Annotated in this window: 46 protein-coding genes and 1 pseudogene; 1 reads left to right on the forward strand and 46 read right to left on the reverse strand. The window is 60.9% G+C overall.

All coding sequences use genetic code 11. From position 1 onward, the window contains the following. The coding region (locus tag K5E37_RS05455; protein WP_221533336.1) for a transposase at nt 1–299 on the forward strand (299 nt) is incomplete at its 5' end. Nucleotides 300–452: 153 nt separating this feature from the next. On the opposite strand, the gene flhB is transcribed toward K5E37_RS05455, so the two are convergent. The 46 genes and pseudogenes from flhB to K5E37_RS05685 form a co-directional block, all read right to left on the reverse strand. Then, nucleotides 453–1,592, reverse strand: a complete 1,140-nt coding sequence (gene flhB, locus K5E37_RS05460) for a flagellar biosynthesis protein FlhB (protein WP_085605797.1) — start codon at nt 1,590–1,592, stop codon at nt 453–455. Nucleotides 1,593–1,595: 3 nt separating this feature from the next. Beyond that, complete coding sequence (gene fliR, locus K5E37_RS05465; protein WP_127797304.1) at nt 1,596–2,381, reverse strand: flagellar biosynthetic protein FliR; 786 nt, start codon at nt 2,379–2,381, stop codon at nt 1,596–1,598. A gap of 3 nt (nt 2,382–2,384) precedes the next feature. Next, nucleotides 2,385–2,654 (reverse strand): flagellar biosynthesis protein FliQ, encoded by a 270-nt coding sequence (fliQ, locus tag K5E37_RS05470; protein WP_007951951.1) that lies wholly within the window; start codon nt 2,652–2,654, stop codon nt 2,385–2,387. Beyond that, complete coding sequence (gene fliP, locus K5E37_RS05475; RefSeq protein ID WP_039765605.1) at nt 2,651–3,409, reverse strand: flagellar type III secretion system pore protein FliP; 759 nt, start codon at nt 3,407–3,409, stop codon at nt 2,651–2,653. Before fliP ends, fliQ begins: the two co-directional genes overlap by 4 nt. Next, complete coding sequence (fliO, locus tag K5E37_RS05480; RefSeq protein WP_007951949.1) at nt 3,409–3,867, reverse strand: flagellar biosynthetic protein FliO; 459 nt, start codon at nt 3,865–3,867, stop codon at nt 3,409–3,411. The genes fliP and fliO overlap by 1 nt, the downstream gene beginning before the upstream one ends. Next, nucleotides 3,868–4,326 carry a flagellar motor switch protein FliN gene (gene fliN / locus K5E37_RS05485; protein WP_007951948.1) on the reverse strand — a complete coding sequence of 153 codons (459 nt, stop codon included), beginning with the start codon at nt 4,324–4,326 and terminating at the stop codon, nt 3,868–3,870. 57 nt (nt 4,327–4,383) lie between these two features. Next, nucleotides 4,384–5,352: a flagellar motor switch protein FliM gene (gene fliM / locus K5E37_RS05490; RefSeq protein WP_003222890.1), complete on the reverse strand. Its 969-nt coding sequence runs from the start codon at nt 5,350–5,352 to the stop codon at nt 4,384–4,386. Nucleotides 5,353–5,361: 9 nt separating this feature from the next. Next, nucleotides 5,362–5,865, reverse strand: a complete 504-nt coding sequence (gene fliL / locus K5E37_RS05495; RefSeq protein ID WP_221533337.1) for a flagellar basal body-associated protein FliL — start codon at nt 5,863–5,865, stop codon at nt 5,362–5,364. 229 nt (nt 5,866–6,094) lie between these two features. Next, nucleotides 6,095–6,208 (reverse strand): annotated as a pseudogene (locus K5E37_RS05500) (flagellar basal body-associated protein FliL); the annotation flags it as partial. 209 nt (nt 6,209–6,417) lie between these two features. Further along, nucleotides 6,418–7,785 carry a flagellar hook-length control protein FliK gene (locus K5E37_RS05505; RefSeq protein ID WP_221533338.1) on the reverse strand — a complete coding sequence of 456 codons (1,368 nt, stop codon included), beginning with the start codon at nt 7,783–7,785 and terminating at the stop codon, nt 6,418–6,420. Nucleotides 7,786–7,890: 105 nt separating this feature from the next. Beyond that, the gene (locus K5E37_RS05510) at nt 7,891–8,238 is read right to left on the reverse strand and encodes an Hpt domain-containing protein (RefSeq protein ID WP_007951942.1); all 348 of its coding nucleotides are present in this window, start codon (nt 8,236–8,238) and stop codon (nt 7,891–7,893) included. A 30-nt stretch (nt 8,239–8,268) separates the two neighbouring features. Next, on the reverse strand, nt 8,269–9,972 hold the full coding sequence (locus K5E37_RS05515; protein ID WP_221533339.1) for a fused response regulator/phosphatase: 1,704 nt from the start codon (nt 9,970–9,972) through the stop codon (nt 8,269–8,271). A 5-nt stretch (nt 9,973–9,977) separates the two neighbouring features. Beyond that, nucleotides 9,978–10,277 carry an STAS domain-containing protein gene (locus K5E37_RS05520; protein WP_007951938.1) on the reverse strand — a complete coding sequence of 100 codons (300 nt, stop codon included), beginning with the start codon at nt 10,275–10,277 and terminating at the stop codon, nt 9,978–9,980. Between the two features lie 101 nt (nt 10,278–10,378). After that, on the reverse strand, nt 10,379–10,828 hold the full coding sequence (fliJ, locus tag K5E37_RS05525; protein ID WP_007951935.1) for a flagellar export protein FliJ: 450 nt from the start codon (nt 10,826–10,828) through the stop codon (nt 10,379–10,381). Between the two features lie 6 nt (nt 10,829–10,834). Then, nucleotides 10,835–12,193, reverse strand: coding sequence for a flagellar protein export ATPase FliI (fliI, locus tag K5E37_RS05530; RefSeq protein ID WP_085605786.1), 1,359 nt, complete (start codon nt 12,191–12,193; stop codon nt 10,835–10,837). Beyond that, on the reverse strand, nt 12,183–12,989 hold the full coding sequence (gene fliH / locus K5E37_RS05535) for a flagellar assembly protein FliH (RefSeq protein ID WP_221533340.1): 807 nt from the start codon (nt 12,987–12,989) through the stop codon (nt 12,183–12,185). The genes fliI and fliH overlap by 11 nt, the downstream gene beginning before the upstream one ends. A 4-nt stretch (nt 12,990–12,993) precedes the next feature. Beyond that, complete coding sequence (fliG, locus tag K5E37_RS05540) at nt 12,994–14,013, reverse strand: flagellar motor switch protein FliG (RefSeq protein WP_007958288.1); 1,020 nt, start codon at nt 14,011–14,013, stop codon at nt 12,994–12,996. Beyond that, the gene (gene fliF / locus K5E37_RS05545) at nt 14,006–15,793 is read right to left on the reverse strand and encodes a flagellar basal-body MS-ring/collar protein FliF (RefSeq protein ID WP_007958290.1); all 1,788 of its coding nucleotides are present in this window, start codon (nt 15,791–15,793) and stop codon (nt 14,006–14,008) included. The genes fliG and fliF overlap by 8 nt, the downstream gene beginning before the upstream one ends. A gap of 15 nt (nt 15,794–15,808) precedes the next feature. Beyond that, nucleotides 15,809–16,138: a flagellar hook-basal body complex protein FliE gene (gene fliE, locus K5E37_RS05550; RefSeq protein ID WP_007958292.1), complete on the reverse strand. Its 330-nt coding sequence runs from the start codon at nt 16,136–16,138 to the stop codon at nt 15,809–15,811. A gap of 128 nt (nt 16,139–16,266) precedes the next feature. Then, a complete protein-coding gene (locus K5E37_RS05555) occupies nt 16,267–17,658 on the reverse strand; it encodes a sigma-54 dependent transcriptional regulator (RefSeq protein WP_221533341.1) in 1,392 nt (463 codons plus the stop codon). A 5-nt stretch (nt 17,659–17,663) separates the two neighbouring features. Beyond that, nucleotides 17,664–18,875, reverse strand: coding sequence for an ATP-binding protein (locus K5E37_RS05560; protein WP_085683002.1), 1,212 nt, complete (start codon nt 18,873–18,875; stop codon nt 17,664–17,666). A gap of 110 nt (nt 18,876–18,985) precedes the next feature. Next, nucleotides 18,986–20,461, reverse strand: coding sequence for a sigma-54 dependent transcriptional regulator (locus K5E37_RS05565; protein WP_003222863.1), 1,476 nt, complete (start codon nt 20,459–20,461; stop codon nt 18,986–18,988). A 172-nt stretch (nt 20,462–20,633) separates the two neighbouring features. After that, the gene (locus tag K5E37_RS05570) at nt 20,634–20,930 is read right to left on the reverse strand and encodes a hypothetical protein (RefSeq protein WP_007958300.1); all 297 of its coding nucleotides are present in this window, start codon (nt 20,928–20,930) and stop codon (nt 20,634–20,636) included. A gap of 10 nt (nt 20,931–20,940) precedes the next feature. Next, complete coding sequence (gene fliS, locus K5E37_RS05575; protein WP_085605778.1) at nt 20,941–21,339, reverse strand: flagellar export chaperone FliS; 399 nt, start codon at nt 21,337–21,339, stop codon at nt 20,941–20,943. A 129-nt stretch (nt 21,340–21,468) separates the two neighbouring features. Continuing rightward, nucleotides 21,469–22,932: a flagellar filament capping protein FliD gene (fliD, locus tag K5E37_RS05580; protein WP_085605776.1), complete on the reverse strand. Its 1,464-nt coding sequence runs from the start codon at nt 22,930–22,932 to the stop codon at nt 21,469–21,471. An 81-nt stretch (nt 22,933–23,013) separates the two neighbouring features. After that, on the reverse strand, nt 23,014–23,370 hold the full coding sequence (locus K5E37_RS05585) for a flagellar protein FlaG (protein WP_085605774.1): 357 nt from the start codon (nt 23,368–23,370) through the stop codon (nt 23,014–23,016). 71 nt (nt 23,371–23,441) lie between these two features. Next, entirely contained in the window at nt 23,442–24,293 is an 852-nt protein-coding gene (locus K5E37_RS05590) for a flagellin domain-containing protein (protein ID WP_085605772.1), read from the reverse strand. A 243-nt stretch (nt 24,294–24,536) separates the two neighbouring features. Further along, a complete protein-coding gene (locus K5E37_RS05595; protein WP_085605770.1) occupies nt 24,537–24,803 on the reverse strand; it encodes a hypothetical protein in 267 nt (88 codons plus the stop codon). Next, nucleotides 24,800–26,092 carry a motility associated factor glycosyltransferase family protein gene (locus tag K5E37_RS05600; protein WP_221533342.1) on the reverse strand — a complete coding sequence of 431 codons (1,293 nt, stop codon included), beginning with the start codon at nt 26,090–26,092 and terminating at the stop codon, nt 24,800–24,802. Before K5E37_RS05600 ends, K5E37_RS05595 begins: the two co-directional genes overlap by 4 nt. A gap of 86 nt (nt 26,093–26,178) precedes the next feature. Next, on the reverse strand, nt 26,179–27,105 hold the full coding sequence (locus K5E37_RS05605; RefSeq protein ID WP_007958310.1) for a ketoacyl-ACP synthase III: 927 nt from the start codon (nt 27,103–27,105) through the stop codon (nt 26,179–26,181). Nucleotides 27,106–27,331: 226 nt separating this feature from the next. Next, entirely contained in the window at nt 27,332–28,384 is a 1,053-nt protein-coding gene (gene pseI / locus K5E37_RS05610; RefSeq protein WP_221533343.1) for a pseudaminic acid synthase, read from the reverse strand. Then, nucleotides 28,381–29,883: a UDP-2,4-diacetamido-2,4,6-trideoxy-beta-L-altropyranose hydrolase gene (gene pseG / locus K5E37_RS05615; RefSeq protein WP_221533344.1), complete on the reverse strand. Its 1,503-nt coding sequence runs from the start codon at nt 29,881–29,883 to the stop codon at nt 28,381–28,383. Before pseG ends, pseI begins: the two co-directional genes overlap by 4 nt. Beyond that, nucleotides 29,880–30,575 (reverse strand): pseudaminic acid cytidylyltransferase, encoded by a 696-nt coding sequence (gene pseF / locus K5E37_RS05620; RefSeq protein WP_085605762.1) that lies wholly within the window; start codon nt 30,573–30,575, stop codon nt 29,880–29,882. Before pseF ends, pseG begins: the two co-directional genes overlap by 4 nt. Further along, nucleotides 30,572–31,192, reverse strand: coding sequence for a pseudaminic acid biosynthesis-associated methylase (locus tag K5E37_RS05625; RefSeq protein WP_085605760.1), 621 nt, complete (start codon nt 31,190–31,192; stop codon nt 30,572–30,574). Before K5E37_RS05625 ends, pseF begins: the two co-directional genes overlap by 4 nt. A gap of 31 nt (nt 31,193–31,223) precedes the next feature. After that, on the reverse strand, nt 31,224–32,381 hold the full coding sequence (pseC, locus tag K5E37_RS05630) for a UDP-4-amino-4,6-dideoxy-N-acetyl-beta-L-altrosamine transaminase (RefSeq protein WP_221533345.1): 1,158 nt from the start codon (nt 32,379–32,381) through the stop codon (nt 31,224–31,226). Further along, nucleotides 32,378–33,379: a UDP-N-acetylglucosamine 4,6-dehydratase (inverting) gene (pseB, locus tag K5E37_RS05635; RefSeq protein ID WP_007958320.1), complete on the reverse strand. Its 1,002-nt coding sequence runs from the start codon at nt 33,377–33,379 to the stop codon at nt 32,378–32,380. The genes pseC and pseB overlap by 4 nt, the downstream gene beginning before the upstream one ends. Nucleotides 33,380–33,409: 30 nt before the next feature. Continuing rightward, nucleotides 33,410–36,325 carry a TIGR00180 family glycosyltransferase gene (locus K5E37_RS05640; protein ID WP_221533346.1) on the reverse strand — a complete coding sequence of 972 codons (2,916 nt, stop codon included), beginning with the start codon at nt 36,323–36,325 and terminating at the stop codon, nt 33,410–33,412. 55 nt (nt 36,326–36,380) lie between these two features. Next, on the reverse strand, nt 36,381–37,118 hold the full coding sequence (locus K5E37_RS05645) for a cephalosporin hydroxylase family protein (protein ID WP_007958324.1): 738 nt from the start codon (nt 37,116–37,118) through the stop codon (nt 36,381–36,383). A gap of 17 nt (nt 37,119–37,135) precedes the next feature. Further along, nucleotides 37,136–38,209, reverse strand: coding sequence for a class I SAM-dependent methyltransferase (locus K5E37_RS05650; protein WP_221533347.1), 1,074 nt, complete (start codon nt 38,207–38,209; stop codon nt 37,136–37,138). Then, nucleotides 38,206–39,057 (reverse strand): NAD(P)-dependent oxidoreductase, encoded by an 852-nt coding sequence (locus K5E37_RS05655; protein ID WP_221533348.1) that lies wholly within the window; start codon nt 39,055–39,057, stop codon nt 38,206–38,208. Before K5E37_RS05655 ends, K5E37_RS05650 begins: the two co-directional genes overlap by 4 nt. Next, nucleotides 39,054–40,280 (reverse strand): class I SAM-dependent methyltransferase, encoded by a 1,227-nt coding sequence (locus tag K5E37_RS05660; protein ID WP_221533349.1) that lies wholly within the window; start codon nt 40,278–40,280, stop codon nt 39,054–39,056. Before K5E37_RS05660 ends, K5E37_RS05655 begins: the two co-directional genes overlap by 4 nt. Next, nucleotides 40,277–40,837: a dTDP-4-dehydrorhamnose 3,5-epimerase gene (rfbC, locus tag K5E37_RS05665; protein WP_007958330.1), complete on the reverse strand. Its 561-nt coding sequence runs from the start codon at nt 40,835–40,837 to the stop codon at nt 40,277–40,279. The genes K5E37_RS05660 and rfbC overlap by 4 nt, the downstream gene beginning before the upstream one ends. Continuing rightward, nucleotides 40,834–41,916, reverse strand: a complete 1,083-nt coding sequence (gene rfbG, locus K5E37_RS05670; RefSeq protein WP_221533350.1) for a CDP-glucose 4,6-dehydratase — start codon at nt 41,914–41,916, stop codon at nt 40,834–40,836. Before rfbG ends, rfbC begins: the two co-directional genes overlap by 4 nt. Continuing rightward, nucleotides 41,898–42,671, reverse strand: coding sequence for a glucose-1-phosphate cytidylyltransferase (gene rfbF, locus K5E37_RS05675; protein ID WP_085605742.1), 774 nt, complete (start codon nt 42,669–42,671; stop codon nt 41,898–41,900). Before rfbF ends, rfbG begins: the two co-directional genes overlap by 19 nt. A gap of 246 nt (nt 42,672–42,917) precedes the next feature. Further along, on the reverse strand, nt 42,918–44,951 hold the full coding sequence (locus K5E37_RS05680) for a calcium-binding protein (protein WP_085605741.1): 2,034 nt from the start codon (nt 44,949–44,951) through the stop codon (nt 42,918–42,920). Nucleotides 44,952–45,048: 97 nt separating this feature from the next. Beyond that, a partial coding sequence (locus tag K5E37_RS05685) for a calcium-binding protein (RefSeq protein WP_221533351.1) occupies nt 45,049–47,406 on the reverse strand: 2,358 nt, incomplete at its 5' end.

Here is a 47,406-nt window from a genome sequence, read left to right on the forward strand (position 1 = left end):
TCATCGCCTTTCTGGGAATGGACTTGAAGGCAAAGGACTCAGGCAAGAAACACAGTCCTCGCCACTTGAGCAAAAAAGGTGACGGGGAATTACGGCGTCTTGCACACAATGCAGCTATGGCAGCTTGTCGATCCCCTGTTTGGAAACCGTTCTATGAATCCTATCTGGCAAGAGGTCTGGCCAGAACCCAGGCCTTGGTCATCCTCGCCCGCAAGCTTTGCCGGGTGGCATTCGCCCTCATGAAAAACCAGAGCGAATACCAACCGAATCTAAGATTGCAGGGTTCCCCTGCAACATAGAATCTCCCACATTTGGAATGCATTTCCCTGTGGGAGCGGCGGTGCGACGATTCGACTTGCCCGCGAAGGCGGCCTCACAAGCACCACAGATCATCAGGCATAAAAAAACCGCCACCGGATTCAACCGGAGGCGGTTTTTTTGTTTCATCAGAATCAGGAATCGCGCCGCAGATCCGGCGGGATCGGCAGGTCGTCCTTGAGCGGTTCCGGGAACTTGCCCTTGCCCGCGCGGTGCTGGCGGATCTGGTAGACGTAGGCCAGGACCTGAGCGACCGCCAGGTACAGGCCGCCGGGGATTTCTTCTTCCAGCTCCGTGGAGTAATAGATCGAACGCGCCAGCGCCGGCGATTCGAGAAGCATGACGTTGTTGGCCACGGCGATTTCGCGAATCTTCAATGCCAAGAAGTCGCTGCCCTTGGCCAGCAGCATCGGCGCCCCGCCCTTCTCGGCGTCGTACTTGAGCGCCACGGCGTAGTGGGTCGGGTTGGTGATGACCACGTCGGCATCCGGAATCGCCGCCATCATCCGGCGTTGCGACATCTCGCGCTGTACCTGGCGAATCCGTTGCTTGACCTCCGGCCGACCTTCCTGGTCCTTGTGCTCGTCGCGCACTTCCTGCTTGGTCATCTTCAGCTTTTTGATGCTCTCCCAGATTTGCACCGGCACATCGACAGCGGCGATGATGATCAATCCGCACGCCAGCCACAGCGAGCTCCAGCCCACCAGTTGCAAGCTGTGAATGATCGCCCGGTCCAGCGGTTCGTGGGCGATGCGCAGCAGGTCGTCGATGTCCGAATTGAGCACCACCAGCGCCACACCCAGCGTGATGAGAAACTTGGCCAGTGCCTTGAGCAGCTCGATCACGGCCTTCATCGAGAACATCCGCTTGAGGCCCGCCGCCGGGTTCATCCGGCTGAATTTGGGTGCCAGCGAACCAGCGGCGAACAGCCACCCACCCAGCGCAATCGGCCCGAGGAAAGCCGCCACCAACAGGGTGATCATGATCGGCTGAATCGCCAGCAATGCCTGCAACCCGGAGTTCATCAGGAACGTCGCCATGGAGCGCTCGTCCATGATCACTTCGCGCGACAGCGTGAAGTTCTGGCGCATCAGTTCCATCAAATCCTGCGCCAGCATCCCGCCAAAGACCAACAGCGCACCGGCACCGGCCATCATCACCGCCAGCGTGTTGAGCTCCTTGGAGCGCGCAATCTCACCCTTTTCCCGGGAGTCCTTCTTGCGTTTCTCCGTGGGGTCTTCTGTTTTGTCCTGACCGCTTTCGCTCTCAGCCATGACTCAGCGCGCCTGTGCCAGTTCGCGTAAAAACTGCAAGGCCTCGGTGGCCAGCGGTTGATACTGATTGAGAATGTCCGCCAGCCCGACCCAGACGATGAACAGGCCGAGTACGAGGGTCAGCGGAAAGCCGATGGAGAAAATGTTGAGCTGTGGCGCAGCGCGGGTCATCACGCCAAACGCGATGTTGACTACAAGCAGTGCGGTAACCGCCGGCAGTACCAGCAACAACGCGGCGCCCAGCACCCAGCCGAGTTTGCCCGCCAGTTCCCAGTAATGCGTGGTCATCAGCCCGCCGCCGACCGGCAGCGTGGTGAAGCTCTCGGTGAGCACTTCGAAGACCACCAGGTGCCCGTTCATCGACAGGAACAGCAAGGTCACCAGCATCGTGAAGAACTGCCCGATCACCGCCACCGACACACCGTTGGTAGGGTCGATCATCGATGCGAAGCCCATGCCCATCTGGATCGCGACGATCTGCCCCGCCACCACGAAGGCCTGAAAGAACAATTGCAGAGAGAAGCCCAGCACCGCACCGACCAGAATCTGCTCGGCGATCAGCAGCAAACCGCTGAGATCCAGCGGGCTGACCGCCGGCATTGCCGGCAGGTTGGGCGTGATCACCACAGTGATCGCGAAGGCGAAGTAAAGACGGATCCGCCGGGGCACCAGCGTGGTTCCGAAGACCGGCATCACCATCAACATCGAGGCGACGCGAAACATCGGCAGCATGAACGACGCCACCCAGGTACTGATCTGGGTATCGGTCAGCTGAAGCAGCGATTGCATGGCTTAGCCGATGACCATCGGAATGTTTTTGTACAACTGCGTGATGTATTCCATGAACGTCTGCACCAGCCATGGGCCGGCGACGATCAGCGTTACCAGCATCACCAGCAGACGCGGCAGGAAGCTCAGGGTCTGTTCGTTGATCTGGGTGGCGGCCTGGAACATCGACACCAGCAGGCCCACCAGCAGACTCGGCACCACCAGGATCGCCACCATCATGGTGGTCAGCCACAGGGCTTCGCGAAAGATGTCGACCGCTACTTCTGGCGTCATGGCGATACACCTCCGAAACTGCTGGCCAGGGTGCCGATGATCAGCGCCCAGCCATCCACCAGCACGAACAGCATGATTTTGAACGGCAGGGAAATGATCAGCGGCGACAGCATCATCATACCCATCGCCATCAGCACGCTCGCGACCACCAGGTCGATGATCAGGAACGGAATGAAGATCATGAAGCCGATCTGGAACGCGGTCTTCAGCTCAGACGTCACGAAGGCCGGCACCAGAATCGTCAGCGGCGCAGCATCCGGCGTCGCGATGTCGGTACGCTTGGACAGGCGCATGAACAGCTCCAGATCGCTGGAGCGGGTCTGGGCGAGCATGAAGTCCTTGATCGGCACCTGAGCCTTTTCCACCGCCTGCTGAGCCGTCAGCTTTTCCGCGAGGTACGGCTGCAAGGCATCGTTGTTCACGCGATCGAACACTGGCGCCATGATGAACAGCGTCAGAAACAGCGCCATGCCGGTGAGGATCTGGTTCGACGGCGTCTGCTGCAAGCCCAGGGCCTGACGCAGGATCGAGAAGACGATGATGATCCGGGTGAAACTGGTCATCAGGATGACGGCGGCCGGAATGAAGCTCAGCGCCGTCATGATCAGCAGGATCTGCAGGCTGACCGAGTACTCCTGCGCACCCTCGGCGTTGGTGCCCAGAGTGATCGCCGGGATCGACAACGGATCGGCGGCGAATGCCAGCGGCGCGGCCAACATCAAGGCCAGGGTCAAGACGATGCGCAACGCACCCATTACTTCTTATCCTTCTGATCCTTGCCGAGGATCTTCAACAGATGCTGGGCAAATTCCGGAGTCGCTTTGTCGGCGGTGCTCGGCACCTCGACCGGCTCTTTGAGCACGTGCAACGCAGTGATGGTTCCGGGGCTGAGGCCGAGCAGGATCTGCTCGTTGCCGACCTGCACCAGCATCAGACGGTCACGCGGCCCGAGCGCGCGGGAACCGATCAGCTCGATCACCTGGCCCTTGCCGGCGGGACCTGCCTGCTGCACCCGGCGCAACAGCCAGGCGAGGAAGAAGATCAGGCCCAGCACCAGCAACAGGCCCAACACCAGTTGCGTCAGCTGACCCGCCACGCCGCTGTTGACGGCCGGCGCAGCCGCCGCTGCCGTAGTCGCCACCGGCTCGGCCGCCAGCACGCTGAACGGCAACGCCAGCGCCAGACCGAACAAAGCCCCCAGAACCTTTTTCACTCAGCGCAGCTTCTTGATGCGTTCGCTCGGGCTGATCACGTCAGTCAGACGGATGCCGAACTTTTCGTTGACCACAACCACTTCGCCGTGGGCGATCAGGGTGCCGTTGACCAGCACATCCAGCGGCTCGCCGGCCAGACGATCGAGCTCGATCACCGAACCCTGGTTGAGTTGCAGCAGGTTGCGGATGTTGATGTCGGTGCTGCCCACTTCCATCGAGATCGATACCGGGATGTCGAGGATCACGTCCAGGTTAGGACCGTCAAGGGTCACTGGGTCGTTGTTCTTCGGCACGCTGCCGAACTCTTCCATCGGCAGACGGTTGGAGCTCGAAGCACCTGCATCGGCGGCCAGCAGCGCGTCGATGTCGGCCTGCCCGGCTTCACCGGTTTCTTCCAGGGCGGCAGCCCATTCATCGGCCAGTGCCTGATCGTCCTGGGTGTTCATATCGTCGTTCATCATTTGTCCTCGGCGGGCAAAAAACCGGTAAAAGAATCAGGGAGTGAGGGCGCCGCTTCAGCGGCGCTCGATCGGCTCGATAACCTGCAACGCAAGGTTGCCTTTGTGCGAGCCCATCTTGACCTTGAAGGCCGGCACGCCGTTGGCGCGCATGATCATGTCTTCCGGCATCTCCACCGGAATCACGTCACCCGGCTGCATGTGCAGGATGTCGCGCAGTTTCAACTGGCGGCGCGCCACGGTGGCACCGATCGGCACGTCGACGTCGAGCACGTCCTGGCGCAGGGCGTTGACCCAGCGCTCGTCCTGGTCGTCGAGGTCCGACTGGAAACCGGCGTCGAGCATTTCGCGCACCGGCTCGATCATCGAGTACGGCATGGTCACGTGCAGGTCGCCGCCACCGCCGTCGAGTTCGATGTGGAACGTGGAGACCACGATCGCTTCGCTCGGGCCGACGATGTTGGCCATGGCCGGGTTCACTTCCGAGTTGATGTACTCGAAGTTGACTTCCATGATCGCCTGCCAGGCTTCTTTCAAATCGACGAACGCCTGCTCCAGCACCATGCGCACCACGCGAAGTTCGGTCGGGGTGAATTCACGCCCTTCGATCTTGGCGTGACGGCCGTCGCCGCCGAAGAAGTTGTCCACCAGTTTGAACACCAGTTTGGCGTCGAGGATGAACAGCGCGGTGCCACGCAGGGGTTTGATCTTGACCAGGTTGAGGCTGGTCGGCACGTACAGCGAATGTACGTATTCGCCGAACTTCATCACCTGTACGCCACCGACGGCAACGTCCGCCGAGCGGCGCAGCATGTTGAACATGCTGATGCGGGTGTAGCGGGCAAAACGCTCGTTGATCATTTCCAGAGTCGGCATGCGTCCACGGACGATGCGATCCTGGCTGGTCAGGTCGTAGCTTTTGACACTGCCGGGTTCGGCAGCGTTATCGGTCTGTACCAGACCATCGTCGACGCCATGCAACAGCGCGTCGATTTCATCCTGGGACAGCAGATCCTGCACGGCCATGTCGTGTTCCTACTGCAGTACGAAATTAGTGAAAAGCAACTGTTCGATCACCACTTTGCCCAGCTCTTTCTGCGCCACTTCCTGGACGCTGGCTGTGGCCTTCTGGCGCAACATCTCTTGACCGACCGGAGTCGCCAGCGTGGCGAAATCCTGACCGGAGAAGAGCATCACCAGGTTGTTGCGGATCACCGGCATGTGCACTTTGAGCGCTTCCAGATCGGCCTGATTGCGCGCCAGCATGGTGATGCTCACCTGCATGTAGCGCTGACGGCCGTTCTGGTTGTAGTTGGCCACGAAGGCCGGCGCCATCGGCTCGAAAATCGCCGGTTGCTTGCCGACCGGAGCCGCTTCGGCCGCCGCCGCAGGCTTGCTCTGGGCACTGTGCATGAAGAACCAGGTCGCCCCCACAGATGCGCCGATGGCCAGCAGCAACCCGAGCACGATCGCAATGATCATCTTGAGTTTGCCTTTGGTTGCGGGGTCTTTTACTGCTGCAGCTTCGCTCTTCGCCATGCCAATAATCCGTCACTAATCGGGTTTTCACAGTCGCACGGCAAGGCAAGAGCAAGTGTTATGCCAGAAGTGTCGGAGCATCGTGGAGAGCACCACAAACCAATGTGGGAGCGGGCTTGCTCGCGAATGCGGTTCAACATTCAACAGATGTGTTGTTTGTCTTACCGATTTCGCGAGCAAGCCCGCTCCCACAGGAGTACAGCGTAGTGTCAGGCGTAGTAGTCGACGGCGCTGGAGCCGATGCGCCGATGGCCAGCAGCAACCCGAGCACGATCGCAATGATCATCTTGAGTTTGCCTTTGGTTGCGGGGTCTTTTACTGCTGCAGCTTCGCTCTTCGCCATGCCAATAATCCGTCACTAATCGGGTTTTCACAGTCGCACGGCAAGGCAAGAGCAAGTGTTATGCCAGAAGTGTCGGAGCATCGTGGAGAGCACCACAAACCAATGTGGGAGCGGGCTTGCTCGCGAATGCGGTTCAACATTCAACAGATGTGTTGTTTGTCTTACCGATTTCGCGAGCAAGCCCGCTCCCACAGGAGTACAGCGTAGTGTCAGGCGTAGTAGTCGACGGCGCTGGAGCCGATCACGTGAGTGGCCGTGGCCGCCGCTTCAGCCACGGCGGCCGGCGTCAACTCTTCTTCGGCCGAATCCAGGCGACCGCCGGCTGCACTGGTGCGACCGCCCTGCCCCTGTTGCGCCTGTTCCTGGCCCTGACCCTGACCCTGCCAGCCACGGTTCTGGTCGGACACGTTGACGTCGACCTGCCCCATGCCTTGCTGGTTGAACATGTCGCGCAGGCGGTGCATCTGACCGTCGAGGGCTTCACGCACGCTCGGATGCGCGCTCATGAAGGTCACCTGGGTCTGCTGGTCCGGGACCATGTTCACCCGGATATCCAGACGCCCCAGCTCGGCCGGTTGCAACTGGATGTCAGCCGCCTTCAGGTTGTTGCTCGACAGGTACATGACCCGGTTGACCACTTCTTCGGTCCAGCCGTTCTGGTGCATGGCAATCGGCTGGTTCACTGGTACCGCGTTGGCGGTTTTCGGCGTGGCAGCCTGGGTCAGCGCCGCCAGACGGTTGGCGAAATCATCCACGCGGGTGTCGCTGGTGGCGGTCTTCAGGTCTTTCAGGCCGTCATCGATCAGACCGCTGAACGCCTTCTCACCGCCCTGACTGGTGCTGTCCTTGTCAGCCTGCACGTCGAGCATGCTGGCCATGCCGGCGGCGAAGTTCTGCGCCGAGGTCAATTCGCCGTCAGCCTGAGTCTGGGCCGGGGTGGCTTTGGGCTGGGACTGGCTGGAAGCGGAAATGTGGCCACTCTGCTCCATGGCCATGCGCACGGCAGGCAGCGAATCCAGCGGATCCGCCTCGGGGTCGAAAGCCGGATCAGTGGCCGGCGCCGGATCCTTGACCATACCCGGCAATGCCGCCACGGCAGGTTTGTCGGTTTCAGGTTTCGCGGTGGTATCGACCACGGGTGTAGCCACCACTGGCGCAGCAACGACGGGTTCTACCGCTGCCACCAGCGCCGGGTCTACCGGCGCCGTGTCGACAACCGGAGTCGGCACGGTTTCAGCCGTTTCGTCATCGGTAGTAGTCTTGTCGTCCGTTGCCGCCGTCGCCGGTTTGTCGGCGGGCAAGGCTTTGCCGCTATCGGCAACCGCCGGCTCCGGGGCGGCAGACTGATCCTTGCCCACGTCTTTCTTGCCGCTGTTGTCGGCGACCTTGTCACGGGCAGGTTTTGCCGAATTATCGACGGTCACCGAGGGCTTGTTCGGGCCTTGATCGGCGAACACCTGAGCGAAGCTGGAGGCCTTGTCCCCGGGCTCTGCGGCCACTGCCGATGATTTGGCCGAGGCAGCTTGCGCCTTGGCCTGGGCGGCGGTCTGAAGAAGAATGTTGGGGCTTGCAGGCATGGCACGGTCTCCGCTGCACTGGGATCGTAGGTACAGTTGAGATAGATGACTGCAAGTGCCGGGCCAGTTTCGTCAGAATTCCGACAAAACCGCCCGGCGGCAGAATCAGTGGGTCAGCGAGCGCTGCCGCTCGGCGACATAGACGGGCCGCACATCGGCGAATTCGCTATGGATGTCGGCGACCAGTTTGATGATTTCAGAAGGGCTTTTGTCTTTGGCATGCTGTTCCAGCTCCTGGCACAACACCGCGAGACGGGTCGCGCCCATGTTGCTGCTGCTGCCCTTGAAGCTGTGCGCTACGGAAGACAATGCGTCGGCATCGGCAGTCTGCTGCAACTCCCGCAGGCGATTTTCGGAATCGGCGAGGAACGTATCCAGCAGTTCCGGATAGCTGTCTTCCATCACTTCCCGCAGCGCGCTTAGCGCCTCGTGGTCCACATGTGTATCAGCCACTTGTTCACTCCTTGATCAAGAATGCGCGGATTATGCCAGAGCCTCCCAGAAAAACTCCACGCGAGCACTGCGACCATCGTCTGACCAACTGGCATTACGCGCCAATTGGCGGATCAGGCTGACACCGCGCCCCGACAGACGGACACCGTCGAGCGGCCGCTCCATCACGCGCGAAACATCAAACCCCTGGCCGCTGTCTTCGACCCGCACCACCAGACAACCGCCCTCGCCTTCCGGCCGCACTTGCAAATGCACGCGCACGTAACCGTCCTGCAAGGCCTCGAGACGCGCATTGCGCTGCTCGTAATAACGGGCGAAACCCGACGCATCGCGCTTGAGGCTCGAATCCAGTCCCAGCACGCCATGCTCCAGCGCGTTGGAATAAAGCTCGGCCAGCACGCTGTACAGTGCACCACTCTGCGCCCGCAAGCCATGCACCTCAAGCAGCAACTGCAACAGATAAGGCAACGGGTTGAAGCGCTTGAGCGTGGCACCGCGAAATTCGAAGCTCACCGACCAGTCCAGCGGACAGGACTGGCCACTGTCGGAATACACCGGCGCCGATGGATTGACCTGCGCCATCTCCAGCAGGCTGACTTCGACCATGCTCACATCGTCCCGGGCCTCACCGCGAAAGTCCTGCAACGCCTGCTCGATGTCCTCGAACAGCCGATCCGGCTGGCGATTGGCGGCGAACACCTTGTGCAAGCGCTCGACACCGAACAGCTGATCGTTGGCATCGCAGGTGTCGATGACCCCGTCCGAGAGCAGGAACACCCGATCGCCCACCGCCATCGAGTGAACCTCGGTGCGGTCATCGAAGGTCTGCGGGCTGAGCACCCCCAGCGGCAGCTGGCGTGCCGCCAGCGGTGTGCGCTCCCCGGTGGCGAGGCAATGCAGATAACCGTCGGGCATGCCGCCGTTCCAGACTTCCACCGAGCGTCGCTGAAAACTCAGGCACAACAGCGTCGCGCAGCAGAACATGTCCACCGGCAGGATGCGCTTGAGCTTGGCGTTCATTTCCCGCAGGGTTTCGGCCAGACCGTAACCCTTGGCGGTCATGCCATAGAACACCTCGGCCAGCGGCATGGCGCCGACCGCCGCCGGCAATCCATGACCGGTGAAGTCACCGAGCAACACATGCATGTCGCCGGCCGGGGTGTACGCGGCCAACAGCAAGTCGCCATTGAACAGCGCATAGGGTGATTGCAGGTAACGGATGTTCGGCGCGCTCAGGCAGCCGGAATGCGCGACCTTGTCGAACACGGCCTTGGCGACCCGTTGTTCGTTGAGAAGATACTCGTGGTGTTTGGCAATCAGGTCACGCTGCTGAAGAACCGTGGCCTGTAAACGTCGCAAGCGATCCATCGCCTTGATTTTGGCGGCGAGGATCACCTGGTTGTAAGGCTTCGCCAGAAAGTCGTCACCGCCGGCCTCAAGGCAACGGGCCAGGGCTTCACTTTCCGTCAGCGACGTGAGGAAGATGATCGGCACCAGGTTTTCACCCGCCAGCTTCTTGATCTGGCGTGCGGCTTCGAACCCGTCCATCACCGGCATCATGGCATCCATCAGCACCAGATGCGGCTTTTGCCGGATAAATGCCTCGACCGCCTCCGCACCGTGGGTGGCCGTCAGCACTTCATGCCCCTGACGACGGACGATGGTCGACAACAACAGCCGGTCAGCGGCGCTGTCTTCGGCAATCAGGATCGTCAGCGGCTCTTGCGGCTGCATGGCCGTCAACTGATGTCGAACAGTTTGTCGAAGTTGGAGATGGCGAGGATTTTCTTCACGTCGGAGCTGCTGTTGACCACGCGGATTTCCGAATCGTCACCGCCGACATGATCACGCAGCAGAAGCAGCATGCCGAGCGCCGAACTGTCGAGATAGGTCGCCTCCTTGAGGTCGACAATCACCGATTCGGGCTGCTCTTTTTCGTAGGATTGGCGAAATTCCTGATGCTTGGCGAAATCGAATCGCCCCTTGACCGAAATCGTCAGTTTTTTCTTGTCCGGAGAGACTTCTGTAACGACTGACATGTACTGGCTTCCTTGTCATTGACGAACTTGTACAAGGTTTAGCACTTGGAGGGGCCATGGGCAAGGCGCGATGGCGTCGGGATCTGTGCGAGATCTGCCCGTCAAAACGCCTCGTGGCGCGGCAAACGCTGAGACAACTCGTCCAGCAGCTTCTGTTCGCGCTTGTCTTCGGCGCGCTGCGCTTCATCCAGATAACGTTGTACAAGCTTGCGCAGACCTTCGACCCGGGCGAATGCCTGCTGCCAGGCATCGCGGGCCTTGTCCAGATTGTTCTGGTGCCATTGCAGACTTTGACGCTGTTGATCGACAGCGGTGTCGAGCTGCGCCAGAAAGCCCTGAAAACCCAGCAACCATTGCCCGGAAACGCCCGTGCTGCCGCGTACGATCCACTGCTCGGAGTAATCCAGACGAAAGGCATGCAAGTCGGCGAGTTTGCTCTCGGCCACTTTCACCTGACCCTGAAAGTAACCCAGGCGTTGCACGGCGGTTTTCTCGGCCTTCTCGGCCATGTCCACCACCGGCGCCAGACGCGCGGCTCGACTCAGGGCCATGACCGGTTACCCGCCGGCCGCCGGGGCGAAAATCGTGCCGAGATACGCTTCGCTTTCACCCAGGCTGATGTTGTCGTTGAGGCCCTGACGCAGATACCTGACCAACTGCGGCTGCAGGTTGATGGCAAGGTCAGTCTCGCGATCACCGCCAGCGACATAGGCGCCGACGCTGATCAGGTCACGGCTCTGTTGGTAGCGTGACCACAGCTGCTTGAAGTATTGCGCACGCTGCATGTGTTCCGGCGACACCACCGCCGGCATCACCCGGCTGATCGAGGCTTCGATATCGATGGCCGGGTAATGACCTTCCTCGGCCAGCCGCCGGGACAATACGATGTGCCCGTCGAGCACACCCCGCGCCGAGTCAGCAATCGGATCCTGCTGGTCATCACCTTCGGACAGTACGGTGTAAAACGCGGTGATCGAACCCCCGCCCTTCTCCGCATTACCGGCGCGCTCCACCAGTTTCGGCAGTTTGGCGAATACCGACGGCGGATAACCTTTGGTCGCCGGCGGCTCGCCGATGGCCAGGGCGATTTCCCGCTGGGCCTGGGCGAAACGGGTCAGCGAATCCATCAGCAACAGGACATTCTTGCCCTTGTCGCGGAAATACTCGGCGATCCGCGTGCAGTACATCGCCGCGCGCAGACGCATCAGCGGCGCATCGTCCGCAGGCGACGCCACCACCACGGAACGCTTGAGGCCTTCTTCACCGAGGATGTGCTCGATAAACTCTTTAACTTCTCGACCCCGCTCACCGATCAGGCCAACGACAATGATGTCGGCCTCCGTGAAGCGGGTCATCATGCCGAGCAACACCGACTTACCGACACCGGTACCGGCGAACAGACCCAGACGCTGACCACGTCCGACCGTCAACAAACCGTTGATGCAACGGATGCCGACGTCCAGCGGCACGCTGATCGGGTCACGGTTGAGCGGGTTGATCGTCGGGCCATCCATCGGCACCCAGTCTTCGGCTTTCATGCCGCCCTTGCCGTCCAGCGCACGTCCGGCGCCGTCCAGCACGCGACCAAGCATGCTCATGCCCATCGGCAGGCGACCGGTGTCGGCCAGCGGCACCACGCGGGCGCCCGGGGCAATGCCGGCCACGCTGCCGACCGGCATCAGGAACACTTTGCTGCCGGAGAAGCCCATGACTTCGGCTTCAACCTGGGACGGGTGATAGGTGTCGTCGTTGATCACCATGCAGCGGGTGCCCATGGCGGCGCGCAGGCCTTCGGCTTCAAGCGTCAGGCCGACCATGCGCAGCAGGCGCCCTTCGAGAATCGGCGCACCGGCGATTTCGGTGGCCTCGGCGTAGGTGCTCAGGCGCTTGGCGAAGCTGGTGCGTTCAAGGCGCATCGGGGGCGTCCGCGAGCGGCTCTTCTGCGACCGGGGCCGGTTTTGGCGACTCCGGTAAGTCGAGGCTCAGGTCCGGCGCGGCCGGGTGCAAGGCCTGTTCGTGCAACTGGTCGAACAGCTTGGCCATGACCTGGCTGACGCGGGTTTCGATGCTGGCGTCGATCCGGCTGTGGTCGGTCTCGACCCGGCAACCGCCCGGCAACAGGGATTCGTCCTCGACGATGCGCCAGGTTTCCTCATGACGTTCGCGCAGGGCTTTGACCTGTTCGAAATCCTGTGGATTGACGTACAGCCGCACATTGCCCACGCCCAGCGGCAACAGCTTGAGGGCGTCGCGCATGACGTGTTCGATCTGCGTCGAGTCGATGGCCAGCTCGCGCTGAATCACCTGTTTGGCGATGTGCTGCACGAGGTCGACCAGCGACTTTTCGATCTGGGTGTCTTGCTCGGCGATGGGCTCGAACAGGTGGCCCATCAGTTGCTCAAGGCTGTCGACCTTGGCCGTCAGGACCACTTCGGCTTCCTGGCGCACCTTGAGGGTGGCGCTGTGGAAGCCTTCCTTTTCGCCGATGGCGAAGCCTTCGTTGTAGGCCTCCTGACGGATGCTTTCGAGTTCTTCCAGAGTCAGTGGCTGGACTTCCTCCAGCGGCACTTCTTCCATTTCCGGCGGTTCAGGCTCCGGTTCCGGCTCGGGTTCCGGTGCCGGCGGATCGAAGCTCGGGATTGCCCAGGTTTCGAAACCGCGGACGTCCCGGGCACGGATCAGGTCCGTCACATCGTCGTCATGCTTGTCCATGGGCTTAGATCATTTCCTCGCCGCCCTTGCCACCGAGCACGATTTCTCCGGCTTCGGCCATACGGCGGGCGATGGTGAGGATTTCCTTCTGCGCGGTCTCCACGTCGCTGACGCGCACCGGGCCCTTGGCCTCGAGGTCGTCGCGCAGCAGTTCGGCGGCACGCTTGGACATGTTCTTGAAGATCTTTTCCTTGACGCCTTCGTCCGAACCCTTGAGGGCCAGCACCAGCACATCGGAGGACACTTCGCGCAACAGCGCCTGGATCCCGCGGTCGTCGACATCGGCCAGGTTGTTGAACACGAACATGAGGTCTTCGATCTGACCGGACAGGTCTTCGTCGACTTCGCGGATCGAGTCCATGAGCTGGCCTTCGATCGAGCTGTCGAGGAAGTTCATGATGTCCGCCGCCCGCTTGATGCCACCCAGGGTGGTGCGCGAGGCGTTCGAGTTGCCGGAGAACTGCTTCTCGAGGATCTGGTTCAATTCTTTCAGCGCGGCCGGCTGCACGGTGTTCAACGACGAGACGCGCAGGATGATGTCCAGACGCACCTTGTGGTCGAAGTTGCCCAGCACTTCACCGGCCTGATCCGGATCGAGGTACGCCACCACGATCGCCTGGATCTGCGGGTGTTCGTAACGGATCACGTCGGCAACGGCGCGCGGCTCCATCCATTTCAGGCTGTCGAGGCCGCTGGTGTTGCCGCCCAGCAGAATGCGGTCGATCAGGCCGTTGGCTTTGTCTTCACCCAGGGCCTGGGTGAGCATTTTGCGCACGTAGTCGTCGGAGCCGACGCCCAGGCTGGTCTGGTCGCCGACGATGTCGACGAACTCGCTCATGACCTGTTCGACCTGCTCACGGTGGACGTTGCCCATCTGGGCCATGGCCACGCCGACTCGCTGAACCTCTTTGGGGCCCATGTGGCGCAGCACTTGTGCGGCATCGGTCGAACCCAGGGACAGCAGCAGAATCGCGGCTTTATCGACCCGGGACAGTTTGGCGACGGCGGCTCGGTTATCACTCATCTGCGTTAATCCACTCTTTCACGACCTGGGCCACACGACCCGGGTCTTCTGCCACCAGACTCTTGATTGCGTTCAACTGAGCGTCATAACCCTCGCTCGGGCTCGGCAGCAGGATGCTGGTCGGGCCGCCGAGGCTGACGCGATCGTTGGACAGTTCACCGTCCAGACCGCCCATGCCACCGAGTTCCATGTCGCCGCCCAGACCGGCCAGCTCCTTGCTTTTGCCGCCACCGGTGATGTTGTTGAGCACCGGACGCAGCACGCCGAACACCAGCACCAGGATGAACAGCACACCCAGCACTTGTTTGACGATGTCCCAGAACCATGGCTGGGAGTAGAACGGAATGTCGGCGATCACTTCGCCGCGCTCGGCGGAGAACGGCATGTTGATCACGCTGACGCTGTCGCCACGGCTGGCGTCGAAGCCGACGGCGTCCTGTACCAGACGAGTGAAGCGCGCCAATTCGTCGGCGCTCCACGGTGCACGGGTGGTTTCGCCGTTGGCCGGGTTGATCTTGACCTGATCGTCCACCACCACCGACACCGACAGGCGATTCAGGCGACCCTGCTGCTGTTTGGTGTGGCTGATAGAACGGTCGAGTTCGAAGTTCTTGGTGGATTGTTGACGCTTGTCCGCCGGGTACGGCGCGAGCATCGGCTGGCCGGTGGCCGGGTCCATGATCTGCTGACCGTTGGCATCAACCAGTGGCTGGCCAGGCTGCACCATGCTCGCCGGGGCGGCTGCGCCACCGGTGGTTTGCGGCGCCGAAGCCGGCGACGGTGGCTGGTTGCTCAGGGCACCCGGCACACCTTGCGGGCCATTGCTGGCGGTGCGTTGTTCGTTGACCGACTGTTCGCTGCGCAGCGCCGGTTGATCCGGGTTGAACTGTTCGGCGGTCGATTCGACGGCACTGAAATCGACGTCGGCCGATACTTCAGCCTTGTAACGGTCGTTGCCCAGTACCGGTTGCAGAATGTTGTGCACGCGCTGGGTGAGCATGCTTTCCATGCGGCGGCTGTAGTCGAACTGCTTGCCGGCCATGGTCATTTCGGAGTTTTCCGCCTGATCCGACAGCAGGTTGCCCTTCTGGTCGACGACGGTGATCTGCGATTTGCTCAGCTCGGGAACGGAGGTTGCCACCAGATTGATAATGGCAACGACCTGGCCTGGCTCCAGCGAACGACCGGAGTACAGCTCGACCAGTACCGAAGCGCTTGGCTTGCGTTCGTCACGCACGAACACCGAACTTTTCGGGATCGCCAGGTGAACGCGCGCGCCCTTGACGTTGTTCAGGCTGGAAATGGTGCGGGCCAGTTCGCCTTCGAGACCGCGACGATAACGGGTCGCTTCCATGAACTGGCTGGTGCCCAGACCCTGTTCCTTGTCGAGGATTTCAAAACCGATGTTGCCGTCGCTGGGAGTGACACCAGCGGCCGCGAGCTTGAGCCGCGCACGGGACAGGTCATCGGCCTTGACCAGCAAGGCGCCGGAATTCGGTTCGACGGTGTAGGGAATGTCGGCGGAGGCCAGGGTGTCCATGACCTGCTTGGCGTCCATACCGGCAAGGCTGCCGTACAGAGGCCGGTAGTCCGGTTGCTGCGACCACAGCACCACGGCAAAGCCAATCGCCACGCTCGCGGCCAGGCCGACCAACAGGCCCACCTGACGCAGCACGGTCATCTCGGAGAGGTTTTCCAGGAAGGACAGGCCGAACAGCGGCGGTTTGCCGTCTATCGGGGTGGCCTTGGCCGGAACGTTATCGGCGACTGCTTCTGCCATGACTCAATCTCGTCCTTAAACCGGCATCTGCATGATGTCTTGATAAGCCTGAACCAGCTTGTTGCGCACCTGGGTCAAGGCCTGGAACGACACGCTGGCTTTTTGCGAGGCAATCATCACGTCCGTCAGATCGACGCCGCTCTTGCCGATTTCAAATGCGTTGGCCAACTGAGTCGACGCCTGCTGGGTATCACTGACTTTGTTGATGGCCTGACCGAGCATGTCGGAAAAGCTGCTGCCTGCCACTTCAGGGGCAGCGGCAATCGATTTCGGCTTCGACATGGCGTCCATTTGCATGGCCTTCATGTCCATCATCAACCGATTAAATTCAATACCTTGGCTCATGGTCTACTCTCTTGGGCGGCCCGCAATTTTTTGACACTCACTCGGCGGGTACTCAGGTGTTAGCAACAACGGTGCCAGCTCGTGGGCACCGCTTTCAGAAAAGCCGTTTCAAACGTTTGCGCCACCCGTCAGGTGGCGAACAGGTAGCCTTCGACATCCATGCCCGCATCGCGCATTTGCGCCAGTTTGTAACGCAGGGTGCGCGGGCTGATGCCGAGTTTTTCCGCGGCTTCCTTGCGTCGGCCGCGCTCGGTACGCAGGGTGTCGATGATCATCTGGAACTCGCGGCGACGCAGGTCATCGCCCAGCGCACCGGCCGAATCCGCCTCGATCTCGACTTCACGAATGACCGGCGTAACCGGCACTGCCGCCGGCAATGGAGCAAACAGCGCAGGCCCGGAGAGACAGAAATCCTGCGGCTGGATCAACCCGCCCTGCTGCAGAATCAAGGCCCGCTGGACCGCGTTATCCAGCTCGCGCACGTTGCCCGGCCACGGATAAGCGATCAGGCACGCTTGCGCCTCGGGCGAAAACTTCGCCATCGCATGCTTCATTTTATTGACGTGTTTGGCCAACAGACGCTCGGCCAGCGGCAGGATATCGGCGGTGCGCTCGCGCAACGGACGCCAGGCCAGCGGAAAGACCGACAGACGATAATAGAGGTCCTCACGGAACCGCCCTGCCGCCACTTCACCGGCCAGGTCGCGGTTGGTGGTCGCCACCACGCGAATATCGAGAGTGATCGGCTTGCGGGCGCCGACCCGTTCCACTTCCCGCTCCTGCAACACCCGCAGCAACTTGGCTTGCAGGCCGAGGGGCATTTCGGAAATTTCGTCGAGCAGAATGGTGCCGCCGTCCGCCTGTTCGAACTTGCCGGCCTGGGCCGCGATGGCGCCGGTGAACGAGCCCTTTTCGTGACCGAACAGGGTGGCTTCGAGCATGTTGTCCGGGATCGCCGCACAGTTGATCGCAATGAACGGCTGACTGGCGCGATGGGATTGCTGGTGGATGTAGCGCGCCAGCACTTCCTTGCCGGTGCCGGACTCGCCGGAAATCAGCACGGTGGAATCGCTGCGCGCGACCCGCGCCGCCAGATCCAGCAATTGAGCACTGGCAGGTTCGACCGCGACCGGCCCTTCGGCGTCACTGGCGCCAAGGCTGCCCAAGGCGTGACGCGCTACCAGATCCAGCAGAGCCTTGGGCTCGAACGGCTTGACCAGATAATCCGCCGCGCCCTGGCGCATCGCATCGACCGCGCGCTCGACCGCGCCATGGGCGGTCATCAGCAGCACCGGCAATTGCGGTTGCCCCGCGCGCAGCAGGCCGAGCAATTGATGGCCGTCCATGCCCGGCATGTTGACGTCGCTGACCACCAGACTGAACGCTTCGCGCTCGACGGCGTTCAGCGCCTCTTCGGCCGAACCCACCGCGTGATAGTCGTGACCGGCCAGCAACAGCGTATCGGCCAGCGCTTCGCGCAACGAGCGGTCATCCTCGACCAGCAGAACCTTGATGCCCATGACCTTCACTCAGCTCCCTGTACAGCAGAAAACAACGGCAGGATGACCTGCGCGCACGTACCGCGCCCGACCCGCGAACGCAGCTGCAATTCTCCCTGATGCGCACGTGCCACGGCCTTGACCACGGTCAGGCCCAGGCCGGTCCCGGTAACTTTGGTGGTGAAAAACGGCTCGCCCAGCCGCGCCAGCACCGCCGCATCAATACCGCTGCCGCTGTCACTGACACACAAACGCAGGGTGTTGTCGCGGGTATAGCAATGCACCTTCAGACGCACCTCGCCGGCACTCGCCTGAATGGCGTTTTCAATCAGATTGAGCAGCGCCCCGACCAGCGTGTCGCGATTGCACAGCAACTCGCCGACATGGCTGTCGCACTGCCAGCGGATCGGCAGATCCTGCACATGGGTCAGCGCCGCGGCCTGCAACGACTGCATCAAGGCATTCGGCGTGACACGATCGGTCAGCGGCAGCTCGCCGCGGGCGAACACCAGCATGTCGCGCACCTGATGCTCGAGCTCGTGCAGGCGCTCCTTGAGACGACCGGCGAAACGCTGCTGGGTCGCGACCGGCAGTTCCTGCTCGGTCAAATGACTGGCGTACAGCAACGCGGCGGACAACGGTGTGCGGATCTGATGAGCCAGCGACGCGACCATCCGCCCCAGGGACGACAGGCGCTCGTGGCGCGCCAGCTGATCCTGCAAGTGACGGGTTTCAGTCAGGTCGTTGAGCAGCACCAACTGCCCCGGCTCGGCATCCAGCGAGCGGGTGGCAATCGACAGGCGTCGACCGTTCTTCAAGGAAATTTCGTGGCCGTCGTCTTCACGGGGTGCGAAGCAACGGGCGATGACATGGCGCCACAGCTCGCCTTCCAGCGGCAGGCCGAGCAATTCGATGGCGGCCGGATTGGCCTCGCACACAATGCCGTGACCGTCGATGACGATGACGCCGCCGGGCAACAGATCCAGGAGGTTTTGCAGACGGTTGGCCAGGCGTTCTTTTTCCGCCAGTTCCTGCATGCGCTGGGCACTGACCACGGCAAGCTCGCCCTTGAGCTCGGTGACCCGGGCTTCGAGCATGCTGTAGGAGTCGGTCAACTGGCTGGACATCTGATTGAACAGGGCGAATGCCTGCTCAAGCCCCTGGCGGCTCGCCTGCTCAACGGACGGCAGTTGCCCCGAGGACTCGGGAACAGAAGACATCTGGGAGGCTTGGGGCATTGTGCTCTCTCGCTTGGCTGACCGTCAGTTAAACGGAACGTTGCGAGGGATGTAGCAATACCCGTGCCTAAAAAAAACCGCTTATAAATGAAGCAGTTGAAAAACAGGCGTCAATCATCCGCCTGTTCATCTCCTTCACGACGGCTCATGCCGTACTTGCGCATCTTCTCCACCAGCGTGGTGCGGCGAATGCGCAGGCGTTCGGCGGCACGGGCCACGATGCCGTTGGCGTCGTCCAGCGCCTGCTGGATCAAGCCCTGCTCCAGACCACCGAGGTAGTCTTTAAGATCCAGACCTTCCGGCGGCAGCATGGCGTTGGCGGTGAAGTCCGGCGTGTGGCCGTTGATTGCCACGCGCTCTTCCAGATCGCTGCGCAGGCTGTCGACCATTTGCTCGTCTTCGTCGTCGACGTAGCGGAATTTCTTCGGCAGCTCGACCACGCCGATCACCCCGTACGGATGCATGATCGCCATGCGCTCCACCAGGTTGGCCAGCTCGCGGACGTTGCCCGGCCAGCCGTGGCGGCACAGGGACATGATCGCGGCGGAGTTGAAGCGGATCGAACCGCGCTTCTCGTGCTCCATGCGCGAGATCAGCTCGTTCATCAGCAGCGGAATGTCTTCGACGCGCTCACGCAGCGGCGCCATCTCGATCGGGAACACGTTCAGGCGATAGTAGAGGTCTTCGCGGAAGGTGCCGATCTCGATCATGCTTTCGAGATTCTTGTGGGTCGCCGCGATGATGCGTACGTCGACGCTCTGGGTCTTGTTGCTGCCCACGCGCTCGAAGGTGCGCTCCTGCAGCACGCGCAGCAGCTTGACCTGCATCGGCAGCGGCATGTCGCCAATTTCGTCGAGGAACAGCGTACCGCCGTTGGCCAGCTCGAAGCGGCCGGCACGGCTGGTGATCGCGCCGGTGAAGGCACCCTTCTCGTGGCCGAACAGTTCGCTTTCCAGCAACTCGGCCGGGATCGCCCCACAGTTGACCGGCACGAACGGCGCGTCGCGACGCTTGGAATGGTAATGCAGGTTGCGCGCAACCACCTCCTTGCCGGTCCCGGACTCGCCGAGGATCAGCACGCTGGCGTCGGTGTCGGCCACTTGCTGCATCATCTGACGCACGTGCTGGATCGCACGGCTGGTGCCGACGAGACTGCGGAACAGGTTGGGTTCGCGATGACGGCCGCGCTCGCGGGCCTGGTCGTACATTTCGCGATAGACCTGGGCACGGTGCAGGGAGTCGAGCAGCTTGCTGTAGCTCGGCGGCATTTCGAGAGTCGAAAGTACCCGGCGGCGTTGGTCTTCGGGCAAGTCCACCGAAGAATTATCGCCCATCAGCAAAACTGGAAGGAACTCATCCCAGGTTGAGAGTGTCTTTAACAGGCCCAAAAGCGCACCAGGAGCATTGACCGTCCCGATCAGTACGCAAATGACCTCACGACTAGACGACAAAGAGCCGACTGCCTGCTGCCAGTCATGGCTTCCGCAGGGTAAATTTTCTTCGCCAAGAAAATTTAAGATCACCGCCAGGTCGCGGCGGCGGACGCTATCGTCATCGATCAGCAGAATTTTGGTTTCACGCCACATGCAATAGCAACTTCCCTAGTCAACTCAATGCCCAAAATGAGGGGCAAGCGAGACGCTTGCAGGACACCTTGTGCCTGTAGACGCCTGAAATCTGAAAACAGCCACTAGTTAAGTCAAAAAACCGTGCACAGTCAAATTTATGGCGCACATGTCTGGATTAACTGAGGGTTAATTAACCAAACAGATGGTAAACCTTTGCCGCGTTCTGCGCTTGGGTGATCTGCGACATCTCGTCGACTATCGCCTGACGCTCACCCATGGCGACTTCAAGCAGCTGCTTGTAGACATGCAGCAACTCCTCAAGGTTATCGCGCAACGCGACCTCGTCCACCGAAGCTTCACTCAAGACATCTTCCATGCAGGAACGGCAATCGAGATCCAGTTGACCGATCGCCTCCCAGTTACGCTCGGCCAGGGCGCCGACCAACGCTGCTCGGGTTTCTTCGATTCGCTGCAATACAAGACTCATGGTGATCTCCTCAGAACTGCGGAGCGGGCGCAGGCGCGATCGCATCCCAGCCTTCTTTGACGGTGCTCAGCAAGCCGGCAACCTCATCAAGAATGCGCGGATCGCTACTGATGTTCGCCTCCGCGAGACGCTTCATCATGTAGATATAAAGACCGTCCAGATCAGCCAGCGTATCCGCGGAATTTTCCAGATCCAGACCTTCGCGCAGTCCGCTGACGATGCCGATGGCCTTGCTGATCGACGTGCACTTGCCAGGAATGTCCTTGCGCTCGATCGCACCTTTGGCCTGGGCGATACGGTCCAGGCCGCCTTCCATCAACATTTGCACCAGGCGATGAGGGCTCGCTTCAGACGTCTGAGCGTGCGCACCTACTTTCTGGTATTGCCGAAGGGCTAACATCGGATTCATGTTCTACCTCATTTGCCACAATGACTCGTATGAACAGTGTATCGCCAGCGAGTCGAAAAACTTTAGACCATAAGACAAAAACCCGGCGCACGCTCGAAAGCGTAGCCGGGTTTTTGTCGCTCTTGCATGTTACTTCGCAGATTGCTGAGCGTTCAGCGAGCTGAAGAACGAAGTAATGTTGCTCGCTGTGGCCTTCATTTGTCCTACCAGCAGGTCCATGGCGTTGTATTTTGCAGTCAACGTCTTGGTCATGCCGGCAACGCGTATATCCAGTGCCGTTTGCTGGGCGGTAAGGCTACGCGTATTGCCGTTCAGGATCGTCAGACGCTGATCCAGCAAACCGGTGGTGGTCTTGCCATCGGCCGAAGCCTTGAGGTAAGGATCCACCGCCTTGCTCATGCGCGCCAACAGACCATTGGTGTCGTTGGTCCCGGTGAACATCTCCTGAACCTTGCCGCTCATGCCTGGCGTGGACATGGCCTTGTTGAACGCGGCCGTGTCGAACGTCAGGTTACCGGTATTGCGGTCGGTCATGACACCCAGCTGCGACAGATAGGCCATCGGGCTGCCAGCGGTAGCACTCGGGGCCGTGATTTGCCCACGGATATCGGCAACCAGCGAACGCGCCAGGGAGTCACCGGTGAACGCCGCCTGAACGGTCAGCTTGCCATCTTCGTCCGGCGTTGCCTTGGACAACGTATCAATGGTGTTTTTCAAGGTGTTGTATGCATCGACGAACGCCTGAACCGACGTCTGCAAACCCTTGGTGTTACCGTCGACAGTCACCGTGACAGGTGTCGGAGGCGTACCCGGGCTGACGGTTACCAGGTTCATCGTCAGACCACTGATGGCGCCGGTGACCGTGTTGCTCTTGCTGGTCACTGCCAAGCCGTCGATGGTCAGAGACGCATCCTGAGCGAGGCCGTTGACCGCGCCGGAAGCACCGGCCGCCGGGCTGGTGCCCATTTCCTGTGTGCCGTCGATTTCCAGGCCGGCAATGCCGCTGACCTTCATATCGGAGCCTGCGCCAGTCTTGCTCGAACTGATCACCAGACGCGAAGCGCCCGAGCTGTCGGTCACAATGTTGGCGGAAATGCCGTTGACGCCCTGAGCCGTGTTGATGGCGTCACGAGTGCTCTGCAAAGTGGCATTGGCCGGGATCGTGACATTGTAATCAGTGCCATTCTGACTGATTTTCAGGGTACCACTCGGAATGGCACTGGCAGCACCGCCGGCAAAGGATGCACTGGCTATTTTCGAACCGGTGGCCAGTTTATTCACAACAACACTGTAAGTACCCGAGACCGCGGTGTTATCCGCAGAGACCCCTAGAACGCCCGGAGTGCCCGAAGTCGCCGTGTAACCGGCAAACGCTGGATTGGTCTTGCTGCCCAGGTTGGTCATCGCCGTCTGGAATGCGGTCAGCGCACTCTTCAACGTGCCGATACCGGAAATCTTCAGCGTGTTGGTTTTAGTCGCATTATCGATCTGCGTCTGTTTCGGCGTCTTGTCGGCATTGACCAGCGCAGTAACGATCGCACCGATGTCCAGGCCGGAACCCAGGCCCGAACCCGGTAAAATTGGACTTGCCATGTGCATCTCCCTTGGGGTTATTGCCAGTCTTTTGACCAATGCCTGCGTCTAAAGAACTTCAAACACTATTCATGCCAGCTATCAGACTTTGGCGTCGAACAACACGTGACTCGCGTTGGCGAGGCTGTCTGCCAGCTTGAGGGCTTCTGCGGAGGGGATCTGTCGTACGACCTCGCCCGTCTCGCTCGCGATCACCTTGACGATGACCTTGCCGGAATGCTCGTCGATCGAGAATTCCAGATTGCGCTTGATCGACTGAACGAACTTCTCGATCTCCTGCACCGCCAGCTTCAGCTTGGTTTCATCTGCTTCCTGGCTCTTTTTCGAGGCAGGAACAGCATCAACGGTCTGAGGCTTGGTTTCCGACGGCTTGTCGGTAACGGTATTGGCTGGCTTGGGAGCCGGATAAGACACGTTAAGCTTGACGCTCATGTCCATGCTCATCACCTCATAACGTAAAAAGCGAGAGAGCACGCAAGCGCACTCCCCCGCTAAAACTCATTCCGAAATTACTGAAGCAGCTTCAGTACAGCGGAAGGCAGTTGGTTGGCTTGAGCCAGAACAGAGGTCGAAGCCTGTTGCAGGGTTTGCTGCTTGGTCAGGTTAGCAGTCTCTGCGGCGAAGTCGGTATCTTGTACGCGACCTTGTGCAGCAGTGGTGTTTTCGTTGATGTTCTGCAAGTTCTGGATGGTGCTGTTCAGACGGTTTTGCGAAGCACCCAGGCTGGCACGAGTTGCACCGATTGCAGCGATAGCGGCGTCGATTGCAGTGATCGCGTTGTCGATGTTCGAAGCGGCGGCAGCCGAAGTAGCACCGGTCAGAACAACAGTACCGCTACCTACCGACAGACTGGCGGCGTCGAACTTGGAGCTCAGTACCAGGTCGATGTGGTTAGCCGAACCGGTGTTTGCGCCAACTTGCAGAGTCACAGTACCAGCCGAACCGTCCAGCAGGTTTTTGCCGTTCAGGTTGGTCGAAGCCGAGATACGGGTGATCTCGTCGGACATCTGAGCGAATTCAGCGTTGGTAGCGGTCTGGTCAGCAGTGCCGTTGGTACCGTTACGTGCTTTAACAGCCAGTTCACGCATACGCTGCAGAATGTCGGTAGTAGCCTGCAGAGCGCCTTCAGCGGTCTGGGCAACGGAGATACCGTCGTTGGCGTTCTGGATTGCCTGGGTGTTACCGCGGATCTGGGAAGACATACGGTTGGAGATCTGCAGGCCAGCGGCGTCGTCTTTAGCGCTGTTGATTTTCAGGCCGGAAGACAGGCGCTGCATCGAAGTCGACAGAGCGTCGGAAGCGCGGTTCAGGTTTTTCTGAACGTTCAACGACGTGGTGTTGGTGTTTACTGTTAAAGCCATGACGAATTCCTCGTTGGTTGGGTACTGCGGCTTCCGGCCCTGGCAACCGCCGGGTATGGCCTAGAGAACCTTCGTAATAGTTATCGTCGGGTTTGCAGGTTGCTTGAGGGCTTTTTTGAAAAATTTTGCCATCACCCTGCCACCCCCTAGAAAACAAAGACTTAGCAGCACTTCACCTTCTAAAAAATGACGTCATAAAACCGTCCGTGGCGCAAAGCTGCGGGCCAGCGCCTTCGACCGTCGTCAGGCGGACGATTCTTCCAGCAATTGAATCAACTCGTACTCCATGAAGTCGGCAAGCCCCAACCAGTCCTGACGCTCCTGGCACTCGAGCATTTGCGTGAGCAACTGCGCCCAGGCCTGCTGCTTCTGCGCACCGGCCGACAGCAATGACTGCTGCGCGCCCTCGAACACATCGACCATGGTCAACGCGGCCTCGACATCACGTCCCAACCGAAACAGCCCGGCGCACTGGTGGCATTCGTCTACCCAGCTTTGCAGCGCAGTCATTGCACGAACTCCTGATTGAACGCTGTACCGGCAATCTGCGCGCCCGCGCGGCTGCTGTTGAAAAACGCCACCTGCGGCTGACTGGCGATGTATCGCTCCAGCACGCACAGATAACCGCGAAAATTGAGCTGGGTACTGACGCGCTCGCCATACCCGTCACGCACCCAGTGTCGCGCCTGATTTACCGACGGCCCCAGGTCACCATCACTCCAGCCGGCATGGGTCTTGTTCATCGGGAAAGCAAAATCGGCGCCGAACAGCGTGATGCGCGCAGCGCCCATCTTCGCCGCCAGGTCCACGGCCGGATGAATCACGCTGCCGCCCACATGCAGCAGTGCCCTGGGGTGCTGCTCACGCAATGCCGCATAGACCGGACTGGCCGAGTAACCGCCATAACGCTTGCCCTTCCAGGCCCTCAGCACCTCGGGATCACTCATGGGCAGGTACACCAGCGGGATGCCGTCGGACTCCTCGAAAGGCAAGTGCCGGAAGCTGATTCGCTGATCGATGCTCACCACATAGTCGGGCACGATCCCGTGCTCGCGCAGTGGCCGGTAAGCGGTATCGACACAAATGAACAACGGACGCCCGGACCGCTCGCGAATCGCCGCCAGGCGCTCGAAGTGCTGCTCCAGCGTCGGCCCGGTGCCGATCACATAAATCTCCCGACCGGTGCAGGTGCCGAACAGCGTCGCCACATCATCGTCGGCGAGCAACACGGGCAGGCAGTCCTGCAGGCGCTGCTGAATGAACGGTGACTGCGGATCGAACTCGCGATTGTTGAAGCTCAGGTGCACTTCGCTGACCAGTCGATCACGAATCTTTGCGTTGAAGTCATCGGCCAGCAGCATTTCGGCAGGCAATGCAAAGAACGGCGTGCAGATGTCGGGCAGGTCGCCGGCGTAGAGCAATTCAACTCGCGGATCCTGCAGCCACTCACGCTGATCGAGCAGTTGCAACACCAGGGTGAACAGCGCGCCATTGAGGATGTGCACATACAAGCGTTCAAGCCCGGCGCGCTCCAGCAACACCGTGGGCAAATCCCCGAGGCCGGTGCCGTAGACATGCAGTTGCGGCTTGTCCGTTGGCAGGCTGGCGGCCTGTATTTGCGCTTCGCGGACACGGTCATGCCGGCTGGTGAGCTGAATGCCGCCAATGCTCAGCGTCGAGCCCAGCCCTTGCGTCAGCTCGGCCTCGATTGCCGAACTGTCTTCGTTCAGCAATCGTGCGAACAGCGTCGGCCAGCGTCGCTCGAAGACTTCAGCGTTAGCTTGGAAAAACTCACTCATGGTGCCTTGCGCTCCCTTCAGGCAAAAAAACAGCGTTCAAGGTTACCCCTTGAACGCTGTTTTTGTATTCGTCGTTCGTACCGGACTCAAGGACGATAAATAATCGCCGAACCCCATGACAAACCGACGCCGAAACCACTGATCGCGATGCGACTCCAGTCGGAATCCATCACGTGTTTTTCCAGCAGCAGCGGCACACTGGACGACACGGTGTTACCGGTCTCGACCATGTCCTTGATGAACTTTTCCGGCTCGCCTTCGAAGCGCCGCGCCACGGCATCGACAATCGCCGCACTGCCCTGGTGGATGCAGAAGGCATCGATGTCATCGGCCTTCAGGCCGGAATCGTCGAGCAGTTCGTGCAGGTGCGCCGGCACCTTGAGCAGAGCGAAGTTGAACACCTGGCGACCGTTCATGAAGAACACGCCATCGGTCACTTTCAAGTGCGGTGCGCCGGAACCGTCAGTACCGAACTTGGCCTTGCCCAGCGCCCAGACCGGGTCTTCGCCCATCCAGGTGGCAGTAGCGGCATCGCCGAACAGCATGGTGGTGTTGCGATCTTCCGGATCAACGATTTTCGAATACGGGTCAGCGGTGATCAGCAGGCCGTTTTTCAAACCGGCGGCTTCCATGAAGCCTTTGATCGCGTAGATGCCGTAGACGTAGCCGGAGCAGCCCAGGGAAATATCGAACGCCGCGACATTGGTCGGCAGCCCGAGCTTGTCCTGGACGATGGCTGCGGTGTGCGGCAGGCCTTCCTCGTCACCGTTCTGGGTGACGACGATCAGCGCATCGATGGATTCACGTTTCAGTTCAGGGTTGTTGGCAAACAGCGCATTGGCCGCTTCAACGCACAGATCGGAGGTTTCCTGTTCCGCGTCTTTGCGTGGGAGGAAGGCCGAACCGATCTTGCCGAGGATGAATTCTTCATCCTTCTCGAATTTTGCACCTTGTGCGTAATTGTCCACGCCGGCTACAGGAACGTAGCTCGCAATGCTTTTTATGCCAATCATTACGGCTTCCCAATAATAAACAGCCCAATACCACCGCTCGCAAGGATTCGAGGGGCGCCGACAAACAGAAAACGGCCGCCACAACGGGCAGCCACGGGGAGCGCAAAGGGCTATCACTGGAACCGAAAACGGGCCAGGCGCCATCTCCCCGGTCATTACAATACAGTGAAGATGCGCGTTATGACTCGCAGGTCACGCTATTTTGCCGAATCGGTGCCAGATCGGGTCATTCGACCAATGACCAGTCCAGCGGCGTACCGCGTTTAATCGGCTGGCGCGCACGGCGCCCGAGGACGGCATCGGTGTGCTTGGGCGGCAGACCGAGACCGGGACGAATGGCGCGCACATTGGCCGCCGTGAAGGGTTCACCGGCCGCCATATCCGCCGTGACGTACAGCGACCGACGGTAAACCAGCGACTTCTGCTCAGCCTCGGTCACGCCGTAATGGACCTGGCCCATGGCCTGCCAGGCACGCTCGGTCTCGATCACCAGACTGGCCAGTTCCGCCGGTTCCAGCGAGAAACTGGCGTCCACCCCACCGGCTGAACGGTCGAGGGTGAAGTGTTTTTCCACCACCGTCGCGCCCAGCGCCACCGCCGCCACCGACACACCGACACCCATCGAATGATCGGACAGACCGACCTCACAACCGAACAGCTCACGCAGATGCGGAATCGTGCGCACGTTGCTGTTGATCGGGGTCGCCGGGTAGGTGCTGGTGCATTTAAGCAGCACCAGATCCTTGCAGCCTGCCTCACGGGCAGCGCGCACGGTTTCGTCGAGTTCGGCGATGCTGGCCATGCCGGTGGAAATGATCAACGGTTTGCCGGTCGCCGCGACACGGCGGATCAGCGGCAGATCGGTGTTTTCGAAACTGGCGATCTTGTAGGCCGGCACATCGAGGCTTTCAAGGAAGTCCACGGCGCTGTCGTCGAACGGTGTCGAAAACGCGAGCATGCCCAATTCCCTGGCCCGGGCGAAGATCGGCGCATGCCATTCCCAGGGCGTGTGGGCCCTTTCATACAGGTCGTAGAGCGAGGTACCGGCCCACAGACTGTTCGGATCCTTGATGAAAAATTCGCCCTCCGCCAGATCCAGGGTCATGGTTTCGGCGGTGTAGGTTTGCAGTTTCAAGGCATGCGCGCCGGCCTTGGCCGCCGCTTCGACAATCTGCAAGGCGACGTCCAGTGACTGGTTATGGTTGCCGCTCATTTCAGCGATGATGAACGGCGGCGCATCGGCACCGATCTGGCGGTTGCCGATATTGAAACTGCTCATTGACGGGATTCCTTCAAAACCTTGGTGAACGCGCAGGCACTCTGGGTGAACCCGGCGTCACGAAAAACATTCATCGAGGGCCGATTGGCCGGCAACACCTGGGCGGTGATGGCGGTCATTTGCGGCCAGTGCGCAGCCACAAAGGCCTCACCCTGCGCCAGCAGCGCCCTGCCCCAGCCGAGACCGAAACGCCCCTCGAACAGATATAGCGAAACTTCCGCCTCAAAGCCGCGCAAATCGTAGCGCAGGACGCCGACCGGGCCATCATCCGCCTCGGCCACCAGCAGCAGCCGCTGAGGATTGCGCAGACTCGCGTCCAGCCAGTTAACGTGCTGCGAGCAATCGATCGCCCCGCTGTCCAGCGACCAGCGGCGCACCGCCTCGGCATTGCGCCCGTCGAACAACAACTGCGCGTCATCCGGCGTCGCCAGACGCAACTTGAGCACCGCGCCGGCCAGTGCCGTCGCCACCCGCAGCGCACCGCGTCCGTCGACCAGTTGCCGCGAACGCTCGGCCAGGCTCTGGCGTAGATAAAAATTGCCCACGACAAAGCCGATGGCAGCGCGCAGTTGCTCGACGCTGACCTGCTCCCGCGCGCCCATGAACACATGCGCGCCGGCCGCCGCCATCACCTCGCCGTTGGCCTGCTGGTTGTTCGACACCGCGATGCAGATCGTCGGCAGGCCCAGGGCCGCGCGCTCCCAACTGGTGCCGCCGCCGGCGCCGATAAACAGGTCGGCCTCGGTCATGCGCCGATGAAAATCGCTGACGAAACTGTGCAGGCGCCAGTGCGGCCGCGTTTCGGCCAGCGCCTGCATCTCTGTCCAGGCCGGGTTGTCGGCACCGGCGACAAAATCCACTTCAAGCGCCGAAATATCCGCCAGCGCCAGCATCGCGTGATGAGTCTGGCGCGCCGCATCGAAACCGCCGAAATTCACCAGCACCCGGCGCGCCACCGGTTTGATCTCGATGGCCGGGCCACTGAATTCTTCGCGCAGCATGGCGAAGCGCGGACCGAGCAGCGTTCGGCACCCGGCCGGCAGCAGCGGCTGATAGTTTTCGCTGAGGCCCGAGAGGTTCTGATTGAGCAGCAGATCCACGCTGTAGCGCCGGGTCGCCAGATCGTCGACGGCGGCAATCCGTGGTGCAAAGCGACGGGCAGCGGTCTGCCAGTGATGGTCGAGGCCGTAATGGTCGGCGATCACCCAGTCAAATCCGGGCTGCCCTTCCAGTTGCGTCGCCAGTGCATCGATATCCGCCTGCCACGGCAGCATCGATTCGATGGCCTGCTCCGGGTCTTCACCGGCATAGCGATCCGGCAACGCGAAGGTCTCGAAGCCTTCGCTCTGCAACGCATCGAGCCGATGCCCCGGCAAACGACGACAGGCGAACGCGACATGAGTGCCTTGCGTGCGCAGCACTCGCGCCAGCGTCAGGCACCGGGCGATGTGGCCGCTGCCGATGGTCGGCGAGGCGTCGGCACGGATCAGCACTCTCATTGCAGTTCCCCGCCAGCCTTGAGGGCGGCGTAAAGGTATTCGGCGCGCTTCCAGTCTTCGACGGTATCGATGTCCTGCACCAGATACCGGGGCAGGATCACCGGCAGACTCGCCGGCGAATACAGCACCTCGCCACCCAGCCAGGCCTCGCGGCGCCCCCAATAGAACTGGCCGGCATCCTGAAAGGCAGCCGGCAGATCCTGCGAACGGGTGTTGCGAAATTCGGGGTACAACGCTGTCAGCGCGCCCTGCCCGTCGAGGGTCAAGGCGCGCTGCACCGGAAAGCCGAAATCGGTGACTGAAAATGCAAAGGACTTGTCCGGATGCTGCGCCAGCAACTCAAAGCCCTGACGCAGAAAGCGCGCCTGCAACAGCGGCGCCGTAGCGTACACACAGCAGGCGTATTCGAAGGCCGGCAGTTGCTGCAGGGCATGCGCGATCACCGCCGCAGTGCCGGTGAAATCATCGGCCAGCTCAGCCGGACGCATGAACGGCACGTGAGCACCGCTGGCCCGCGCCACGTCGGCGATCTCTGCGTCGTCGGTGCTGACCACCACCTGCTCGAACAACCCTGAATCGAGGGCCGTGCGAATCGAACGGACAATCATCGGCACACCGTCGAACGGCTTGAGATTCTTGCGCGGGATGCGTTTGCTGCCCCCGCGGGCCGGGATGATTGCGACGTTGTTCAAGGACGTTTTTCCAGCAGGAACCAGGTGATGTCGTCGACCGGAAACTGCGGATCGCGGTGATAACCGAAGCCGTAGTCCAGCAGTTGCAGATCAGGATAACGGTCAAGCATTTCCCCGGCAAAATCACGCTTGAACAGCTTGCCGCTGTTGCCGCGATAGGACACTTCCACCGGCGAGGGATTGTAGTACTCGGCGATCAGGATGTAGCGCGAACTCAACTCATACAACTGTGCATACGCCGTCGCCAATAGCTCCGGCGCCAGATGGATCAGCACACCTTTGCTCAGGGTCAGGTCGTATTGGCGTTCACGGTGAAAGTCGAACAGCGAACCGTGCCAGATATTCGCAATTTCCAGCGCTCGGGCCTGGGCGCAGGCACTGGCATTGATCTCGACCCCGAACAGCTCGCAGCGCGGCAGCAGCTGACGCAGCGCCTGCAAGTTGTTGCCGGCGTTGGTGCCCAACTCAAGCAGGCTGTCGATTCGCCCGGCCCGGGTCAGCGCCTTGGCGAACAACGCCAGATTGGCCGCCACCAGTGGCTCGCCGACGTTACGGTCAACGTACTGGTTGCCGAATTCGCCCTGCCAGAATTGTTCCTGCTCGCTCAGATCACGCATTACCGTTTTCCATCCACCGCCGCGGCGGCAATCATTCGGTCAACCGACGCAATTGCTCGACCACGTAGTCCTGCTGCTGATCGCTCAGCAACGGGAACAGCGGCAGGCTGATCGCTTCGGCGTAATAACGCTCGGCTTCGGGGAAGTCACCCTCGGCGAAACCCAGGTCACGATAGTACGGCTGCAAATGCACCGGAATGTAGTGCAGGTTCACGCCGATACCGGCGGCACGCAAGCCTTCGAACACCTGACGGTGGCTGAGGCTGATGCGCTCGGTCTGCAAACGCACCACATAAAGATGCCAGGCCGATTCGGCCTCCGGCTGGAGGCTCGGCACAGTCACCGGCAAGTACGCCAGCAAGCGCTCGTAACGCGCGGCCAGCGCCCGGCGACGGGCGATGAACTCGTCCAGTTTGCCCAACTGCGACAGGCCCAGCGCGGCTTGCAGATCGGTAATCCGGTAATTGAAACCCAGCTCGACCTGCTGGTAGTACCACGGGCCGTGGCTGGGCTCGGTCATCTGCTGCGGATCGCGGGTCATGCCGTGGCTGCGCAGGCGTTGCAGACGCTCGGCCAGTTCCGGGCGATTGGTCAGCACCATGCCGCCTTCGCCGCTGGTGATGATCTTCACCGGATGGAAGCTGAACACGGTCATCGCGGCAAATTCACCGCAGCCCACCGGACGCCCGGCATAGCTTGCGCCGACCGCGTGGGAAGCGTCTTCGATCACCGTGAAGTTGTAGCGCTCGGCCAGTTCGGCAATGCGCCGCATGTCGCAGCTCTGCCCGGAGAACGCCACCGCCACCAGCACTTTGGGCAGCGTGCCGTCGCGCTCGGCAGCATCGAGTTTGCTCGCCAGAACTTCGGCATCAAGGTTCCAGGTCAGCGGATCGATGTCCACGAAGTCCACGTCAGCGCCGCAATAACGCCCGCAGTTGGCCGACGCGAGAAAGGTGTTCGGCGTGGTCCACAAACGGTCACCCGCGCCGAGCCCCGCCGCCAGACAGGCAATGTGCAGCGCCGCCGTGGCGTTGCACACCGCCACGGCGAAGTCGGCCTGACAACGCTCGGCCATCGCCTGCTCGAAGCGTTCGATGGTCGGGCCCTGGGTCAACCAGTCGGACTGCAACACCTCGACGACCGCGTCGATGTCCGTCTGGTCGAGGCTCTGCCGACCGTAAGGAATCATACCGAGAGCTTCGCGTGCAGCTCGGCGATCTGCCCCACCGAGAGGAAGTGCGGGTTGGTGTCGGAGCGGTACTCGAAATCTTCGCCGACCGGCACACCACGCTCACCGAGTTTGTCCTCGGCAAAATCCACGTCGACGCTGGTGAAACGGATCGACGGCTGGATGGTGTAGTGATCGGCAAATTCCAGGGTCATCCGCGCATCGTCCAGCGGCACCATCAGCTCGTGCAGTTTCTCGCCCGGACGGATGCCGACGTTCTTGTGCGGCAGATGCTCGGCCATGCCGCGAGCCAGATCGACCACACGGATCGACGGGATCTTCGGCACGAACACTTCGCCGCCGTGCATCCGCGCAAAGCTGTCGAGCACGAACTGCACGCCGTGATCGAGGGTGATCCAGAAGCGGGTCATGCGCTCGTCAGTGATCGGTAGCTCCGTCGCGCCATCGGCGATCAGTTTGCTGAAAAACGGCACCACTGACCCGCGTGAACCGGCGACGTTGCCGTAGCGCACCACGGCGAAACGCGTCTGCTGTTCGCCGGCAATGTTGTTGGCCGCGACGAACAACTTGTCCGACAGCAACTTGGTGGCGCCGTACAGGTTGATCGGGCTCGCGGCCTTGTCGGTGGACAGCGCAACGACTTTCTTCACCCCGTTGTCGATGGCGGCGGCGATGATGTTTTCCGCGCCGTTGACGTTGGTGCGGATGCATTCAGTCGGGTTGTATTCCGCCGCCGGCACCTGCTTCAACGCCGCGGCATGCACCACGTAATCGATGCCGCGCATGGCCTGACGCAGGCGATCGGCGTCGCGCACGTCACCGAGGAAGTAACGCATGCACGGCGCGTTGAACGTCTGCTGCATTTCGTATTGCTTGAGTTCATCCCGGGAGAACACCACCACGCGCTTGGGCTGGTATTGCTCGAGCAGGCGCGCGATGAACTTGCGCCCGAACGAGCCGGTGCCACCGGAGATGAAAATCGATTTACCGTTGAACATGTCTTGAGTCCTGTTCCCTTTACGCCAGCTTCAGGCGATCAACTGCGCCCAATTCAGCGAAGCGCTGTCGTTCAGCACAAAGCCTTTGCCAGTCAGGCTCAGGTTCGCGTTGTACGCCTGATCCCGGGCGAACGCCGCCGCCCATTTTTCCTGCAACGCAGCCAGTGCCTGATCAGCCTGGGCGATATCGCCCTGATGGATGACTTGCACCGATGGCGTCCAGACGGTCAGGTAGCCGGCCTGGCCGGCTTTCAGGCACAGATCGACATCGCTGAAGCCTTCGGTGAATGTGTTGTCGTCCAGACCGCCCAAAGCATCAAACAGTTCTTTGCGCACCATCAGGCACACATTAGAAACCGCCGAGTAGTTCTGATCCACGGACAACCGGTACAGGTAACCCTGGGCGTCGTGTTTTTCGCCGACGAATGCCGAGCCAACCCCATCGTTCATGCCGAGAATCAGACCGGCCTGGCTGATCTTGCCGTCGCGGTCGACCAGTTTCGGGCCGACTACGCCGACTTCCGGACGCAGAGCGTGGTTGAGCAACGAGTCGAGCCAGTTCGGGTTGACCACTTCTGCGTCGGCCGCGAGCAATACCAGATACTCACCCAGCGCCTGCTGGCTGGCCGCGTTGTACAACGCCGGCGCGCTCAGCGGCTGATCAACGCGCAGCACCCGGACTTTCGGATGCTGATAGGTGCCGAGCCAGTCGTTGACTTGCGCTGACTGAGCGCCAGTGGTGGCGACCAGGATTTCGTATTTTTGATAGCGGGTGCGCAACTGCACGCCTTCCAGGCAACGTTGCAGGGCCGGCAGATCGTCGCCTGCCGGCACGATGATCGACACCAGAGGACGATCGCTGTGGTGGTAGTCGATCTGGTAAATGCCCGGCACGGATGAAGTGACCTTGGCCTTGTAGCCACGATTGCCCAGGTGACGCAACAGTGCCAGACGCTCGTGAGCGTTCTCTTCAAGCACCGGTGCCTGAGTGATCAGCAGCGGCTCATCAAGGTGGGCCAGGCTGTTGAGGCCATCCTGCTCGATGATGCGCAGCAGCAGATCGAATTCCAGTGCCTTGCTGTAGTCCGCCGAATAACCACCGGCCTCGACCAGCGCGTCGCGACGAATCAACCAATGACGCGCCATCATCGCTGGCAGGCTCAGGAGCAGATCCAGATTGAAGCCCGGACGGAACACGTCCACCAGCGCACCGTTTTCCGCGCGCTGGATTTCGTCGGTGGACACCGCTCGGCAATCACCGGCGTTCATCAGCTCCAGGCTGGCACGCAACAGGCCGCTGGCGGTGAACTCGTCCCCGGCTTGCGCCAGAAGCACCCAGTCGGATGGCGACTGACTGGCGCTCTGGTTAAGTTTGTCGATCAGGTTGCCCGGCGTCACGCGGACAAAATGCAGGGTGTTCTGTGCGGTGGTGGCCGCCGGTGCTTCACCGGTGGTGAACACAACGATCCTGAACGTCTTGCACTGGCCTTCGAGCAAGCTGTCGAGGCTGACTTGCAGCTTGTCGATATCGTTGTCCAGATCCAGCAGGAAAATACCGAACTGCTGACCGCCACCGTTGACGGCCAGATGCTCGGCAATCGCCTCGACCTGTCCGGCTTGCGGTTGACGCGAATCCAGCCACTTGAGCAGCCGGCCGGACTGCATGGCGTCGAACGTGCGATGGTGATCTTCCACCGTCAGCGCATCGAGCCGTGCAATCCAGTCACGCATTTTTTGCGCTTCTTCGTCTTCTCCCGACAATTCCAGTTGCGCCACCAGACGCTTGTTCACGGTACGGTTGAAGGCATTGAGGTCGTGGGCCTGCCACAGACGCTCGAGCACACTGTCCTGCGTGTCGTTATTGCGCGCCTGGAGCAGATGCGCCTGACGCGTCCACACCCCTTCGAGCCCCTGCAATTGAACGCGGCCGGCGGGCATCGCGTGCAGCATGAATTCGAACTGCGCCAGACGATCGAAGAATGCCTGGTTATAGAACGGCATTTCGACGTATTGCAACGGCCCGAAACGACGATCCGGCACCTTGAGCACCTGATTCCAGGTGGACTGGACAATCAGTTCCGCCGTCAGCGCCCGACCGCTTTGCAGGCTGTCGACCATGGCTTCGAAACTTTGCAGGGCAAACGCTTTGCTCTGTTCTGCATCCAGGCCCTGGATCGCAGTAGGCAACCCGGCGAGGAATTCAGCAAAGGCTTCACGCTCGGCCACCGACTTCGCGTCGGCGTACGTCAGCGAGTGGTAAACCTCGGTGCTGTGCTCGGAGTTGCCGTAGTTGATCTCGCGCACCACGTAAGGAATCGGCAGGATACGCGCCTTGGCACTGGCCAGCAGGAAGTACACGTGGCCGATTTCCTGCCATTGGAAACTGGTGCCTGGCGGCAGTGCCGAATGCCAGGTCTTCATCAGGTCGGTACGGGTCACCGCGTAGAACGGCGGGATGTACTGACTCATGTAATCGATGACCCGATCCTGAGCCTTCTCGGACGAGTAATCCTCCATGACTTTCTTGTCACGGCGGTAGTAGCTCACATCACCGGCCATCGACAGGTACATCAGGCAGTAGCCGTGGCACATGCCGTAGTCGGGATTTGCCTGGAGGAAGCCCACCGACTCGGTCAGCGAATCGTGCAGGATGAAGTCGTCGTCGGCCGCCAGCACCATATACGGCGTGGTCAGTTGCTCCACGCCATAGGCCAGTTTGGCCTGCATGCCCCAGTAGGCGAACTGCGGCACGTGGTGATATTCGACCGCGGAAAAGTCACCTTCAGGGCGTTCGGCCGTGGAGTCCAGCACCATGATTTTGCAGGGCAAGCTGCTGTAATACTTCACCGCCCGACGCAGGAACGCCGGACGATTGTGCGTAATCAGCACTACGGTCAACAACTCGTTGAGCGGTAGCGTCAGTTCAGAACTGTACTTGCCTTGCATAACTTCTCTCCACAACCGGCGACTCGCCGAGACAACGCTTTGGTGATGTTGCGAATTAACGAACGCGACGCAGATAGCCGTCCGGCGCCACGGTGATCAGCAGCTTGTTCTGCAGCTGAACATCGATCTCGAAATCCTTGTTCTCTTCCAGGTATTTCCACACGGCAGTCTTCGGGTTATCGCCCGGGCCCCATGGACGATCCGGGAAGAAATCGGCCGGCATGTCTTCAACCACGGTGTCCATCACCACGCAGTAGCTGTCGACCGACACCAGTGGCGCGTAGAGGCGCAGCTCTTCGAGCACGTGGTCGTGAGTGTGGTTGGAATCGAGCACCAGAATGACTTTCTTGCCTTCGGCAGCCGCACGCACCTGGGCAGCGATGGCCGGGTCGATGCTCGATCCTTCGATCATCTTGATGCGCTTGCTCATCGGGTGGCTTTCGATGGCTTCACGGTTGTGCGGACGAATGTCCAGATCGATGCCCAGCACTTCACCGTGACCTTGCAGTTCCAGCAGGGAGGCGTAGTAGATGATCGAACCGCCGTGGGCGATGCCGCACTCGATGACCAGATCCGGCTTCACCTGCCAGATGATTTCCTGCATGGCCATCATGTCTTGCGGCAGCTGGATGATCGGACGGCCCATCCACGAGAAGTGGTAGCTGTACTTGTGCTTGGCCGATTCGTTGAAGAAATCGCGGGCCAGGCCCGTCAGTTTCTGGTCGTCACCCTGCTGGGCGATCTGCTCGCGGCATTCGGCTTCAAAAGCTTTGTTGATGCTGTTGTCGGTCATTTTCAAAATCTCAAGGGTCACTGGAACGAAGCGCTGTCGACGGCGTGATAGACGTAACGTCCACCGGTCATCCGCTTGATCTCTTCGAGGTAATTGGAATTCATCACAAACAGGTTGGCGCCCTCGGGCAAGGCGTCCATCGCCTCTTGCGGCGAGGACACCCGGGCACCGCTCAGGGGCAGGTAACGCCCCTGCTTGGCCGGGTTGATATCGACCACGCGATCCACCGCCACGCCGGCGCGTTGCAGGAACAGCGAATAGATCACGCCTTTTGACGAGGCGCCCCAGATCGCCGAACCCTGCTCGGGCGCGCCCTGGATGATCTGCACCGCGCGCTCGAGGCTGGCGGTGAAATCGTCCGGCAAGGCCAGGCGCGGCACCGATTGTTCCGGGGTCAGGCGCAACGTGGCGAGGTCAGCGACGATGTACAGGTACTGGCCACCGAACAGGTGACCGGCCTCGTGCACGGTGCCGAACATCCGGCGCAGGTCATCGAGGCGGAAGTAATTGACGTGCTCGTAGAACAGGTCGAACCAGGCGCGGTGTTCAAGGATCCAGTCGAAGCACGGCACTTCGATGTAGATCTGCCCGCCGCCCTGATTGGCTTCGGCGATCACCGCCAGAAAGCTCAGCGGATCCTGGATGTGTTCCAGCACATGACGTAGCACGATGGCGTCCGCCTCAAGTCCCAGACCACGGTTGAACGGCGCCTTGATCACGTCGGCGTTCTCGCCTTCGTAGGCCGGGTCGATGCCGGTGATGCGGTAGCCCTGACCCTTGAGCAGCTCCAGGAAATAACCCTTGCCGCAGCCGACTTCGATCAGTTCCTGGCCCTTGAAGTGCCGGGCAATGATGCCTTCGACATCGCTCAGGTGCTTCTGGAACTGGCCGGAATGCGCCTGTTCGTTCTGGTAGTCGGCGTCGTAGCTGAGCTTGTCGGCGTCGAACGCCGCATTGAAGATCAGACCGCTGCGCTCATCCTGCACCAGCAACATGTCGGCGCTGGCCGATGCCTTCGCCGATTCGGGATCGGCAAAGGTACGGTTCTGCAGCACCGGCAGGTCGGTGACCCGATACAACTCGTGCCTCATTGCGGCTCTCCCAATAACTGTTGCAAGCGCTCGGTCACCGCCCAGAACGCCAGCGGTTCGTGGGTCGGATACGGGTAGTGGCCGAGGTTCAGGCCGATGGTCGCGCCGCGCTCACGCACGCGCTTTTCGACCAGCGCCCGCACCGAAACCGGCTGGCCGCTGGCGCAGTTGATCGTGCCGTCGAAATCGCGTTTGTGCAGGATCGCGGCGAGGTACGCGGTGGCTGTTTCAATCGCCAGGAAGTCCCGCAGCTGTTCACCGGCCGACATGTTGAACGTCGCATCGCCGGCATCGATTGCCCGGTCCAGCGCCGCCAACAGACTGTTGGGGTTCTGCCCGGCGCCGTGCAGGTAGAACAGCCGTGCCCACTGCAGGGTGAACGAATGCTCCTGCTGCAGATTCTGCATAAACAGGTGCAGGGTGTGTTTGGCCAGACCGTAAGGATTGGCCGGCTGCGCGTCGTTCTGTTCGCTCAGCGGGCCGCTCTGCATGCCGTATTCGAAGCAGGTGCCGGTCACCAGCACCTGCTTCACGCCCGCCTCTACCGCGCCTTTGATGAAGCGATAGTCGGCCATCAGGTTGTGCTCGAAATGGAACAGCGCCCGATAGTTTGGCAACCCCGGCCAGGCCAGGTGCGCGAGTGCATCGACGCAATCGGTCAGCGCCGCGACATCCAGATCCGTCGCGTGAATATCCGCGCTCACGAACTCGACGTCATTGATCCACGGCATGTCCGCGGCTTTCTGCGCGTCGCGCGCAACCGCCCGCACCGTGCAGCCACGGGCCAGCAACGCTGCGACCAGATGCCGACCGACGAAACCCGTGGCCCCGGTGACCAGAACCTTCACAGCACGCTCAACTCAGGCACGGCGATCACGAAGCGACCGTCCCACTCACGCACCTGGGCCAGTTGCTGACTGACTTCGTGCAACAGGTTCCATGGCAGCACCAGCACGTAATCCGGCTTCTCGATATCGATCTGCGCCGGCGCGACAATCGGGATGCGGCTGCCCGGCAGAAACTTGCCCTGCTTGTGCGGGTTGGCATCGGCGACCCAGGCCAGCAGATCCGGTTTGACCCCGGCGTAGTTGAGCAAGGTGTTGCCCTTGGCAGCGGCGCCATAACCGACCACACGTTTGCCGTCGGCCTTGGCCTGCAACAGGAAACGCAGCAGGTCATGCTTGATGCGCTCGGCGGCCGGCGCCAGCGTCGCGTAGTACCCGGTGGTTTTCACCCCGGCATCGAGTTCGGCCTGCAACTGCTGTTGCACGGCCGGCTGCACGGCGCGGCGTTCGCCATCCTTGCGCTGGACGAACACCCGCAGCGATCCGCCGTGGGTGGTCAGCTGGCTGACGTCGAACACTTCCAGGCCGTTGCGTTCGCACAGCGTCTGCACGGCAGTCAGGGACAGGTACGAATAGTGTTCGTGATACAGCGTGTCGAACTGCGCGCCCGCCATCAGCGTCAGCAGTTGCGGGAATTCGAAGGTGGCGACGCCGGTCGACTTGAGCAGCGTGGCGAAACCACCGAGGAAATCGTTGATATCCGGCACGTGAGCGAGCACGTTGTTGGCGGCCATCAGGTCGGCGGCCCAGCCTTCGCTTTTCAGCTGGGCGGCGGTGTCGCGACCGAAGAACAGTTCACGGATCTCCAGGCCTTTTTCCCGTGCCGCCTGCGCGGTGCTGCGGGTCGGCTCGACGCCCAGGCACTGGATGCCGCGACCGGCCACGTATTGCAGCAGGTAGCCGTCGTTGGCCGCGACTTCCACCACCCGACTGTCGGCGGTCAGGCCGAAGCGCTCGACCATCTCGGCCACATAACGCTCGGCGTGGGCCAGCCAGGTGCTGGAGAACGAACTGAAGTAGGCGTACTCGGCGTCGAACAGGCTGTCGGCGCTGGTGTAATCCTCGGTCTGCACCAGCCAGCACTCTTGGCACACGGCGACCTTCAGCGGCACCCATTGTTCGGCCTGCTCCAGCCGATCGGCATGCACATAGGCGTTGGACGGTGGCGAGGTGCCGAGATCGATCAGCGGCAAGCTCAGCGGTGCGGCGCACCCACGGCAGTTCATAGACGCACTCCAGCAAAGTGTTGATCGAGCGCGGGATGGCTGGAATCCCGGGCTGACAAATTATTGACAGGCAACGGCCAGGCGATCGCCAGCCGTGGATCGTTCACTGACAGACCGCCCTCGTGCTCCGGCGCGTAATCGGCGCTGTGCAGGTAAAGCAGTTCGGCATCTTCGGTGAGGGTCTGGAAACCGTGGGCGAAGCCGGCCGGAATCAGCAGGCTGCGTCCGTCGCCGGCCTTCAGGTGCTCGGCGTGCCAGTGCAGGAAGGTTTCCGAGTCCGGGCGCAGGTCTACCGCCACGTCCCACACCTCACCGCGCAGGCAGGTGATCAGTTTGGCTTCCGGCGCGTTGGCATTCTGGTAATGCAGACCGCGCACACTGCCCTTCTCGCGGGTGCAGGAATGGTTGATCTGGCGGATGTGAAATTCACTGCCGAACGCCTTCAGGCTGCCTTCGCAGAACAGCCGGGCGAAGTGCCCGCGCTGATCTTCGAAGCGTTTGTGCTGGACGCTGAACAACCCGGCCAGCGGCAACGGTTTCAAGGAAAACTCGCTCACAGCGCGCCCCGGTACAGGTTCAGTTGGCCGAGGGTCACGGTGCGCATGTCATCGCCGTTCTGCCACGCCAGGTGCCAGTCGAGGGTCTGGGTCAGGCATTGCTGCAACGACCAGCGCGGCTGCCAGCCCAACACCTGACGGGCGCGGCTGCTGTCCAGGCGCAGCAGACCAGCTTCGTGCAGGTCACTCTTTTCGAGGCGCAGGCCACGGGCCTGAGGCCATCGGTTGGCGAGCAGTTCGACCACTTCGCCGACGCTGCACATGTCCGTTTCACCCGGGCCGAAGTTCCACGCACCAGCGTATTCCGGGCCTTCTTCATAGAGCCCGGCGGCCAGTTGCAGGTAGCCGGCCAGCGGCTCCAGCGCGTGCTGCCACGGGCGCACGGCTTGCGGGTAACGCAGGGTCACCGGCTCGTCGGCCGACCAGGCTTTCAGGACATCGGGAATCAGCCGTTCAGGAGCGAAATCACCGCCGCCCAACACGTTGCCGGCCCGCGCAGTGGCCAGCGCCAGACCGTGCTCGGCGTACTTGTCGGCCGGGAAGAACGATGCCGCGTAAGACTGCGCCAGCAACTCGCAGCACGCCTTGCTGCTGCTGTAAGGGTCGTGTCCACCGAGGGCTTCGTCCTCGCGGTACGGCCACAGCCATTCCTTGTTGGCGTAGACCTTGTCGGTGGTCACCAGCACGCAGGCCCGCACGCAACCGACCTGACGAATCGCTTCGAGCAGATTGAGGGTGCCCATGACGTTGCTCGAATAAGTGCCGAGCGGATCGCGATAACCTTCGCGCACCAGCGGCTGGGCTGCCAAGTGCAGGACGATCTCCGGCTCGGTGTCAGCGATGATCTCAAGCAAGGCGCCGAGGTCACGCAGGTCGCCACGCTGATCGTTGATGCCTTCGCTCACGCGCGCCAGTTCGAACAGGCTCGGCTCGGTCGACGGATCGAGGGAAAAACCGCTGACTTGCGCGCCGAGGCTTTGCAGCCACAGGGTCAGCCAGCTGCCCTTGAAACCGGTGTGACCGGTGACCAGAACCCGCTTGCCGCGCCAGAACTCAGGACTCAGGCCCATTGCTTCCATGGGGCCTCCCCGCTCTGCCACAGTGCTTCGAGATGGTTCTTGTCGCGCAGGGTATCCATTGGATGCCAGAAACCTTCGTGTTCGAAGGCTTTGAGTTGTTCGTCCTGGGCCAACTGAGCCAGGGGCTCCGCTTCCCAGGTGGTTTCGTCACCGGCGATGTACGACAGGACTTTTGGCGACAGCACGAAGAAGCCGCCATTGATCCAGCCGCCGTCGCCGCGCGGTTTTTCGGTGAAGCCGAGGACCTGATCGCCATGGCGCTCAAGGGCGCCGTAGCGGCCCGGCGGCTGCACGGCGGTGACGGTCGCCAGACGGCCGTGACCCTTGTGGTAGTCAACGAGTTGCGCAATGTTGATGTCGGAGACGCCGTCGCCGTAGGTGAAGCAGAACGCCTCTTCATCCTTGAGGTAACGGCCGGCACGCAGCAGACGGCCACCGGTCATGGTTTCCTCGCCGGTGTCGATCAGGGTGACGCTCCACGGCTCGCTGTAGTTCTGGTGCACGTCCATGCGGTTGTTGCGCATGTCGAACGTGACGTCGGAGGTGTGCAGGAAGTAGTTGGCGAAGAAGTCCTTGATCGCGTAGCCCTTGTAGCCGAGGCAGATCACGAAGTCGTGGATTCCGTGGGCGGAATACTGCTTCATGATGTGCCAGAGAATTGGCTTGCCGCCGATCTCGATCATCGGCTTGGGCTTGAGGTGCGACTCTTCACTGATGCGCGTGCCGAGGCCACCCGCCAAAATAACTGCCTTCATCGTCTCCCCTCTTCTACGTCACAGGGCTCGGCCTCGCTGCTGCAGGCCTTTGCGGCTGAACCTTTGCCAGTCCGGGCGCAGGTGAATGACCGCGAGCGCTCGTTTTATGGCGATTTGAGGGGGACTTGCAGGAAACGCGCCAGCTCCGCCAGCACCGCGTCGGCGAGGAAATGCAGGCATGAAAAAAGGGATGAATCCGTTGCCGGACTCATCCCTTCATCAAGCTACTTCAATCAATCGGGCGGATCAGCCAAACATCGCGAACCCATCGATCGTGGCCGGCAGGTCGTAGACCTGACCGTCAGCGGTCTGCAGATGCTCGATTTTGTTGTACCCGGCATACCCGGGATACCCGGCAGACTCGGCGTACCAGCCTTGCAGTTTCACGCCGCTGTCGGGAACGCCGACGCTGCCGTCGTTGGTGCCATGCAGATAGGCGTCATCACCGATGCGAGTGACGTTCAGCTGGCTGAGATTGGCGACAGTATTCAGGATCAGCGTGTCATTGAGGTCCCAGCCTTCGTCCTGAATCGTTACCAGCCCGGTGGTGTTCACGATGTAGGTATCGTCACCCATACCGCCCAGTGCGATGCCGCCAGTGCCCGATTGCCCCGGGAGATTGAGGTTCAGCACGTCGTTGCCGCTGCCACCGGACAACAGATAGCTATTGCCGGTGCCGGTGAGCACGTCATAACCGTCATCACCAAAGGCACTGCCGTCGTGGACCGTGATGGTGTCACTGCCCTGATCACCGTGGGCCACTGTACCCAGGTCATTCACGGCGCTGACGATAACATCATCGCCCGAGCCGCCAGACAGCGTGTCGGCCTGCGCGACATCTCCATCGAGACCTGATTTCAGTCCGCCGTAGAGGTGATCGTTGCCATCGTTGCCATTGATCACATCGTCGCCGTTGCCACCTTCCAGGATCGCGTCCTCGCGGCCGGCATCCATCACATCGTTGAAACGACTGCCTTGCAGACCTTCGACGTCGTAATACATGTCCCCTTCAGCTGTACCGTTCTGGCCAATCCTCCACAGGTTGACCACCACACCCGTATCGCTGTCGTCATAGCTGACGATGTCCGTTCCCGCGCCACCGATGAAGACATCCCGTCCGGCGCCACCGTAGAACAGGTCATTGCCGCTGCCGCCGAAGATGTGGTTGTCGGAATCGTTGCCATAACCGGTGAAATCGGCCGTGCCGGTGTAGGTCATTTTCTCGATGAACGGGTCCATTTTCATGACCGACAGGCTGGTGTACAGCTCGTCATAACCCATGCCTGAGTCTGACTCGATGATGGTCACACCCTCGCTGTTGATCGTGTAGACGTCGCTGCCCCAGCCACCTTCGAAGGTCACGCCACCGGAGTTGGCGGTGAAGTGATCGTCCAGGTTCGTTCCGACAACCTTTTCCACATTGATAAAGGTGTCGCCTTCGGCGTAACCGCCGGAACCGAAGCCCTTGCCATCACGAAACTCGATACTGACCGCATCGTTGGAAGGGCTGTAATCGACGGCGTCAAAGCCATCGGCACCGTCCATGACCATCGTGCTTGCGCCCGCGAAGATCACATCGTTGAAGTTCGAACCCTGCACGGCCTCGATGCTCGAGTAGGTATCGCCCCATGCAATGCCGGTGGCGCCCCAAATGCTGGAGAGTTCGATACTGACGCCTTCAAGGCTGTCGGTGTAGCTGACGGTGTCGAATCCTTCACCGCCAAAGAACTGATCGCCACCGTCACCGCCCCACAGAATGTCATTGCCGGCACCTGCGATAATCACGTTCGCCCCGGCATTGCCGTAACCCTTGAAGTCGCCGGTGCCAGTGAATGTCATCTTGTCGAGGAACGGGTCCATCTTCTGGATGTTGACGCTGGTGCGCAATTCGTCATAACCGCCGTACTCGTCTTCGATAATCGACACGCCTTCGCTGCCGACGATGTACACATCATCGCCGTTATCGCCTGCCAGCGTGACGCCGGCGATCGAACTGGCGAGGGTGTCACCGTGGGCGCTGCCGATGACTTTTTCGATGCCAACCAGGGTATCGACGGAGCCGCCCGCCTTGGAGACAGTGGCCAGTCCCTCGCGGAAATCGACGCTGACGCCTTGCGGCATCACCTGATAACTCACCGAATCGAACCCTTCTCCGCCATCCAGCAGATCGGACCCCGCGGTCCCCCAGATCTGATCATCCGACTCCAGTCCGTAGAGTTCGTCATTGCCTTCACTGCCGCTCATGAGGTCGGCTTCACTCGTTCCATAAATCACTGACATCTGCTACTTCCTTGCGTGGTTGAAAACCGGTTTGATCCCTCAGCTGCCGAGTGCACACCTGCAGCCGCATTGCGATTGCAGGTGTGCGATTCAGTGGTCAGCCAAACATCGCGAACGCATCACTGTTAGCCGGCAGATTGATGGTCTGCTTATCGGCTGTCACGATCTGCTCGATGGTGTCGGAACCGGCAAACCAGTCCTTCAGGCGCACGCCCTCGTCTGGCGTCTGACCGGCTGAAACGCTGTAACGGTGCAGATAGAGGTCATCGCCGACACGGTCGACTTGCAGTTCCGAAGCGCGAATGTACGACAGCACAATCTTGTCGCCACGGCTGGTGCCGTTGTCCTGAAGGGTGACCAATGCCGAAGTGTCGATTGTGTAGGTATCGTCACCTTCACCACCGAAGGCCGAACCGCCGGACTTCAGTATCAGATTGTCATTGCCTTCACCACCGTCGGCCATGCCATGAAACACGGTGATGGTGTCATCGCCCGCTTCGCCATACGCGCGGCTGCCGGTGTCGTTGGCCGCGGTGAGAATCGTGTCGTTGCCATTGCCGCCGTAGAGCGTGTCAGCCTGAGCTCCTGCATTGGGTGCCGAACTGGCTAACGGCCCGGCCACGGAAACCAGGCCTCCATAAATGAAGTCGGCACCGTCGCCGCCATAAATCACGTCGTTGCCGGTGTTGCCCTCAAGAAAATCGACGGCCGAACTTCCGGTCAACGTATCGTTGAATTGGCTGCCGATCACTCGCTCGATATTGAGCAGCACATCACCTTGAGCATCGCCGCCTTCGTTGAAGCTGGTCTGCAGATTGATGTTCACAGCGGCCTTGCTGTTGATGTACCAGGCGGTGTCATGCCCTTCACGCCCATCGATCAGGTCCGCACCGGAGCCACCGATGAAGTTGTCACCGAATGCCGTTCCGGACAGGGTGTCGTTGAAATTGCTGCCCTGGAAAAACTCGATTCCGGTGTAGGTATCGCCGGCCGCGTCACCCGCATTGACCTTGGTTTTCAAATCAATGGTGACAGCGCTATCGGATTGCTCGTAGCTGACCATGTCCATGCCCAGCAACCCGTCAAAGGCCATGGCCGCGCTGTCAGCGATGAAAATGTCATCGGCTATCGTGCCGCTCAATCCCTCGATGCTGACGTAGGTATCACCGGCTGCAATCCCGGAGTGGATCCCGGTTTTCAGGTTGATGGTCACGCCGATGGTGGTGTCGGTGTAGCCGACCGTGTCGAATCCGGCTCCACCGATGAACCGGTCGGCACCGGCACCGCCATAGAGCGTGTCGTTGCCGGAACCGCCGGTGATGATGTTGTCGATCGCATTGCCGTAGCCCGTGAAGGCGCCAGTACCGGTATACGTCAGAATTTCGACGTTAGCCCTCAGACTTTGCTGTCCGAATGTCGTACGCACCTCGTCAATGCCACCGTCGACCTTCTCGATCACCTCGCTGACATTGGTGCCATTGATGTAATAAACATCGTCACCCGCACCGCCTTCCAGGGTCATGGTCCCGCCCGCGACATAGAACGTGTCGTTGAACGCTGTGCCGATCACCTTCTCGATGTTGGTCAAGGTGTCGCCCTGAGCATCTCCACCGATGCCGGCACGGCCGGTGCCACTGGCTACGAGTTCGATGTTGATCGCTTCAGCAGACGTTGAATAATCCACCGCATCTGCCAGCCCGTCACTACCGTCAAAAGCAAACACCCGGCTGTCGGCAACAAAGATGTCATTGACGCTCGATCCCTTGATCACCTCGATGTCGGTGTAGGTATCCCCCGCTGCAATCCCGGAATTGACCCCGGTCTTGAAGTTGAGCGTTACACCCACGGTGCTGTCGGTGTAGTCCACGGTGTCTCTGCCCGCACCACCGATGAATTGGTCCGCGCCAGCGCCGCCCTGGAAAATATCGTTACCGATGCCGCCCGTGATGATGTTATCGCTGGCGTTGCCAAATCCGGAAAAGTTGACGGTTCCGGTATAGGTCAGTCGTTCGACGTTGGCCGACAGGTATTGAACTTCATAATTGGTACGGACCTCGTCATTTCCGCCGCCAGCCTGCTCGATCACCGTGGCGACCCGCGTACCGTTGATGATGTAAACATCGTCACCTGCACCGCCTTCGACGGTCACGGTCGCGCCCGCGACGTTGAACGTGTCGTTGAAGGCCGTGCCAATCACCTTCTCGATGCTGGTCAAGGTATCGCCCTGAGCATCACCACCGATGCCGGCACGACTGGTGCCACTGGCTACGAGTTCGACATTGATCGCCTCGGCAGACGTCGAGTAATCCACCACGTCAGCCGCTCCGCCACTACCGTCAAAAGCAAACACCCGGCTGTCGGCAACAAAGATGTCATTGACGCTCGATCCCTTGATCACCTCGATGTCGGTGTAGGTATCCCCCGCTGCGATCCCGGAATTGACCCCGGTCTTGAA

Source organism: Pseudomonas sp. RIT778 (assembly GCF_019718735.1).
Lineage (GTDB): Bacteria > Pseudomonadota > Gammaproteobacteria > Pseudomonadales > Pseudomonadaceae > Aquipseudomonas > Aquipseudomonas aphyarum.

What these genes read in the sequence shown, in the direction of transcription:
- K5E37_RS05660 (WP_221533349.1), bottom strand. Translation starts at nt 40,280, where the DNA reads ATGAACTGCCGTGGGTGCGCCGCACCGCTGAGCTTGCCGCTGATCGAT.
- K5E37_RS05625 (WP_085605760.1), bottom strand. Translation starts at nt 31,192, where the DNA reads ATGCGTGATCTGAGCGAGCAGGAACAATTCTGGCAGGGCGAATTCGGC.
- K5E37_RS05515 (WP_221533339.1), bottom strand. Translation starts at nt 9,972, where the DNA reads ATGCAGCCGCAAGAGCCGCTGACGATCCTGATTGCCGAAGACAGCGCC.
- fliP (WP_039765605.1), bottom strand. Translation starts at nt 3,409, where the DNA reads ATGGGTGCGTTGCGCATCGTCTTGACCCTGGCCTTGATGTTGGCCGCG.
- fliQ (WP_007951951.1), bottom strand. Translation starts at nt 2,654, where the DNA reads ATGACGCCAGAAGTAGCGGTCGACATCTTTCGCGAAGCCCTGTGGCTG.
- K5E37_RS05555 (WP_221533341.1), bottom strand. Translation starts at nt 17,658, where the DNA reads ATGGGCATCAAGGTTCTGCTGGTCGAGGATGACCGCTCGTTGCGCGAA.
- K5E37_RS05600 (WP_221533342.1), bottom strand. Translation starts at nt 26,092, where the DNA reads ATGAGTGAGTTTTTCCAAGCTAACGCTGAAGTCTTCGAGCGACGCTGG.
- pseG (WP_221533344.1), bottom strand. Translation starts at nt 29,883, where the DNA reads ATGAGAGTGCTGATCCGTGCCGACGCCTCGCCGACCATCGGCAGCGGC.
- K5E37_RS05565 (WP_003222863.1), bottom strand. Translation starts at nt 20,461, where the DNA reads ATGTGGCGTGAAACCAAAATTCTGCTGATCGATGACGATAGCGTCCGC.
- K5E37_RS05640 (WP_221533346.1), bottom strand. Translation starts at nt 36,325, where the DNA reads ATGCAAGGCAAGTACAGTTCTGAACTGACGCTACCGCTCAACGAGTTG.
- fliD (WP_085605776.1), bottom strand. Translation starts at nt 22,932, where the DNA reads ATGGCAAGTCCAATTTTACCGGGTTCGGGCCTGGGTTCCGGCCTGGAC.
- fliS (WP_085605778.1), bottom strand. Translation starts at nt 21,339, where the DNA reads ATGAATCCGATGTTAGCCCTTCGGCAATACCAGAAAGTAGGTGCGCAC.
- K5E37_RS05595 (WP_085605770.1), bottom strand. Translation starts at nt 24,803, where the DNA reads ATGACTGCGCTGCAAAGCTGGGTAGACGAATGCCACCAGTGCGCCGGG.
- pseI (WP_221533343.1), bottom strand. Translation starts at nt 28,384, where the DNA reads ATGAGCAGTTTCAATATCGGCAACCGCCAGATCGGTGCCGATGCGCCG.
- pseB (WP_007958320.1), bottom strand. Translation starts at nt 33,379, where the DNA reads ATGTTCAACGGTAAATCGATTTTCATCTCCGGTGGCACCGGCTCGTTC.
- fliL (WP_221533337.1), bottom strand. Translation starts at nt 5,865, where the DNA reads ATGGCGAAGAGCGAAGCTGCAGCAGTAAAAGACCCCGCAACCAAAGGC.
- flhB (WP_085605797.1), bottom strand. Translation starts at nt 1,592, where the DNA reads ATGGCTGAGAGCGAAAGCGGTCAGGACAAAACAGAAGACCCCACGGAG.
- fliM (WP_003222890.1), bottom strand. Translation starts at nt 5,352, where the DNA reads ATGGCCGTGCAGGATCTGCTGTCCCAGGATGAAATCGACGCGCTGTTG.
- K5E37_RS05650 (WP_221533347.1), bottom strand. Translation starts at nt 38,209, where the DNA reads ATGAGGCACGAGTTGTATCGGGTCACCGACCTGCCGGTGCTGCAGAAC.
- K5E37_RS05645 (WP_007958324.1), bottom strand. Translation starts at nt 37,118, where the DNA reads ATGACCGACAACAGCATCAACAAAGCTTTTGAAGCCGAATGCCGCGAG.
- fliR (WP_127797304.1), bottom strand. Translation starts at nt 2,381, where the DNA reads ATGCAATCGCTGCTTCAGCTGACCGATACCCAGATCAGTACCTGGGTG.
- K5E37_RS05570 (WP_007958300.1), bottom strand. Translation starts at nt 20,930, where the DNA reads ATGAGTCTTGTATTGCAGCGAATCGAAGAAACCCGAGCAGCGTTGGTC.
- fliE (WP_007958292.1), bottom strand. Translation starts at nt 16,138, where the DNA reads ATGAGCCAAGGTATTGAATTTAATCGGTTGATGATGGACATGAAGGCC.
- rfbF (WP_085605742.1), bottom strand. Translation starts at nt 42,671, where the DNA reads ATGAAGGCAGTTATTTTGGCGGGTGGCCTCGGCACGCGCATCAGTGAA.
- K5E37_RS05585 (WP_085605774.1), bottom strand. Translation starts at nt 23,370, where the DNA reads ATGGACATGAGCGTCAAGCTTAACGTGTCTTATCCGGCTCCCAAGCCA.
- fliG (WP_007958288.1), bottom strand. Translation starts at nt 14,013, where the DNA reads ATGAGTGATAACCGAGCCGCCGTCGCCAAACTGTCCCGGGTCGATAAA.
- fliI (WP_085605786.1), bottom strand. Translation starts at nt 12,193, where the DNA reads ATGCGCCTTGAACGCACCAGCTTCGCCAAGCGCCTGAGCACCTACGCC.
- fliF (WP_007958290.1), bottom strand. Translation starts at nt 15,793, where the DNA reads ATGGCAGAAGCAGTCGCCGATAACGTTCCGGCCAAGGCCACCCCGATA.
- fliN (WP_007951948.1), bottom strand. Translation starts at nt 4,326, where the DNA reads ATGAACGACGATATGAACACCCAGGACGATCAGGCACTGGCCGATGAA.
- K5E37_RS05590 (WP_085605772.1), bottom strand. Translation starts at nt 24,293, where the DNA reads ATGGCTTTAACAGTAAACACCAACACCACGTCGTTGAACGTTCAGAAA.
- K5E37_RS05520 (WP_007951938.1), bottom strand. Translation starts at nt 10,277, where the DNA reads ATGTCAGTCGTTACAGAAGTCTCTCCGGACAAGAAAAAACTGACGATT.
- K5E37_RS05605 (WP_007958310.1), bottom strand. Translation starts at nt 27,105, where the DNA reads ATGATTGGCATAAAAAGCATTGCGAGCTACGTTCCTGTAGCCGGCGTG.
- K5E37_RS05680 (WP_085605741.1), bottom strand. Translation starts at nt 44,951, where the DNA reads ATGTCAGTGATTTATGGAACGAGTGAAGCCGACCTCATGAGCGGCAGT.
- fliH (WP_221533340.1), bottom strand. Translation starts at nt 12,989, where the DNA reads ATGGACAAGCATGACGACGATGTGACGGACCTGATCCGTGCCCGGGAC.
- pseC (WP_221533345.1), bottom strand. Translation starts at nt 32,381, where the DNA reads ATGATTCCTTACGGTCGGCAGAGCCTCGACCAGACGGACATCGACGCG.
- K5E37_RS05505 (WP_221533338.1), bottom strand. Translation starts at nt 7,785, where the DNA reads ATGCCTGCAAGCCCCAACATTCTTCTTCAGACCGCCGCCCAGGCCAAG.
- rfbG (WP_221533350.1), bottom strand. Translation starts at nt 41,916, where the DNA reads ATGGAAGCAATGGGCCTGAGTCCTGAGTTCTGGCGCGGCAAGCGGGTT.
- fliJ (WP_007951935.1), bottom strand. Translation starts at nt 10,828, where the DNA reads ATGGCCCTGAGTCGAGCCGCGCGTCTGGCGCCGGTGGTGGACATGGCC.
- K5E37_RS05560 (WP_085683002.1), bottom strand. Translation starts at nt 18,875, where the DNA reads ATGCCCCAAGCCTCCCAGATGTCTTCTGTTCCCGAGTCCTCGGGGCAA.